Origin of the sequence: Achromobacter sp. HZ34 (assembly GCF_002209485.1) — a bacterium.
Classification (GTDB): Bacteria; Pseudomonadota; Gammaproteobacteria; order Burkholderiales; family Burkholderiaceae_B; genus Bordetella_C.
Genome location: NZ_NJIX01000010.1, coordinates 110,595 through 167,197 on the forward strand (window position 1 = coordinate 110,595; position 56,603 = coordinate 167,197).

Here is a 56,603-nt window from a genome sequence, read left to right on the forward strand (position 1 = left end):
TGATGACGACGTGCTGTGCCTGGGACGTGGACATGTGGCCTCTCGTTGAGTGTGCTTGCGAGACGCCTCGGCGGCGTCGAGGAAATCGATGGTAAGACAGCAAGGCGAGAACCTTCTATACGCATTTCTTTTTATCTAATGCATGTTGCGCAGGTAGCTGTCTGGCCGCCTCGGAGATCCCGGGCGGTGTGCGTTCTCCGAATAAACAAAGTGAAAAGTGATATTGGACGCAGCCTGTGCCGCGTCGCTGCCGTGGCGATTTCCATGGGACGATATCGAGGCGTGCGTTACTACCTCTTTCGCAGGGGTTCCCAAAAATCAGAGAAGAGCGACCATGAACGATCCGCAAGCGCAGCTACATCTAGGCTATTTCCACCTGCCGCTAGGCCGGCATCCAGCCACGTGGCGGCGGGACGAGGCGCGGGGGCATCCGGAGGATCTGGCGTGGGCGGTGGAAGTCGCGCGCAAGGCGGAAGTCGGGCTGTTCGATATGATCTTCCTGGCCGATAACCTGGTGGGGCCCACGCCAGAAGGCAATGGGCGGGGCGGCGGCTTCGAGCCCTTGACCTTGCTGGGGGCGCTGGCAGCCACGACTTCGCATATCGGCCTGGCTGCCACGGTGTCTACCTCGTTCAGCGAGCCGTTCAACCTGGCACGCATGCTGGCATCGCTGGATCATATGAGCGGCGGCCGCATCGCGTGGAACGTGGTGACGTCGCAGCTGGATCGCGCGGCGGAAAACTTCGGCATGGACGCGCTGCCCGAACACGACGAGCGCTACGTGCGCGCGGCGGAGTTCGTCGACGTGGTGAAGGGCTTGTGGGATACGTGGGACGACGGTGCGCTGCGGCTGGACAAGGAAAGCGGCGTCTATGTCGATCTTGCCGGCGTGCGGGAACTGAATCACCGTGGCGCGTACTACGCCGTGCGCGGCCCGCTCAATGTGTCGCGGCCACCGCAGGGGCACCCGGTGATCATCCAGGCCGGCGCTTCGGCAGCGGGTATCGCGCTGGCGGGACGCATTGCCGAGGTGGCGTTCGCCGCGCAGGATACCGTGCAGGACGGGCTGGCGTATCGGGAACAACTGGTGCGCGCGGCATCAGGGCAATGCACGGCAAGCGCAATCCGGACGAGCGGCGCAACGACAAGCGGGGCCGCCTCAGGCCGGGCAGCCCGAATTGCAGGCCCGCTTATTCTGCCCGGCATCATGCCCATCATCGGCCGTACTTCCCGGGAAGCGCGCGACAAGTTCGAGGCCTTGCAGGCACGCACGGACGTCGCGGCGGGCCTGCGGCAATTGTCGGCCCGTTGGGGCTGCGATCTGTCCAGCTACGACCTGGATGGTCCGGTGCCGGATCCCGGGCCGCGGGTGAATGGTGTCAGCCGTGTGCGCATGCTCTTGAACAAGGCCCGGACGGAGAATTACACCCTGCGCGACCTGGCTACGCTGGCCGCCGCGTCGTACGGCCACCGTATCATCGTGGGCTCGCCCCAGGAAATCGCCGATGACCTGGAGCACTGGTTTCGCGCCGGTGCCGCCGATGGCTTCAACCTGATCCCTGCCGGTATGCCCGACAGCCTGTTCGACTTCGTCGACCTGGTGGTGCCGGAGCTGCAGCGGCGCGGACTGTATCGCACGCGCTACGAGGGTACGACCTTGCGCGGGCACCTGGGCCTGTCCAGGCCGCAACGCCAGCCGGCCTGAGCAACCCGGCGCGATGGCTGGCCGGCGCCGCGGCTTATGCCAGACAGCTATATCCTCAGCCGCGCATAATGACCTAACGAATTATTCGTTCGGCCGCGGCGCGGCTGCCCATACGCTGTGAGGTTTCCACATCGAAGGAAACCTCACCATGTCCATACGTTCGCGCCTGGCCCGTCTGCTGCTCCCTTTCCTGGCCACGGCCTGCGCGTTTGCCGCTCCGCTGGCCCACGCCGCCGATGCCGCCAAGCCCCTGAAGGTCGGCGTGCGCGGTGGCGTCGATGAGGAAATCTGGGAGGTGGTCACCAAGGTCGCCAAGCAGAATGGCCTGGACGTGAAGGTGATCGTGGTCAGCGGTAACGCCAGCCCCAACGAAGCCTTGAACAACGGCGACCTGGACGCCAACTCCTTCCAGCACATTCCCTTCCTGCGCGACCAGATCAAGCAACGCGGCTACAAGCTGGCCATCGCCGGCAACACGCTGATCTCACCTATCGCTTTCTACTCGAAGAAATACAAATCGCTGGAGAGCCTGCCCGAGGGCGCACGCGTAGGCATCCCCAACGACCCCAGCAACCAGACCCGTGCACTGGTGATCCTGCGCGATCACGGCTTGATCACGTTGCGTGACGGCTTCGATCCGTTCAATGGGACGGCGTCGCTGGAAGACGTGACTTCCAATCCGCACAAGATCAAGCTCGTGGAAAGTACGTCACTGATCCTGGCCAAGTCGCTGGAAGATGTCGATACGGCGGCGATCGTCAACACCTTCGCCTACCAGGCCGGCCTGATCGCGACGCGCGACGGCATCGCCGTGGAAAAGAAGGAGAACAACCCCTACGTCAACGTCATCGCCGTGCGCGAGCAAGACCGCAATGCACCATGGGTGCCCAAGCTGGTGGCCGCCTACCAATCCGAAACGGTACGCCAGTTCATCCTTAACAAGTACCAGGGCGCGGTGCTGCCGGTGTTCTGACCATGGCCAGGCATCGTTTCGACATCGTCCAGGAAAGCGGCGCGGCGCCGGCGCAGTCTCAGACCCCCTCAGCCCCGCACATCGTCTTCGAGCATCTGGCCAAGACCTACGCGGCGCGCGACCGGCGCGTGGCGGCGCTGGAGGACGTTTCGTTCAGCGTCGAGCGCGGAGAAATCTTCGGCATCATCGGCCGCAGCGGCGCGGGCAAGTCCACGCTGCTGCGTGCCATCAACATGCTGGAGCGGCCCAGCGGCGGGTCGGTGCGCGTGGGTAACGTGGATGTGGGCGCGCTGGACGAGGACGGCCTGGTGGCGTTGCGGCGCCGCGTCGGCATGATCTTCCAGCATTTCAACCTGCTGTCCGCCAAGACGGTGGCGGACAACGTCGGCCTGCCGTTGCGCGTGGCCGGGCTGGGGCGTGCGACCATCGCGCGGCGGGTGGACAAGCTGCTGGACCTCGTGGGCCTGCGCGAGCAGGCCAAGGCCTATCCGGCCCAATTGTCCGGCGGGCAGAAGCAGCGCGTGGGCATCGCCCGCGCACTGGTGCACGAGCCTGAGATCCTGTTGTGCGACGAGCCGACTTCCGCGCTCGATCCGGAAACCACGCATTCGATACTGGGCTTGCTGCGCGACATCAATCGCCAACTTGGGCTGACCGTGGTGCTGATCACGCACGACATGGCCGTGATCCGCGAAATCTGCCATCGGGTCCTGGTGCTGGACCAGGGCCGCGTCGTGGAGCACGGCGATGTGTGGCGCGTGTTTGGCGCGCCGCACGCGGACGCCACGCGGGCGCTGTTGCGGCCGTTGCGCCAGGGGCTGCCGGCCGATATCGCGGCACGGATGGTGTCGGAGCGGGGGACTGGCCCTGCCGATGTCATCCTGGCATTGCGCTATACGGGCAACGGAACCCGAAACGGAACCCGAGGCGAAGCGCGAAATATGCGCCTGGCCGGCACTGGCTTCGCCGCCGCGGCTACGCCAGGCGTGCCGCTGCGCACCCTGGCGGTGCTGGGGCCGCGCGCGCGCTTGTTGCAAGGCGGCGTGGAACGTATCACCGGCCATGCCCAGGGCGAGTTGCTGGTGGCGCTGCCGGCCGAGGACTACGACGAGGCGGCGTTGGCCGCCGCGGACCATGTGGAGGTAATCGGGTATGTCCCCGTCCATGCTTGACCGTTATCTGCAGGCCGCGCTGGAGACCTTGCTCATGGTGGGCACCTGCGCGGTAATCTCCGTGAGCCTGGGGCTGCTGCTGGCGCTGGTGCTGACGGTGACCGCCCCGGGCGGCCTGTATGCGCGCCCCGTGCTGCACAAGGCGCTGTCGGTGGTGGTGAATGTCTTCCGGGCCGTGCCCTTCATCATCCTGCTGGTGGCATTGTTGCCGGTGACGCGCTATATCGTCGGCACGACGCTGGGCACGTGGGCGGCGGTGGTCCCATTGTCTTTCAGCCTGACGCCATACTTCGCGCGCATCGCGCAGGTCAGCCTGAACGAAGTGGATGCGGGACTGATCGAGGCGGCCCGTGCCATGGGCTGCCGGCGCCGCCATATCGTGCGCCATGTCCTCTTGCCGGAAGCACTGCCGGGGATCATCGGCGGTATCACGGTCAGCCTGATAGGCATGATCAACGCGTCGGCCATGGCGGGTGCGGTGGGCGCCGGCGGCCTGGGCGATATGGCGATACGCTATGGCTACGAGCGCTACGAGACGCGGGTGATGTTCGAGGTGATCGTCATCCTGATCGTGCTGGTGACGCTGGTGCAGATGACCGGTGAATGGCTGGCGCGGCGGGCCAATCACCGGAAGTGAAGGATGGCCGGCAACGGCCAGCAATGAAAAAGCCCTCCCTGTACGGGAGGGCTGGTCAGCCGGAGAGTAGCGGCTGCGTCATGCCGGCAGGACCATATTGCCCAATAAACAAACCCTCCGTTTCAGGGGAGGGTTTGTTTGTGAAGCTGGCGCCTTTCGCGCCGCCCGCAGGCAACGGCCCGGGATCCTGCGCTACATGAACTGCCACAGCGCGTAGGTCAGGATCAGCCCCATCACCGACAGGATCGTTTCCATGAACGACCAGCTCTTGATGGTCTGCCCTATCGTCAGCCCGAAGTATTCCTTCACCAGCCAGAACCCGGCGTCGTTGACGTGCGAGAAGAACACGGAGCCGGCGCCGATGGCCAGCACCACCAGCGACAGGTGGCTCTGCGGCATGCCGGCAGCCAGTTTCTCGATGATGCCGGCCGCCGTCACCGTGGCCACGGTGGCCGAGCCGGTCGCCAGGCGGATCAGCACTGCCACGATCCACGCCAGCACCAGTACGGACATGCCGGTGGCCAGGGCGATCTTGGCGATGGCCGCGCCGGCACCGCCGTCCACCAGCGCTTGCTTGAAGCCGCCGCCAGCGCCCACGATCAGCATCACGCCGACCACCGGCATCAGGCTGTTACCCAGCTTCTTCGCCAGCACCGGCACCGTGAAGCCGACGGCGGTGCCGAAGGTGATCATGGCCAGCAGCACGGCGAACAGCAGGGCAAACACCGGATCGCCGACGAAGTCGAAGAAATGGCGCAGCGACGATGCCTTGTCCAGCCAGATGTCCGACGCCGCCTTGGCCAGCATCAGGACGATGGGCGAGAGCAGGGTGATCAGGGTGGCGCCGAAGGAAGGCTGGCGCGTGGCCTTGGGAACGCCTTCCTCGGCGGCCTCGATGGCCTTGTCCGACGCCGTGACCGCATAGGCCGCGCCGGCCGCGCCGACTGGAACCATGCGCGCCGCCAGCTTGCCGAACAGCGGGCCGCCCACGATCACCGTGGGGATGGCGATGAGCAGGCCCAGCCCCAGCGTCAGGCCGACGTCGGCCTTCAGGATGGCGATGGCCGCCAGGGGACCGGGGTGGGGCGGAATGAAGCCGTGCAGCACGGACAGGCCGGCCAGGGCGGGGATGCCCAGGCGCATGGCCGGTCCCTTGGATCGATGTACCGCCAGCATGACCACGGGGATCAGCAGCACCAGGCCGATCTCGAAGAACATGGGAATGCCGATGATGCTGGCCACCAGCGCCATTTTCCAGGGCAGGGTGGCGGGCTTGCCGCGCAACATGCGTTCGACCACGATGTCGGCCCCGCCTGAATCGGCCAGCAGCTTGCCCAGCATGGCTCCCAGCGCGATCAGCACGCCGACATAGCCGAGCACGCCGCCGACGCCGTTTTCATAGGACGTGGTGACTTTCTCCAGCGGGATGCCGGAGCCGACGCCCACGAACAGGGCGCCTATGGTCAGGGCCAGGAACGCGTGCAGTTTCAACCAGACAATGAGCAGGACGAGCAGGGCAATACCGGCCGCCGCGACAACCAGTACCTGGATGTCGTGCGGATTCAGCTCCGTGGTCGGGTTCATGGGGTCTCCTTTTTTCCCGTGTTGGCTTGCAATCCGAGCGTCTTGATGATGTCGTTGGCGATGGCCGAGGGCGATCCGCCGATCTCGATGCGCACCGCCGGTTCGTCCGCCGCGGGTTCTTCCAGCGTGGCGAACTGGCTGTCGAGCAGGCTGGGCGGCATGAAGTGGCCGTGGCGGGTGGCCAGCCGTTCGGCGATCAGTTCATGCGAGCCATGCAGATAGACGAATTTCACGCCATGGCCGCGCCGGTTGATGATTTCGCGGTAGGAGCGCTTCAGCGCAGAGCAGGTGATGATGCCGTTGGAGCCGGCATCGAGGCATTCCTCGACCCAGGTGGCGACGGTTTCCAGCCAGGGCTTGCGGTCCGCGTCAGTGAGCGGATGGCCCGAGCGCATTTTTTCCACGTTGGACTGCGGGTGCAGCGCGTCGCCTTCTTCGAAGAGCCAATCCAGCCGGCCTGCCAAAACGGCTGCGACCGTCGTCTTGCCGCAGCCTGCGACGCCCATGAGCACCAGCACCTCGGGCTGAGTGCGGGGATGATTCATGCTTACCCTCCCATATTCCGTATCTTGTATGCCCAGACAGGGCTGTGCGGACCGGCAGACTGTGCAAAGCCGGTCGTTATGCGTCCGTTGTTTCAGCTTGCCGTCAGCCGCTTCAAGCGGCTTGATGAGAGTGTATCCCTATCCCCTGCGCGGGGCGGTAGCGTCGAGGAATTTGCCGACGTAGATGTCGCGCGCACGTTCCATATGCAATTGGGCCAGTTGGTCCAGGCGGGGGCGGTCGCCGGTGCGCAGGGCATCGACCATGTCGGCGTGTTCGCGGCAGGCCTGTTCCAGGGCGCCGGCGTCGGCCACGCCATAGGCGCGCGCAGGGAAGCTGAGCCAGTCATGCAGGCGGATGGATTCCGCCAGATAGGGGTTGTCGCACAGGCCGTACAGTTCGCGATGGAAGGCCATATTGCTGCGATGGATGGCGATGAGGTCGCCTGAAGCCGCCGCATCCGCATGCACCTGCATGGCCAGGGTCAGGGCCGCCAGGCGTTCCTCTTCCAGCGGCATGGGCATCATGGCGACCGCGGCGCGGTGCAGCACGCTGCGCATGCGATACAGGTCGGCCAGTTCACGCAAGTCGAAACGGCGCAGCTGCGCGCCCAGGTGGGGCGGCTTGACCACGACGCCCAGGCGCTGCAGTTCCACCAACGCGGCACGCACGACGTGGCGCTTGGCCTCGTAGTCGTCCATCAAGTGGTCTTCGATGAGACGCGTGCGCGGCAGGATGCGGCCACGGATGATGTCGGTCTCGATGGCCTCGATTACCGTACGCACCTGGTCAGGGAGATCTGTCTCGAACGGAGCGCGATGCGTGGCCGCGACGGATTTTTGGGACATGATGGACTTGCGGGAAGGGCTGGCGTCGCTCAGGCCGCACCTGTCGGCGAGCAGCGGTGGGGCGCAGTGTAGCACCGGGCCCCGGCTGTCAATCCCCGCGTTATCAATAATCTCATTGGAAAAAATGGCGACAACGTGCTCGTTGCCAAGCCCTGGAGCGGCGCTCAGACTGGCGGCACTTTAAGACCAGGGTGGAGCCATGTCGCAATCTTCCGAATACATCATCAGCACCAATCCGGCCAATGGCGAAGAAGTCGGCCGCGTTCGCGTGACCTCCGTCGCCGAACTGGACGCCTGCGTCGAGCGCGCCTGGCACGCCTTCCATCATTCCGGCTGGAAGGCGCTGCTGCCGCATCGTCGCGCACTGGTGCTCAATGCCATCGCCGACGGCCTTGCCGCTGAAAAGGAAAAGCTGGCCCAGCTGCAGATGCGCGATAACGGCAAGCCGCTGGGCGAATGCCGCGGCATGGTCGAGTCGGCCATCGGCACCTTCCGCTACTACGCAGCGGTGTGCGAGACCATTGAAACGGACGTGACGCCCAGCCGTGGCGACTACCTGTCCTTTACCGTGCTGGAACCCTTCGGCGTGGTGGCGGCCATCACGCCGTGGAACTCGCCCATCATGAATGACGCCACCAAGGTGGCGCCGGCGCTGGCGGCGGGCAATGCGGTGCTGCTCAAGCCGTCCGAGGATTCGCCGCTGCTGGGACCGGAACTGGCGCGCATCGCGTTGGCCGCCGGCCTGCCCGAAAACCTGCTGCAAGTGGTGCAGGGCCGCGGCGCGGAGATCGGCGCCGCCCTGGTTGCCCATCCCGGCGTGCGCATGATTTCCTTCACCGGCGGCACGGTGTCGGGCAGCGCCATCGGCCGCGTGGCGGGCGAACGGCTGGTGCCGGCCGCCCTGGAACTGGGCGGCAAGTCGCCGCACGTCGTGTTCGCCGATGCCGACATGGATCATGCGGTGGCCGCGGTGGTGGCGGGTATCTTCGGTTCGGCGGGACAGTCTTGCGTGGCCGGATCGCGCTTGTTCGTGCAGGCCGAGCGCTACGACGAGGTGGTCGAGCGGGTGGTGGCGCGCGCCAAGGGCTTGCGGGTTGCCTTGCCCGATGCCGAGGGCGTGGAGATGGGTCCGTTGGCGTCCTTCCACCATCGCGAACGGGTGATCCGCTTCGTCGAACGCGCGCGCCAGGAAGGTGGCCGCATTCTTTGCGGCGGCGGCATCCCGCAGGGCGCCGACTTCGACAAGGGCGCGTTCTTCGAACCGACCGTGATAGACGGCCTGGGCCCGCAGGCCGCGTCCTGCCAGGAAGAAGCGTTCGGCCCCGTGCTGGTGGCACTGCCCTTCAAGGACGAGGCGGATCTGATCGCGCAGGCCAACGGCACGGCCTTCGGCCTGGCTTGCGGCATCTGGACCGAAAGCTTCAAGCGCGCTTGGCGTATCGGCCGCGCGCTGGAGGCAGGGTCGGTGTGGATCAACACCTACAAGCAGTCGGTCACCAGCACGCCGTTCGGCGGCTTCAAGAACAGCGGCATCGGCCGCGAGAAGGGCATCGACGGCCTGCGCCTGTATGCCCAGGTGAAGAGCATGTACTTCGGCCTGCACGAGCAGCCGTTGGCCGTGGCGAAGTAAGCGGGTGCGGCGCGCGGACGCGCTGCCCCGTCTGCCCTCGCATGACGCATGAAGCATGCGGCATGAATCAAGACAGGTCCCGCCTTAAGGGACCGTGCCGGGCCACCGCTGCGGCCCGGCACCTACAAAACATAATGATCCGCAAAGGAGAAGGTAAGGAATCATGAGTGCCACGACCGACACCGTCCCCGGCATCGCCGAGGACAGTCCCGCCCTGAAATCGGCGGTACGCAAATTCTATGTACGCATGCTGCCGCTGGTGGTCATCATGCTGCTTGTCAACCAGGTGGACCGCACCAACCTGGGCTTCATCCAGGACGCCCTGAAGGCCGACCTGGGCCTGGGCGCCGCCGCCTTCGGACTGGGCGCCGGCCTGTTCTTCGTCGGCTACGCCCTGTTCGAAGTGCCCAGCAACATTCTGCTGCAACGCTACGGCGCGCGCATCTGGCTGACCCGCATCATGGTCACCTGGGGCCTGGTCACGCTGCTGATGGCCTTTACGCAAGGCGAATACAGCTTCTACTTCCTGCGCTTCATGCTGGGCCTGATGGAAGCCGGCTTCTTTCCCGGCGTCATCTTCTACCTGGCCAGCTGGCTGCCCGACGCCCATCGGGGCCGTGCGGTGGCGATCTTCCTCAGCGCATCGGCCCTGGCCTATATCGTCACCGGCCCCATCAGCGGCGCGCTGCTGACCATGCACGGCATGGCGGGCATCGCCGGCTGGCGCTGGATGTTCCTGATCGAAGGCGGCGGTTCCATGTTGATGGGCCTGGTCAGCATCCGCTACCTGGTGTCGAACATCGCGGACGCCAAATGGCTGAGCGCCGAGGAAAAGCACGAATTGCAGGCCGCCGTGACGCGCGACGTCGCCGGCCGCAAGACAGCGCAAGGCCATAAGCCGCAATGGCGCCTGCTGTTGCAACGGCCGGTGTTGACGCTGTGCGGCATCTATTTCGTGTCGGTGATGACGGGCTATACGGTGACCTTCTGGCTGCCGGGCATCCTGCGCCAGATCAAGGACATCAATGACTTCCAGGTGGGACTGCTGTCATCCATCCCGTGGATAGGCGCGGTGATCGCCATGTATGTGCTGGCCAAGTTCACCGATGACAAAGGCCACCGCAAGGTGCTGGTCGGCGCCGCGCTGCTGCTGCAGGCGGTGGGCATGGCCCTGGCCACGACCGGCAGCCCGTGGTTCGCGCTGTTCGCGTTGACGCTGGCGGCAATCGGCTACAAGTCCTGCAACTCGGTCTTCTGGTCCATGACGGCGATGTCGCTGGAACCCAAGATCCTGGCATCGGGTATCGCGCTGATCAACTCGATCGGCAATCTGGGTGGTTTCGTCGCGCCGACCGCGGTTGGCGCCATCAAGCAGCACACGGGGTCGCTGCAGGCCGGCCTGTTGGGCCTGACCGCCTGCTCCCTGATCGGCATCGTCCTGGTGGTGTCGCTGCGACTGCGCAAGGGCATCTGATTTTTTCGAAGAGGTAAAGCATGAACGACAAGCAAAGCGTTGCCGTCTACGGCTTGGGCAATATGGGCTACCTGGTGGCGCAGCGTATCGCCGCGCGCTTTCCGGTAAAGGTCGCCGACCTGAACACCGCCCAGGTGGAACGGGCGCAGGCCGAATTCGGTGCTGTCGCGCTGCGCCATCCGCAGGATGCGGCCGATGTCGATATCGTCGTCCTGTCGCTGCCCAGCCCGGCCATCTCGCAGGCCATCCTGCGCGACCTGGGCCCCGTGCTGCGTAAGGGCAGCATCGTGGTGGAGACCAGCACCGTCAATCCGGACGATATGCATGCCAGCGCCAAGCTGCTGGCGCCTTATGGCATCGGCATCATCGACGCGTCGGTGATGGCTGGGGTGGCGCAGATGGCGGCCGGCAAGGCCATGCTGCTGATGGGCGGCGACCCCGCCCACATCACGGCCTGCCAGGAAGTGCTGGACGCCATCGCGCCCAAGCAGATCTATTTCGGCGGCACGGGGACCGGCGCGGCCGCCAAGGTGATCAACAATGCGGTGGCGCATGCCGTGATGGTGGTCGTGGCGGAAGCCGGTGCCATGGCCACGGCCACCGGCGTCAGCTGCGACAAGCTGATCGGCCTGTTGTCGGATCCGCAGATGGGGCTGCATCGCCCCCTGACGCACCGCTATGCCGAACGCATCGTCAACGGTGACTACAGCGGCGGCATGCCGCTGGACGCGGCGCGCAAGGATTCGGTGCTGGCGCTGCAACTGGCGCAGGCGGCCGGGGTGCCGCTGTTCGCCATCCAGGGTTCGCACAGCGTGTACGAAATGGCCGCCGTGGCCGGCTATGGCCGCGACGACTACGCCGCCATCGCCAAGCTGTGGGCGGACTGGGGCAAGCCCACCGTGCCGGCCGCCAAGGGCTGAGCGGGGACCATCAACGGGGAGCGCGGAGATTTGCGCTACATTCTCCGCCATGAAGCCACACTCTCCCATCGCGGTGCAGATCGTCCAGCTGATCCAGGCCGAGGGCTGGGCGCCCGGTGCCCACCTGCCCGCGCAACTGCTGGCCGATCGCCTGCGTGTGTCGCGCTCGCCGGTGAACGAGGCACTGAAGCAGCTGCACGAGAAGGGCATGGTGGCGCGCGAGCGTAATCGCGGCTATTTCCTGGCGCGGCCCTTGCAGCTGGCGCCGGAGCAGGTGGCCAGCGCCCTGGGCATCGAGGGCAATGACATCGCGACGGATATCTATTTCCGTATCGCCGACGACCTGCTGCGCGGTGAACTGCCGGACGCCTGCTCCGAAGCCCAACTGCGCGCGCGCTATGCCCTGACGCCGACGCAGCTCAATGGCGTGCTCGGCCGCATCGCCGCGGAAGGGTGGGCGGAACGCCGCCCGGGTTACGGCTGGCAATTTTCCAGCATGATGCGCACGCCGGAAGCCCTGTTGCAGTCCTATCGGCTGCGTCTGGCGCTGGAACCCGCCGCTTTGCTGGAGCCCGGCTACCGCCTGGATCCCGCCGTGCTGGCCCGCTGCCGCGAAGCCGAACTGCATCTGCTGGATGGCGGCATCGAGACCGATAGCGCCGATCAGCTGCACGAACGCGGCGTGCGTTTCCACGAGTCACTGGTGGAGGCGTCGGGCAATCCTTTTTTTATCGAGACCATCCGTCGCGTCAATCGCGTGCGGCGGCTGTTGTCGTATCGCTCCATGCGGGACCGCAAGCGCTATCGCCAGCATTGCGAACAGCACCTGGAAGTGCTGGCGCTGCTGGAGCAGGGGCGCAATGAGGAAGCCGCCGAGGTGCTACGGGCGCACTTGCAAAGCACGCTGGACAATATCGGCAAGATCACAGGCATGCTGGCGACACGAGACGCGGCTGGTGTATGACCACATCCGAGAAATCTCCGAAGTCCCCTCTCGCCCAGGCCTGGGCCATGTTGCTGGCCCTGGCGTCGGGCTTCGCGCTGAGTAACGCCTACCGCACGGTGGCGGCCATCACGGGGCCGCCGCTGGTGGCGGACCTGGGCCTGTCGCCGCAGCAGTTGGGCACGTTCGCGGGCAGCTTCCACTTCATGTTCGGTGCGATGCAGCTGTTCATGGGAATAGGCATCGACCTGTGGGGTGTGCGCCGCACCATACTCGTGGCGGCGCCGTTGACCATCATCGGTGCGCTGGTGTCGGCGACGGCGACCGGGTATGGCGCCCTGGTGGCGGGGCAGGCGCTGATCGGGGTGGGCTGCGCGCCGGCGTTCCTGGCTGCCACGGTCTTCATATCGCGCTATTTTCCCGTGCATAAATTCGCCGCGGTGTCAGGCATGGCCATGGCCATTGGCGTCATGGGGATGCTGTTTACCGGTACGCCCCTGGCGTGGCTGATCGAAAAGACCAACTGGCGCATGGGCTTCTGGGTGCTGGCCGGGATGTCGCTGCTGGCCTGGTTCTGGGTCTGGCGCAGCGTGCATGAAGATCGTCTGACAAGGAATCAAAGCGCTGAGTCCGATGCGCCGCGCGAGTCCTTGCGCCAGGCGTTGATGCGTTTCGGTTCGCTGCTGAAGATTCCCCACACCTGGGGCATCGTCACGCTGAGTTTCGTCTGTTATGCCGCCTTCATCACCTTGCGCGGCTTGTGGCTGGGGCCGATGTTGATCAGCCGCCATGGTTTCTCGCTGGTGCAGAGCGGCAATGTGGCGCTGGCCTTGTCGCTGACCGCCATGATAGGTCCCATGGTGTTTGGCCGCCTGGATCCGGGGCCGGTGCGCCGGCGGCGCTGGCTGGTGGTGTGCGCCTTCGTTTTCGCCGTGCTGTTCGCCGGCGTCGCTTTCGAGTTCGGCACCTGGGGAGATGTGATCGCGACGCTGGCGATCGGATTTCTATCCGGCTTTTGCATTTTGCAGTATGCCGACGTCCGTTCCGCCTACCCGGCGGGCATCACGGGGCGCGCCATGGCGCTGTTCACCATGGCCATGTTCCTGGGCGTGGCCGCCATGCAATGGTTCACGGGCTGGGTGGCGACACATGCCCAGGCCTGGGGCATGGAGCCGTTCGGACCGGTCATGGGCAGCATCGCGGCCTTGCTCGTAATCGCGGCGCTGGCTTATCGCTTACTGCCCGGGCCGCCGAAGCTAGGGTGATGGCGCCGAAGCGAGGGGGCAGTCATCGTCCAGCCGATCTTGGCCGAAGCGCAAGCTGATGTTGGCTCTCAAGTCGAAGGCTGGAAGGCAATGACGGCCATGCCGGCCAATGCGATGACGGCGCCGGTGATGTCCCAGCGGGTGAGGGGTACGCCGTCGACCACGCGCAGCCAGGCCAGGGCGATAGCGATGTACATGCCGCCGTAAGCGGCGTACGTCCGCCCGGCAGCGCTGGGATGCAGGGTCAGCAGCCATGCGAACAAGGCCAGCGAGACGGCGGCGGGGATCAGCAGCAGGGGATTGCGGTCCTGCTTGAGGACCAGCCAGGGCAGGTAGCAGCCGACGATCTCGGCTAGCGCCGTGACGGCGTACAGGGCGGTGGTAAGCAGGATGTTCAAAGTCGCAGGGGCCTTCCAGGGCGGGCTGGGTCGTTTTCTTCTGCTCTTATACACTGCGGCCGTACACTGCCTGAGTCACCTCAAAGGAGTCCCGCCATGCCAGCCCCCCGCCGCGCGCTCATCGTCATCGACGTCCAGAACGAATACTTCACCGGCAATCTTCCCATCGAGTATCCGGATCCCGCCGTTTCCCTGGCCAATATCAACCGCGCCATCGACGCCGCCGAGGCGCATGACATTCCCGTGGTCTTGGTCCAGCACCTGGCGCCGGCCCAATCGCCCATCTTCGCGCGCGGCTCGCGCGGTGCCGAACTGCACCCGTCCATTGCCATCCGGCCGCACGCCCTGTTCGTGGAAAAAGCCATGGCCAGCGCCTTTGCCGGCACCGACCTGGGCGAGTGGATCGAAAAGGAAAGCATAGACACGCTGACCATCGTCGGCTACATGACGCACAACTGCGACGACTCGACCATCAAGCATGCGAAGCACGCCGGCCTGGCGCTGGAATTCCTCAACGACGCCAGCGGCTCCCTGCCTTATGAGAACCGCGCCGGCGCCGCCACCGCGGAAGAAATCCACCGTGTCTTCACCGTGGTGCTGCAATCGTCCTTCGCCGCGGTGCTGACCACCGACGAGTGGGTGGCGCTGCTGGACAGCGACGAACCGCCCTTGCGCGAAAACATCTACGTGTCCAACCAGAAGGCACGCCAACGCCGCGGTTGATCGCCCTACAAACCGCTGAATGTTGCCTGCGGCATACGCGCGGCGGCCTGGCTGCTGACTGCGCCGCCTTGCGATGCCTATAATGATTAAGAACGTTTCTCAATATCATTATTTCGCAAGTGGGCAAGGCGATGGCGGTGGATACCCCCGAGGCGCAGTTCGTGCCGGCGCTCTATTCGGAGCACCGTTCGTGGCTGCACGCCTGGCTGCAGCGCAAGGTGGGTTGCCGCGAGCAGGCGGCCGATCTGGTGCAGGACACCTTCCTGCGGGTGCTGCTGCGTGAGCAGACCTTGCGTATCCAGCAGCCTCGTGCCTTCCTGGCGCGTATCGCCCATGGCCTGATGATCGACTCGTTTCGGCGCGCCGCGCTGGAACGGGCCTATCTGGCGGAGCTGGCCCAATTGCCCGAGGCCGTGCAGCCCGGCCCCGAGGAATATCTGGCGGCCCTGCAGGCACTGCGCGAGATCGACCGTCTGCTTGCCGGCCTGTCGGACAAGGCCCGCGCGGCCTTCATCTGGCGCCAGGTGGAAGGGCTGGGCCAAGGGGAAATCGCCGAACGCCTGGGCGTCAGCGTGCCCCGCGTGCACCAATACCTGGCGCAGGCCACACTGCAGTGCTACACGGCGCTGTACGGCGCACCCACGCCATGACGATGTCGTCCACCAGGGCCGATGCCCAAGGTAGTGCCGAGACCAATGCCCAGGTCGACACTTCAGCCGACGCCGCCGCGCGCCGCGGGACGCAGGCGCCCGTGTCGCGCGCCGTGCTGCAGGAAGCCATCGCCTGGATGCTGCGGCTGGACCATCAGACATCGCACGCAACCGACGCGGCCGAGGACACCAAGGAAGCCGACCGCGCGGCCTGGCGGCAATGGCTGGAACGCCATCCTGATCATCGCCGCGCGTGGGATCAACTGGGCGCCATCGACGCGTGCTTCACCGACGCTGTCGATACGCCAGCACGCCAAGCCTTGCTGCGCAGCGCGGGTGATCCGCTGAAGCGTCGGCGTGCGCGCCGCGCCGGCATAGGCACGGCGCTGTGTATCGCCCTGCTGGCCGGTGCCGCCTGGCTGGCGAATCAGGAACTGCCTTTGCGCTATGCCATGGCCGACTACACGAGTCGGACCGGTGAATTTCGCAACGTGACCCTTGCCGATGGCACCCAGATCGCCCTGGATAGCCGGTCCGCCTTCGATGTCGACGAACGCGCGGATCAGCGCGTGCTGCATCTGCGCGCCGGACGCATCCAGGTGCGCACCGGCCACGGCGACAACCGCGCGCTGGTCGTGATGACCGACGATGGCAAGCTGCTGCCGCAGGGCACGTTGTTCACGGTGGATCTGCGCGCGCCGGCGGACGGCACCGCCTTGAGCGTGCAGGAGTCGGCCGTGCTGGCGCAACCACGGCTGCGCGATGCGCAGCGCATGGTGCCGGCCGGACGCCGCGTCATCCTGCATGCGGATCGTGTGGACGAGGCCGGTGCGGCGGAACGGGACGATTGGGCGGGCGGGATGCTGGTGGTGGAAAACGCCAGCCTGGGCGAGGTCGTCGACATCCTGGGGCGCTATCGCCTGGGGCACATTTCCCTGGCGGCGGGGCTGGCCGGGCAGCGCGTGTCGGGCAGCTTCTCGCTGCGCGATACCGACCTGGCCCTGGCGACGTTGGCGCGGACGCTGGACTTGACGGTGTCCCGGCATACGGCGCTGTGGGTAAGCCTGATACGTTAGCGTCGCGCGGCACGCCCGGCGCGGCGAACCGGCCGCGGCACGCTTGGCGCCGCAGACCTGGCGCGGCGCGTCAGACCTGGCCCAGCGCTTGGCGCGGCTGGCGCGACAGGAAAAATTTTTATCCAGCCCTTAATTTCCTCGCATCTGGTTCGGCTATGGGGATGACCTCGTTGAGACCCCCGGAGCCATCTTCATGATCTTCCCGCCGAATTTCGGAATTTCCACGCCATCGGCCCTACGTTGGCGCGCCGTCGCGCTGGCCACGCGCCTGGCGCTGGCGTCGCCATTGCTGCTGGCGGGCACTGGCCAGGCCCTGGCCCAGGCTCAAACCCGGGCACCGAACGCCAGCCCGGCGGACGCGAACGCCATGCGCGACTATGCCGTCCCGGCCGGCCCGCTGGGCCCGGTGCTGGGCCGCATCGCAGGTGATGCCGGCCTGAACTTGGGTTACGGCCCGGCGCAGGTGGATGGCCGCATGGCGGCACCGGTGCATGGTCGCTACAGCGCCGAGGAAGCGTTGCGCGCCGCCCTGCGCGGCAGCGGACTGAGGCTGCAGCGATCGGCCGACGGTGTCTATACGCTGGTGCCGGCACCAGCAACGGCAACGGGCGCGGCCGCCGTGGCCCAATTGCCTTCCGTGGAGGTGACGGGCAGCAGCGCCCTGGGCCCCGGCGATGGACTCGTGGCCCTGCGCAGCAGCGCTGGCACCAAGACCGATACCGCGCTGATCGAAACGCCGCAGGCGGTGTCCGTGGTGACGCGCGCGCAGATGAAGGCCCAGGCCGTGCAGAACGTGCCGCAGGCCATGCGCTATACCTCGGGTACCCTGACCGCGCAGCGCGGTTTCAGCGAAGACGGTGGCGGCCTGGAGGAAATCTATTCGCGCGGATTCCTGGTGGACCAATACCTGGATGGCCTGCGGTTGCCAAGCCGCTCGTTGGCATCCTACGGCGTATCCGCGGTGGATCCCTATGGTCTGGAAAGCATCACGCTGGTGCACGGCCCGGCGTCCGTCCTGTACGGGCAGGCCAGCCCCGGCGGCGTGCTGGACCTGCAAAGCAAGCGGCCCACCGACGAGCCTCTGCACGAGATCGGCTTGCAGACGGGCAGCCACGGCCTGGCGCAGACGCAGTTCGATTTCAGCGATGCGCTGGATGACGCCGGCAACGTGCGCTATCGCATCACGGGCCTGGGCCGCACGGCCGACACACAGGTCGACCACGTGCAGGACAAGCGCGTGTTCATCGCGCCGTCATTTTCCTGGCAGATGTCGCCGGACACCAAGTTCACCCTGTTGACCGGCTATCAATACGATCCGGACGGCGGCTACTACAACACCCTGCCGTATGTCGGTACGCAGCAAAGCGCGTCGTGGGGCAAGATTCCCACGGATTTCGATCCGGGCGAACCGGGCTTCGATCATCATTCGCGCAAGCAGTACTGGGTGGGCTATGAGCTGGAACATCGCGTCAACGACACCTGGTCGCTGTCCCAGCATGCGCGCTATACCGGCGTGTCCAATGACTTGCGCGGCGTGTTCGCCAACGGCTGGGTGGGCGATGCGGAGGATCACACCCTGAATCGCTACGCGCTGAAGATGTACGAGCAGACGGCCACGGCGACGATAGACAACCAGGCCAAGGCCACCTTCGACACCGGCTCGGTGCACCACAAGGCCATCGTGGGCCTGGATTACCAGGCCACGCGCTTCGACCAGCGCTACGGCTACAACTTCGGCAGCGTGCCGTCGCTGGACGTGCTCAATCCCGTCTACGGCCAGCCGTTCGACGCGCCCACGACTTCGGGCGACTATCACACCAACCTGCATCAGCTTGGCCTGTACGCCCAGGACCAACTGGCCTTGGGGCAATGGCGCTTCCTGCTGGGTGGGCGCCAGGACTGGGCGCGGTCCGCCACCCGCGACCTGCTGGCGGGCGGCACCGAGCGGCAACAAGACCAGAAGGCGACGTGGCGCGCCGGCACGACCTATCTGTTCGACAACGGCCTGGCGCCCTACGTCAGCTACTCCACGTCCTTCCAGCCGCAGGCAGGGGCCGTACTGGCCGATGGCAGCATGCCCAAGCCCACCACCGGCGAGCAGTACGAGGCGGGCGTCAAGTATCAGATGCCGGGCTCGCAGAGCTTCGTGACCCTGGCCGCCTTCAACCTGAGAAAGACCAATATCCTGACCACGGATCCGGTGACGCAGCTCAATCGCGAAACGGGGGCGATCCGTTCGCGCGGCATCGAGGCCGAGGCTCACCTGGCGCTGACGCGCGAATGGACCATGTTGGGCAGCTATACCTATATGCAGCTGCGCAATACGCGTACGGACGATCCCACCGAGAAGGACAAGCGTCCCATCGGCACGCCGGCGCATACGGCGTCGGTCTGGACGGATTACACCTTGCACAGCGGGCCGCTGGCAGGGCTGGGTGCCAATATCGGCGTGCGTTTCGTGGGTAGCAGCTTTGGCGATGCGGCGAATACCTTTACGACGCCGTCCTATACCGTGGTGGATGCGGGCCTGCACTACACCATGCCGCATTGGGATTTTTCCTTGAACGCGGCCAATCTGTTCGATCGCAAGTATGTGGCGTCGTGCATGTACAGCATGAACGCGTGCAACTACGGGTCGCGCCGTTTGATCCTGGCGGGCGCGACGTATAGCTGGTAGGTCAGTTGCCGCTCAGGTCCACGTGGAAGCGGCTGCCTCGGTCGGCCGCCGACTCCAGCGTCACCTGCCAGTGCTGGTGATTGCAGATGCGCTGGATCAAGGACAAGCCCAGGCCCAGGTTTTCCGGGCCGCCCTTGCGGCCCTGGACGAAAGGCGCGAAGGCGCTTTCCTGCCGGTCGGGCGGGATGCCGGCGCCGTCATCGCGGACTTCCATGGTGCCAGGGCCGGCCAGCACGGTGACGTGGCGCGCCCCGGTGGCGTGCTGCAAGGCATTGCGGATCAGGTTGGACAGGACGATGCGCAGCAGGGGCGCTGGGTAGGTCGGCATCGCGGCGGTGGCGGTACTGCCGCTGCCGCTTCGGTCCGCTGCTGCAACCTCTTGCCAAGCCAGTGTCACCCCCAGCCGCTGCGCGCGCGGCAGCCAATGTGCGACCTGCTCCTGGGCGGCCGCGAGCACCGTGGTCTGCGGGAAGCCGCTGGCGTCAGCGCGGCCGCGTGCCAGCATCAGATACGCATCCAGGTGTTGATGCATGTCGCGCGCCGCGGCCTGGATGCGATGGAGCTGCGCCGTCTGGCTGGCGCTCAGGTTGGCGTCGTCCAGCAGGACTTCACTGGAACTGGACACCACCATCAGCGGCGTGCGCAGTTCATGGCTGACGTCGGCCGTGAACAGCTGTTCGCGTTCCAACGCCTGTTCAAGCTGGTTGTAGGTATCGTCGAACGCGGCCGCGAGCTGGCCGATCTCGTCACGCGGATAGCCCTGCGCCAGCCGCGTGCGCGGCGGCAGCCCGCCGCGCACGCTCATTTGCGTGGCCAGGCGGGCCAAGGGCCGCAATACGCGCCGAGCCGCCAGCGTGCCGAGCAGGAAGGCCAGCAGCAGGCTGGCCGCGACCGCGGCTACGGTCAGCCAATGCGAACGGCGCAAGCCCTGTTCGTAGTCGGTGTAGTCGCGCAGCAGCATATAACGCACGCCGTCCTGGTCGCTGGCCATGACGTGCCAGGCGCGACCGTCGCGTTGTATCTTGTGGAAGCCCGGCGCGAGATGGCGCAGCCAGTCAGGAAACGCGTCGCTGCCCGGGGCGCCATGGAAGAAGCGGTCGGCGCGGCCGACATCCTCGCCCGCCAGGTAGGCCGTGCGCACGCGCTCCACGGCCATGCCCATGTCGATACGTTGTAAATGGGTTTCCAGTGTGCCGACCGTCCACAGCGAGAGCAGGGCGATGGCGCCCGTCGCGACCAGGGTCAGCAGCAGATACGTCAGGAACAGATGCCTTGCCAAAGATCGCGCAGGGCGGCGCGGATGCACTTGCGCCGCGGCGGCCGCGCCTGCCGAGGCTGCGGCACCTGGAGCGTCCATCGCGGGCGGCGCCGCGGCCGAATCTGGAAGGCGCTCAGCCTCCATCCTCGCTCCGCATTTGGTAGCCGATGCCATGCACGGTCCGCAGCAGGGGATCGGGGAAGGGCTTGTCGATGACCTGGCGAATCTGGTGGATGTGGGTGCGCAGGCTGTCGCTGTCCGGCGGCGAATCGCGCCACAGCGCCTCCTCCAGGCGCGCGCGATGGACTACCGCGGGGCTGGCGCGCATCAGGAGGGTCAGCAACTGCAAAGGCGCCGGCGGCAGGCGCAGGACCTGGCCGGCGCGGCTCAGGCGGCGCGTGTCGAGGTCCAGCACCAGGTCACCCACTTGCAGGACGCGGTTTTGCGCGCCGCCACGGGTGCGATGCAGCAGGGCCTTGATCCGAGCCGACAGCTCAGCCAGGGCGAAGGGTTTGACCAGATAGTCGTCCGCGCCCACGTCGAAACCGTGCAGGCGATCATCCAGCGTGTCGCGCGCCGTCACCATGATGATGGGCGTGTCCAGGCCGGCCTCCGTGCGCAGCTTGCGGCACAGCTCGTAGCCATCCAGGCGCGGCAGCATCAGGTCCAGCACGATCAGGTCGAAGTTGTCCTGCTGGGCCAGGCCGTAGCCACGCAAACCATCGCTGGCGCAGTCGACGATATAACCGCGCGCCTGCAGGTGATGGGCGATGTTGCCGAGGATGTCGGGATCGTCTTCGATGATCAGGATACGCATGGATCGCGGAAATGAATAAGAATCACTTGCATGGTTTGCCGCCATTTTACGTGCTGGCAGGCGTTTGTCCGCAGCCGCATGGCGGGTCCGCCGAAAAGGGCGGCAACTGTTGCGCGGACGCGGCAGGGAGGTGCGTCTTAACGTTTTGTTGAGGCGGGTGCGCGAGACAATCTCGGTCGGCGATCTGGTGACGGCGGCCGGCGGCCGCAACGTGGCGCCCGACGTGTTGCCGGGCGCCATCGCCCACTTCCAGCGCACCGCGTCCCTGCGTCCCCGCGCCTCCCGGATGGGGTTTTTCTCTATTCAAGTACCCCCGTCTATCGGGGACACTGCGGGACCGTGCTTCGCGCGGTAGGGGGGAATTTGAATCTTCGTCAGATTGAAGTGTTTCGCGCAGTCATGCTGGCCGGCTCGGTCAGCGGGGCGGCCCAGCTTCTGCATGTCTCGCAACCTGCCGTCAGCCGGCTGATTTCCTACACCGAATCGCGGCTCGGCTTTGTTTTGTTCCAGCGCTTGCGCGGGCGTCTGCATCCCACCCCGGAAGCCCACAAGCTGTTCAACGAGGTCGAGGTGCTGTACCAGGGTGTGCAGCGCATCAACGGCCTCGCCAGCGATATGGCCAACCAGGCCGGCGGCGTACTACGGGTGGCCTGCAGTCCCAGCCTGGCGTACGCCCTGATGCCCATGGCCATCGCCAAGTTCTCGCTGCGCTTCCCCGACGTGCAGGTGACGCTGGAGGGCATGCTGGCCGATTCCCTCATCGATTCGGTCCTGACCCAACGCGCCGATGTACTGGTGGCCATGGTGCCGGTCCAGCATCCCCGCATCCAGGTGCACAAGCTGTTCCGCAACCGGGTGGTGGCGGTGTTGCCGCCGGATCACAAACTGGCCGATCGCAAGCGCCTGCGCGTCGCCGACCTGAAGAACGAGCGCATCATCGGCTACGGTGCCGAGACGCCGTTGGCGCATGCCATCGGCCGGCTGTACGACGGCGCCCGCATCGCGCCGCGCTGGGTGGCCGAGGTGATGCAGACCCATGTGGCGTGCGCCATGGTGCATCAAGGGCTGGGGATCGCGCTGGTCGACGAGCTGGCGCAGATGGGCGGCGCCTGGCCCGACCTGCATGTCCGCGAACTGACGCCCACCATCGACCTGCAGGTACGCCTGGGTTATTCGCGCCACGAACCGCTGTCGGCCGTGGTGCAGGCCTTCGTCGACGAAGTGCAGGCCTTGCAGCACCCGCTGCTGGTGCCGGTTTGAGTCAACGCACCTCGTCATGGCGGTGGTGTTTCGCCTCCGGCGAAGCGGATCGATCCCGCGCCTGAGCGTAAACCCTGGGTCCCCCTCCATTTGCCCGCTCAGCCCGTATATCCGCGCTTCTTAACGTCATGTTATGGACTTTTTCCATAACGGAATACGACTTTCCTTCAGCCTCTCCCTAGAATTTTTACAGCCGTCGGACCAGGGCGGACGGGATGCCCGCAGAGGCGCCCGCAATCAGACAAGGGGTAAGGTAATGAAGCTCGCATACACGCATCTACGCCGGCGGCTGGCAACCGTCTCCACCGCCGCCGCCGCCGCGGTCACCGTCATCGGCGCGTTGATGGTGACGCCCGCGCCATCCCTGGCAGCGGGGACCTTTCCCGACCGGCCGATCACCATGATCACGCCTTACCCCGCCGGCGGATCGCTGGACGCCGTGGGCCGGCCCCTGGCGCAGATGTTCGAGAAAGCCTCCGGCCAGAGCATGATCATCGAGAACGTCGGCGGCGCCGGCGGCCTGATCGGCGCCAACAAGGTGGCCAAGGCACCAGCCGATGGCAACACCTTGCTGCTGGCCAGCAACGGCCAGGTCACCATCGCGCCCCTGGTCTACAAGGACATGACCTACAACCCCCAGACCGACCTGGTGCCCATCGTGCATCTGGTGGACCAGACGGCCGTGCTCTACGCCAGCGCCAAGTCGCCGTACAAGACCTTCGCCGATGTGGTGAAGGCCGTCAAGGAGGGCCATGAGTCGCTGCAGTTCGCCTCCACCGGCACCGGCAGCATTTCGCACCTGGCCCTGGAACTGCTGGCGCAGAAAATGGACACGCATTTCACCCACGTGCCGTACCGCGGCGCCGCGCCGGCCTTGCAGGACCTGGCGGGTGGCCAGGTGCCACTGATGTTCACCTTCGTGGGGTCCGCCAAGCCGCTGACGCAATCCGGCATGGTGCGCCCGCTGGCGGTGGCCGCCAAACAGCGGCTGGCCAGCCTGCCCGACGTGCCGACGTTCGCGGAACTGGGTTATCCGGACGTCCAGGCATCGGTGTGGATAGGCCTGATGGCGCCCAAGGGCACGCCGGCGGACCGGGTGCAGAAACTGGCCAGCCTGGTTGACGGCGTGCTGGCCAACGCGGATTTCAAGAAGCTCATGGCGGACAACAACATGGAGATCAAGGGCGGCTCCGTGGCGTCCTTCCAGGCCATGATGGCCGCTGACGCAGAGCGCTGGGCTGCCCTGGCCAAGACCGTCAACCTGGCCTCATCCAAATAGCATTTTCAGCAAGACGTACTCACCTCAAGCAGGACGGAACATGAAACAAGTAACCGGCGTGGCGCCATCGGGCTCGATGGGTAGCGGCTATAACCTGGCGTCCTTCAAGCGCGCCATGCAGGCCAATCCCGATTTCATCGGACAGGATGCAGGATCCACCGACATGGGTCCGTACTATCACGGCGCGGACAAGGCATTCCTGCCGTTGTCGGCCTACCGGCGCGACCTGTCGGTGATGCTGGCGGCCGCGCGTGCCGCCAAGATCCCGCTGCTGATCGGCTCGGCCATCACCAACGGCTCGAATGCCACGCTGGAACTGATGATCCGCATGGTGCGCGAGGTGGCGGCCGAACAGAAGCTGTCGTTCAAGCTGGCCATCATCAGCGCCGAGATCGACAAGAAATACCTGAAGGAAAAGATTGCCACCCATGGCCCGCTGGAAGGACTGGGCCCCGCCAGCGGCCTGACCGCGCAGATGGTCGACGCCGCCGGCCCCATCGTGGCGCAGATGGGCATGGAGCCCTTCATGCGGGCGCTGGAAGCCGGTGCCGAAGTCATCATCGCCGGCCGCGCTTGCGACGACGCCGTCTTCGCGGCCATGCCGGTGCTGCGGGGTTTCGATCCGGGCCTGTCGCTGCATTGCGGCAAGATCCTGGAGTGTGCGGGCCTGTCGGCGGTGCCCTATGACCTGGGCGAACCCATGATCGGGCGCGTGCGCGAAGATCACTTCGAGGTGGAGCCCGGCAATCCGAACAGCCGCTGCACCACGGTGTCGGTGGCCGGACACTCCCTGTACGAGCGCAGCGATCCTTTCCTGCAGGCAGGCCCCGGCGGTATCAACGACCTGACCCATGCCACCTTCGAGCAGGTCGATCCGCGCATCGTGCAGGTACGCGGCAGCCGCTACATCAACGACAGCAACTATCGCGTCAAGCTGGAAGGCGCCGAGCAGCTGGGCTACCGCAGCATCGTCGTGGTCGGTATCCGCGATGCCGTCATGATCGGCCAGCTGGACCATGTGCTGGAGCATGCCCGCGAACGCGCCGAGGAACGTTTCGGCCTGAAGGAAAACAACATCAGCCTGCTGTTCCGCCAATACGGCAAGAACGGTGTGATGGGCGACCTGGAGCCGGATCTCGATCACGTACCCAAGGAAATCGGCCTGGTCATCGACGCCGTGGGGCCGGACCAGGACACCGCCACGGCGGTGGCCATGTTCACGCGCGGCGTGCTGCAGCACGCCGACTATCCGGGCATCCTGACCACGGCGGGCAATATGGCGTATCCCTTCTCGCCCTTCGGCGTACCCGTCGGGCCGGCCTACCGCTTTTCCGTCTACCACCTGATGCCCGTGGCCGATGCCACGGAATGCTTCCCCATCCATTACGAGAACATCCGGAATTGATCATGGCTAAAACGACCTCCAGCAAGACCCAGCCGATGACGGCCTACGCCAAGGTCATCCGTAGCAAGAACTCGGGTCCCTTCGACCTGACCTTCGACATCATGTTCGACGCGGACGCGCCTTATCTGCATGTGAAGAACAGCGGTGTGATCAACGTCGAGAACGTGGCGCGGGCCTTTGCCATCCCGGCGGCCGAGGTGCTGGTCTGCACGCCGTTCGACGCGGCGCGCGCTTTCAAGATCACCATCAAGCGGCCGGTCAGTTCCGGCGATCTGCAGGACCGCGACGTGTATGGCTGCCAGCAGCACGTGCCGCTGACCCGGATTCAAGTTCCGGTCTGACGCGGCGCGCGGGCAGGGCGGGGCGGTTTGCCGCGTTTGGCGGCCGCCGCCACCGTGGCTGCCTCGTGCAGTTCGTCGCGCACGTCCACCAGCGACAAGGCCTGGCTGAAAGCTCGGTTCAGCGCGGCCGGCTTGTCGACCAGGTCCTGCAGGGTGACGCCGTCCAGGACCTCGAACCAGGCCTGCAGCGCGCGTTGCAGCACGTTCTTCAGCACACAGGCACGGGTAATGACGCAGCGGTTGTCGTCATGGAAGCATTCGACCATGGCGAAGTCGCTTTCCGTGGTCCTGACGACTTCCCCGATATTGATGTCCTTGGGTTCGCGGCCCAGGCGCAGGCCGCCGGCGCGGCCGCGCGTGGTGCGCAGGAATCCTTCCTGGCCCAGCTTCTGCACGATCTTGATCAGATGGTTGCGCGGGATGCCGTAGGCATCGGCGATATGCTGGATGGTGACGGGTTCGTCGGGATGCGACGCCACGTAGATCAGCGCGCGCAGACTGTAGTCCGTGTAATCGGTAAGCCGCATGGAAAAGGCGCGTGTTGGTTGATGGCTGAAGTGTGGCGGAAGTGTGGCCGATGCGCGGGGCGTGAGGGCTACCGAGCAAGGTAAGAACCACACCGGTTTGATCCAGGTCAAAAGTCTAGCACGCGGGCCGCCGCGCAATCTTTTAAGTTGCATTGGATATACAACTTAAAATAGAATGGCCACAACGGATTAAGAAGATATCTTTAGGAGTTCACCATGTTGTCGCAGAAGTCCCGGCCGTATATCGATGCCAGCGTTCCCGTGTTGCGTGAGCATGGGCTGACGATCACCAAGACGTTTTACAGCAATATGTTCGCCGACCGCCCGGACCTGACGAACCTGTTCAACATGGGCAACCAGGCCAGCGGCGCGCAGCAGCAATCGCTGGCGTCGGCGGTGTTCGCCTACGCCGCCAATTACGACCGCGCCGACGTGCTGGCGCCCGTGTTGGACCGCATCGTGCACAAGCATGCGGCGGTGGGCTTGAAGCCGTCGCACTACACCATCGTGGGCCGCCACCTGCTGGGCGCCATCAAGCAGGTGTTGGGCGATGCCGCCACGCCGGATCTGATGGCGGCCTGGGACGAAGCATATTGGTTGCTGGCCGGCGAACTGATCGCGGCTGAAGGGCGCCTGTATGAACGCAGCAACGCCGGGCCGGACCATCGCCTGCCGCTGCGCATCACCGAGCGCTGTGCGCAAGGCAGCGAGATCGTCGCCCTGACGCTGGCCTCCACGGATGGTACGGCTTTGCCGGACTTCCAGCCTGGCCAGTATGTGTCGGTGGTGGTCGAGTTGCGCCCCGGCGTGTTCCAGCAGCGCCAATACAGCCTGTCCGATGCGCCCAACGGCAGCAGCTGGCGTATTTCCATCAAGCGCGAAGCGGCAGGCGCCGACACGCCGGCGGGCGTCGTGTCGAACTGGCTGCACGACAATGCCAAGGTGGGTGATGTGCTGATGGTCAGCCGTCCCTACGGCGACTTCGCGCCGGCCCTGGACGGCGCGTCGCCCATCGTGCTGCTGTCGGCCGGTGTCGGCATCACGCCCATGATCTCCGTGTTGAACACGATGGCGCAGCGCAACCCGGCGCGGCCGGTGGTGTTCGCGCATGCGGCGCGTGATCTCGGCCGCCTGGCGCATCTGGATGATGTGGCCGACGCTGGCGCGCGGATGCCGGCGCTCAGCGCCCATTACTTCCTGGAGTCGTTGCCGGGCACGCCGCAGGCACAGGCCGACGGGCTGCTCGCCGGTGCCACCACGCACGCCGGCCGTATGAATCTGGCGGCCATGCTGGATGAAGGGCAGCTTGCCGAGACGGACTTCTATCTATGCGGTCCGCTGCCTTTCATGCAGGCGCAGCGCACGGCGCTGCTGGAGGCGGGTGTGCCGTCCAGCCGCGTACACCGGGAAGTCTTCGGGCCGGATCTGCTGGACGACCTTCTTTAACGCACCACTGCTAAGGCACCACTGCTAAGGCACCACGGCCACCAGCGGCACCGGCGGCCCGATGACCGGCGTGTTCAAGGGCGCCGCTGCACCGATGGCGATGGTCATGGAGTTCGCCCCAGGGTTGAGGTCGGGATTCGGATTCTGCTTCCAGTTGTTCATCAGCCAGAGATTGCCCGATCGATCGATCTGGCCGCCGGTGATGCGCTCCAGCGCATTGCTGGTGTAGCCGGTGGCGGGCGAGATGGGATCGCCCGTCTTCATGCCCGCCGGGCATTTGCTGGTATCCGTGCCGCAGAATCGGCTGACGCCGGTCAGCTGGGTCGTGGGCGTGACGCCGACACCATCCGGCCCGAAGTTGAACACCCACACCGTATCGTTACCATCCACCGAGATGCCCCAGGGTACGGTCAAGCCGCCGCCGGTGAAGGGCGAGCCGGGATAGGGCTGGCGGTTGTCGCGTTGATACAGGGTGATCGAAGGATTGCTGGCCGGACCAACCATGCTGCGGTCGGGGCAGGGAGCATCCAGCCAGTCCGAATTGGCGATCCAGACATTGCCCGTGCTGTCGACGGCATTGCCGATGGGGTGGCTGATCAAGGGATGGGCCGGATCGGCGCCTGCGTTGGTCAGTGTATCGATGATGGCCCCGTCCGGTGACAGCACCACCATGGTGTTGCCCCGGTTGGTGGTGATCCAGACGTTGCCGTCCAGGTCGACTACCGCCCCGAAGGGTTTGAGATTGGGCAACGCTCCAGGCGCCAGCGTGGCCAGCGGGATATTGATGGCCTGCGTCGGATCGCCGTGGGGGATCTTCGTCACCGAGTCGTTGCCGCAGTTGGCCAGCCAGATGTTGCCCGCGCGATCCGACGTCGTTCCCTGCGGCCACGAAATCTTGCCTTGGGTGTAGCCGGTGCTGGGCGAGATGGGCGTGCCGTCAGGTTGGAAGGCCGACACGCTATTGTGCGGCGCTTCCTTGGGCGTGCCGATGCAGGGCGGGTCCTCGAAGCCGAAATTGCCGGTCCAGATGTTGCCGGTGGGGTCCAGCGTGATGCCGAAGCCGGCGCCGCTGAGACCGCCGCCGTAATAGGGCGAGCCGGCCACCACCTGGCCTGCCGGCGAGAACTTGAGAAGGCGCAGGCCGGCGCAGGTGGACTGGCCGGCGTACTGCGGTTCGTAGTTGTCGTTGGCCCAGGCATAGCCCTGGGCATCGAAGGCGATGTTGCCCACGCCGTTGACATAATTGGTGGGGCTCTGCGTGCTGAACGCGCCGCCGGTGGTTTTCAGGAACAGCAGCCAGTTGGTGGGGCGGGCGGTCAGTCCCAGGTAATGGGCCGGCGATCCCTGCGCCAGGAGGAATATCGGGTCGGCGGCATCGTCCGGGTAACCGGGATACGACGGGCTCTTCACCAGATTCGACAGGGCCTGCAGCACGTCAGCCGGCGTCTTGCCGCCCGCGGGCGTGGCCGCGGCGAACAGCTTGGTGCAGTCCCCCTGGCTGGCGACGCAGGCGGCGACGACATTGGCGAGGGAATTGAACGTGGCCTGGGTCGAGGTTTCGTCGCCGTTGGGCGATGACGCCAGTGCCGTGCCGATGGCGCCGGTCAGCGGATCGGCCAGATTGGCGGCCATCTGCGCGGCGTTGCGCATACCGACCGCATCGCCCGCGATGCCCGTGGCGCTGATGAACTGCGCGTAGGCGTTACCCGTGGCGACGGTAGTGCGGTCATTGACCACGACTTTGCCGCTGGCTTGGCCGTCGTCGGTGCCAATGGCGCTGGCCAGCATGGCCGAGCCCGAGGTTGCCTGCACGAACAGGACCGGTTTTTCGGCCTTCCGGGTATCGGAGAGCGAATAGCGGATGGTGAAGCTGCCGTCGCTGGCCGTGGTGTCGGTGCCCAGTTGGGTCCATGCGGCGCCTTTGTCCGAAAAGCTGCCGTAGACGGCTACCTTGTAGTTTGCCAAGGGGCCATTGCTGCTTTCCACGCGGCCGGTCAGGGCCAGGTCTTTATCACCGCCGGATGACGAGTCATCGTCCGAACATGCCCCCAGCGCCAGTACCAGACTGGCCGCTACCGCAACGGCGCGCAAAAGCCTGCTGCCCTGCGCACGTTGAACCCCGGTCCCCTGCTTCATCTTCGCGTCCTCGGTGTGATAGCCGTGGCTCCGACCCGTTTCGAGCCTTCGGAAAAGCGCAGAGAGCTTAGGCGAGACTGCCTTGCTCATCCATCGCTTTTCGATGAAACCGCGAAAACGGTCGATGAAATCGGCGGTACGGCGGTTGCTGAGTGCCCACACTTCGGCAGGTCCGCTTCGCAAATCCGCCCCGGCAGTTCCAGCCCACCATCCAGGAGTCCACCGCAATGGCCAGCACCAAGAAACCCGCAAGCAGCAGCGGCAAGCAAGCCGCCAGCAAGCCCGCCGCTCCCGCCAAGAGCGCGGACAGCGCCGCCAAGAAAGCCGCCGCCAAGTCGGCCGCCCGCAGTACTTCCACCGCCCCATCCCAGGTGATGAGCACGGATGACGCGCTGGCCGTCCACGCCGCCGGCGTGCAGTCCCTGTCCGCGGCGATGCCCTACAACGAGAACAAGGCGCTGGAACATGGGCGCGACAACGCCGTGGCGCCGCCTGCCGGCCAGACGGTGGAGCCGCCCGACCACAGTGTTACCGGCAGCACGCTCAGCGAAAAGAACGATGGCACCAAAGCCGGCCCGGCCGCGCCGGCTGGTGTCTGTCCGGTTACCGGTCATCTGGACCGCGTGCGCGTGGACAATTCAGGCCAGCCCCTGACTACCAACCAGGGGGTACAGGTCGGCGATAACCAGAACTCGCTGAAGGCCGGCCTGCGTGGGCCGACCTTGCTGGAAGATTTCATCCTGCGCGAGAAGATTACCCACTTCGACCATGAACGCATCCCGGAACGCATCGTGCACGCGCGCGGGTCGGCGGCGCATGGCTATTTCGAGAATTACAAGCCGCTGACGCAATACACGCGCGCGGCGCCGTTCCAGGAAGCCGGCAAGATCACGCCGGTCTTCGTGCGCTTCTCGACCGTGGCGGGCGAACGCGGGTCCACCGACACGGCGCGCGACGTGCGCGGCTTCGCGGTCAAGTTCTACACCGACGAGGGTAACTGGGATCTGGTGGGCAACAACATACCGGTGTTCTTCATCCAGGACGCGATGAAGTTTCCCGACCTGGTCCATGCGGTCAAGCCCGAGCCGCACCATGGCATGCCGCAGGCCGCGTCGGCCCACGATACGTTCTGGGACTTCGCTTCGTTGATGCCGGAGATCACCCACATGTTGATGTGGGTGATGTCCGATCGCGCCATTCCGCGCAGCTACCGCATGATGCAGGGTTTCGGCGTCCATACCTTCCGCCTGGTCAACGACGCCGGCGAGTCGGTGTTTTGCAAGTTTCACTGGAATCCCAAGCAGGGCACGCATTCCCTGGTGTGGGACGAGGCCGTCAAGATCTCGGGCGCCGACCCGGATTTCCATCGGCGCGACCTGTGGGAAGCGATCGAGGCCGGCGCCTATCCGGAATGGGAACTGGGCCTGCAGATCTTCACGGAGGAGCAGGCCGAAGCCTTCAGCTTCGACATCCTCGATTCCACCAAGCTCATCCCGGAAGAGCTGGTTCCAGTGACGCCAGTCGGCCGCATGGTGCTCAACCGCAATCCGGACAATTTCTTCGCCGAAACCGAGCAGGTCGCTTTCTGTACGGCGCATGTGGTGCCAGGCATCGATTTCTCCAACGATCCTTTATTGGCCGGCCGCATCCATTCCTATGTCGATACGCAGATCAGCCGGCTGGGCGGTCCCAATTTCCACGAGATCCCCATCAACTCGCCCTTGGCGCCGGTACACAACAACCAGCGCGACGGCATGCACCGCCAGGCGCTGGCGCGCGGACGGGTGGCCTATGAACCCAATTCCCTGGGCGGCGGTTGTCCCTTCCAGGCGGGCGCCAAAGGCTTCGTGTCCTTCCCCGAGCCCATGAAGGAAGACAAGCTGCGCGGCAAGCCGGAGAAGTTCGCCGACCATTACACCCAGGCGCGCCTCTTCTACGAAAGCCAGACGGCTTTCGAACAGCGCCACATCGCCGCGGCCTTCCGCTTCGAGCTGAGCAAGGTAACGGTGCCCGCCATTCGTGAGCGCATGCTGTCCGGCTTGCGCAACGCCTCGGAGGAATTGGCCAGTGCGGTGGCGGAGGGCTTGGGCATGGCGCTGCCAGACCCGATGCCGCGTGCCCTGGGCAATCCCGTTCCGGCAGAGGTCACGAAATCGCCGGCGTTGTCGTTGATGGCGCGGCCGGGCGCGGGGGATATCCGCACGCGCAGGATCGCCATCATGATCGCCCCCGGCGTGGATAACCAAGCCATCGCGGCCATGCAGGAGAGCCTGGTGGAGCAGGGCGCCGTGCCGGTGCTGATCGCCGCGCGCATCGGTCCCGTCGAATGCACGGATGGCAGCATGCTGGATGCAGCCGCGTCGCTGGAGAACTCACCCGCGCAGGTGTTCGATGCGCTGGTCCTGCCGCCAGGAGATGCGGTGACCGACGAGCTGGCCGACGAAGGCCAGGCGCTGGAATTCATCCGTAATATCTATCGCCATGGCAAGGCGATATTTGCCCTGGGCACGGCCCAGGCCTTGCTGGACGAGGCGGGCATCCCGCTGATGCTGGCCGATGGCGATCCCGATCCGGGGCTGGTGCTGGGCGATGATGGCGACGCCACGGCGTCCTTGGGCGACTTCATCAAGGCGGTTGCCGCGCACCGCCATCCGCAGCGGGAGACCGATCCGCCGCGCGTGTAAGTCCAGTATCAATTCTGCGCCGGCCGCGCGCAGTCCAGCACCGCCTGGACCAGCCGATTGTCCTGATCGGTGGAGCGGCAGGCGTAGGCGATCTGTCTGTAAGGCGGATTGCGGCCCAGCTGGATGACGCGCACGGGATGCGCGGCGTAGAGGTGTTCGCCGGGTTCGGGCAGGATGGATACGCCCAGGCCCTCCGAGACCAGCGCCGTCAATGCCGCGAGCGAAGGCATGTCGATGCGGCTGCGCGCATGGGGCGCGTGCTCGGCGACATAGCGGGCGGCAACGCGGCCGCCGATGGTGGATTTGTCGAAGCGCAGCCATTCGTGCTGGCGAAACAGTTCGGCAATATCGGTTTCGGTCGATGTTGGCGGAGCGATGAGCACCAGCTTTTCACGGAACAGCGGTGTCCAGCTGAGACGGCTGGAGCCGCCGCTTTCCGGCCGCACGATGATGGCGGCGTCCAGTTCACCGCTTTTCAATTGGTCCACCAGGTCCACCCCGCGGCCGCGCACCGGCCGCACATCCAGCTGGGGATAGCGCTGGCGCGCGTGGCGCAGCAACCGGGGCAGCAGGCTCACCTGCAAAGGTTCTATGGTGCCCAGCCTGACGCGTCCCTCGACCACGGGTGAACTGCGCCGGCGCAGGGCTTCCAGGCGGACAAAGGCTTCCTGCAACACGGTGTCGATTTCTGCCGCGAAGGCGTTCGGACGCACCTGCAGGGCAGAGCGGTCGAATAGCGGCTGGCCGAAATACTCCTCCATCTGCTTCATTTGCAGGCTGATGGCGCTGGGAGACAGATTCATGTCAGAGGCCGCCGCCGCGAAGCTGCCCCCGCGCAGGACGGCGTTGAGCGTGCGGAAGGCGGACAGCTTCATTTGAATTTCTCACCTGGCGTATTAGGAAACATCGCTTTATATCACCAAAGGCTGGCCGGTAAGATAGCTGGCAGTCCAAGGAATTACCCGCGGGAACCCTCCCCGCGGGGATAACCCTATACGCAGACCCAGGAAGCTATCCTGGCCCGGATCCAGGAAGTCATCCAGGAGGAGACCCGACATGTTGATGCGCAGCAAGCTGTTCGTACCCGGTTCACGCCCGGAGCTGTTCCCCAAGGCCTTGGCCAGCGAGGCCGACGGCTTGTCCTTCGACCTGGAGGACTCCGTGTCCGAAAGCCGCAAGGGCGAGGCGCGCCAGGAGCTGGGCCGCCTGTTCGCTTCGGATGCGGCGGTCGCCAGCGGCAAGGTGCTGATCGTGCGCGTGAATGCGCAGGACACGCCGCACTTTCACGCCGATGTGCAGGCGGTGGTGCGACCGGGCCTGCAACTGGTGAACGTGCCCAAGGTCGACAGCGTTGAGCAGGTCGTCGCAGCCGCCGCTGCGGTAATCAAGGCGGAGCGCGAGAACGGCTTTGAAAACGGCACCACGGAACCCGTGCGTCTGCTGCTGAACATCGAGTCGCCGCGCGCCCTGCGCCTGGCGGCTGACCTGGCTGGCGCGCATGAGCGCGTCGCCGGGCTGCAGCTGGGGTTGGGCGATCTGTTCGAGCCCTTGAATATCGTGCGCCGTGATGCCGAGGCCGTGCGGCTGGCCATGTTCCAGCTGCGTGTGGCGGCCGGCGAGGCGGGAGTGTTCGCCTACGACACTGCCTTTGCCGACATCAAGGACCAGGAGGGCTACCTGGCCGAGGCCGCGATGGCGCGCCGCCTGGGCTTCCTGGGCAAGAGCTGCATCCATCCGTCGCAGGTGGCGCTGGCCAACCAGGCCTTCCGCCCCAGCGACGAGGAAATCGCCCACGCCCAACGGGTGGTCGAGGCCGCCGCCGATGCACAGGCGCGCGGCGTGGGCGCCTACGTCGTCGACGGGAAGATGATCGACGGGCCTTTCGTGCGCCGCGCGCAGGCCGTCGTCGAGTTGGCCCGCCGGCTGGGCTTGCTGGCGGCGTAATAAGGCACGTACGCCGTGGCGTGCCGTTGGCCCTTGCCCGGGGGTGGCCGTAAGGGCGGCCCCGAGCGCAAATCCCAACGCGCGCCACGGCAGCACAGCCGCTGCCTTGCCCGCGGGCGCGGCTTCGCATTCATAAATCCAGGAATTCCATCATGACGTCCAATTCTCCCGATTCCCTGCCCACGTTGGCCGGCGGCCCCCTGGCTGGCGTGCGCGTGCTGGATCTCAGCGCCTATATCGCCGGCCCTTATGGCTGCACGCTGCTGGCCGACCAGGGCGCCGAAGTCATCAAGATCGAACCGCCGGCGGGCGACAACCTGCGCAAATATCCGTCGACGCTGCCCACCGAAAGCCGCGCCTTCCTGGGCGTCAATCGCAGCAAGCAGGGGTTGGCGCTGGACCTGAAGCAGGAGGCCGCCCGCGAGGTGCTGCGCGACCTGGTACGCCAGGCCGACGTCCTGGTGCACAACTTCCGGCCCAGCGTGCCGGATCGCCTGGGCATCGGCTACGAGCAGTTGCGGGCGATCAATCCGCGCCTGATCTATTGCGCCGTGACGGGGTATGGCGAGACCGGCCCCTTGAAGGACAAGGCGGGCTACGACCAGGTGCTGCAGTCCCTGACCGGCATGTGCACGCTGCAAGGAAAGAGCGAAGGGCCGCCGGAAATCCTCTACGGGTCGATCGTCGATTATTACGCCGCGGCCATGGTGTCCAGCAGCGTGGCGGCGGCGCTGTATGAACGCGAGCGCAGTGGGGAAGGGCAGTATGTGGGCGTTTCCTTGCTGCGTAGCGCCATGGCTTTGCAGTCGGCGCGACTGATCTGGGCCGAAGGGGAGCCGCGCGAGGTGGGGCGCGACATGCGTTCGGGGGGAATCACGGGGCTGCATCCGACGCGCGAGGGATATTTGTACATTTCCGCCAATACGCCGCATTTCTGGCTGGCTTTGTGCGAGAAGACCGGGCTGCAGGCCTTGGCCGCCAACGAGCGTTATGACAGTGTGCGCAAGCGCGCCGAGCATCGGGACGAGATCGTGCCGCTTTTGCACGCAGCCTTGGCGGCGCGCAGCGCGTTGGAATGGGAAGCCTTGTTTGGCGAGGAAGTGCCGTGCGCGGCGGCGCGCAGTGTTGAAGACATGTTCGATTTCGAGCAGGTGCAGTCCGAGGATCTGATTGCGGAGTTCTCGCATCCCGTGGTGGGCAGCTATCGCGGGCTGCAGAAGCCGATCAAATACGGCCGCACGCCTTGCGCCACGCCTTATGCCGCACCGACGTTCGGCCAGCATACCGACCAGGTATTGGCCCGCGCGGGCTTGTCGGCCGATACGATCGCCGCTTTGCGCAAGCAGGGGGCGGTGCTGTAGGCGGACGGGGCTTCTGGCGAGGACGTCAGTGTAAATGTGTACGGCTTCGCGGATTTGCTGTTTCAATACGGCATTCTTCTTGGGTCTTGGGGGGCTATCCCCAAGATAAAAACCAGGTTTTCCCGTAATCCCGAAGCCAGGAGCCTTGCCCTTATGCTGGAAGTAAACAAGCCGGCCGTCGTAGCCGAAGTTACCGAGCAGTTCGCTCGTTATGAAAAAGCCCTGGTCGGCAATGATGTCGCCGTGCTGGACGAGCTTTTCTGGAATTCTCCGCTGACGCTGCGTTACGGTGCCGGGGAGAATCTCTATGGTTACGACGCCATCCGCGATTTCCGCGCCGGCCGCTCGCCGGCCGGCCTGGACCGCACGGTGCTGCGCACCCACATCGTCACCTACGGCGATGACATGGCCACCACCCACATCGAATTCCGCCGCAACGGTTCCGACCGTACAGGCCGCCAGACCCAGACCTGGCTGCGCACCGACGAAGGCTGGCGCGTCGTCTCCGCCCATGTCAGCGTAATGGCCTGAGCGCCGAGCGCGGTACGTTGCGCCGCCCCGGTGGTGCCAGGAATTTTCTTGTTAGAAATTTCTCCTGGCTTCGCCGCCTTCCCCGGGTTAGGGTTCAAGTGCTGTCAACTTCGATCGAAGAAAGGAGAGTCAGGATGAGAACCCCATTGTTTGTCGCCCTCATGGCGGTCGCCGGCGTCGCTTCGGCGCAAACCACCACCATTCAGATGAACGTCGTCGACGCCAACGGCGTGCAAGCCTCCGCCGGGACCGTCAAGGCGGAACAGAACAAGTACGGCCTGCTGCTGACCCCTGAACTGCATGGCCTGCCCCCGGGCGTGCATGGCTTCCACGTGCACGCCAACCCGTCTTGCGGCGTGGCGCAGGTGGACGGCAAGCCCACCCCGGCCGGCGCGGCGGGCGGCCACTGGGATCCGGACAAGACCGGCGCCCACAAAGGTCCGTATGACGACAGGGGCCACAAGGGCGACCTGCCGGCGCTGTACGTGGGCGCAGACGGCAAGGCTACCTATCCTGTCCTGGCGCCGCGCCTGAAGCTGGCGGACCTGAATGGCCACGCCCTGATGATCCACGCCGGCGGCGACAACCACAGCGACCATCCCGCCCCGCTCGGCGGCGGCGGCGCCCGCATCATCTGCGGTGTCGTGAAGTAGAAGCGACGATCAACCGCGCGGCGCGGGCGGCTTGGCGGCCTCGGGGCGCGCGGGTGGGCCGGCGGGGTCGGGCATCTCCGCCGGCGCCTCGTCCGCCGTCAGCAGCAGACTGGCCCGCGGATTCGCAATGGCGATACCCAGTTCGCGGAAGCGATCCAGGATGCGCCGGTTCATCTCGCGCTGAACCCCCCAGCGGCCGGAGTCCTTGCAACGGATCTGCCCCGCCACGGTAACCATGGAGCCATCCACCGCATCCACCCCCCACACCTCGATATCGTTGAGGATGACATTGCGGTAAGTGGGATCCTCGCGCATCGCGGCACCCAGCTTCTTCAGTTCGGCGATCACCTGTTCGACGTCGGTGTCATAAGCCACACTGACCCGCACGGCCGCATTACCCAGCCCACGATTGGTATTGTTCACCGTCGATACCGAGCTGAACGGCACGATATACAGCGACCCATCGCCGCCCCGCAGGCGCACGGTGCGGATGGACAGGTATTCCACGCTGCCCGATACCCCGGCCACCGTCACCCAGTCCCCCACCTGCATCGCGTTTTCCATCAGCAGGAAGATGCCGGTGATGAAATCCTGCACCAGCTTCTGCGAACCGAAGCCCACCGCCACGCCGATGATACTGGCGCCTGCCAGCAGCGGGGTGGTGTTGATACCGATCTGGTTCAAGGTCGTGAATCCCACCACCAGGATCACCGCGATCATCAGCAAAGTGCGCAACATGGGCAGCAGGGTGCGCAGCCGCGCCGCGCGCACCAGGTCGCCCTGGTCTTTCCAAAGCTGCAGGCGCTGTTCGATGGCGTAATGCAAGGACTCCCACACCAGGATGGCGATGACGATGGATACCGCGATGGTCGCCAGGGCCGATGCGATGCTGCGGCCCAGCGTGCCGCGCGCGAACCAGTCCAGTACATCGGCGCCCCACACCTGTAGCAGGGCAAGCACGGTTACCAGGACGATCAGCATCGTCACCAGCCTTCGCACGATCGGGAAGTAGCGGCCAGCCAGGCGGTCCTGCGCCTCGCTGCGGGCCGCTGCGTCCTGGCTTGCGCTGTCCGCCGCGCGCGGCTGGAACATGCGCCCTAGCGCGCCCAGCAGCAGCATGGCGCTGATGCGCGCAGCGATGATGACGGCGCCGGTGACCACGACGAAGTGCATCAGCTTGGGAAAACCGTCCTCCACGCCCAGCGCCCACACGATCCACAGGCCCGCCACCAGCACGATGGCGATGACGGCCCACGTACGCGCAAGCCAGTGCCGCAGCATGGCCAAGGGCCCGGTCTGTTCCGGCTTGCCGCCCAAGGCGCGCGCGACGGGGCGGCGCAGCCGCAGGATGAGGGCGATGGTGAAGATATGCACCAGCAGGGAGAAGCCCTTGACCAGGATCAGGCGTGCCGAGGCGCCCACGCCCAGGATCTGCGCGGCGTCCGCGATGGCCAGGCCAAACAGCGCCAGGACGATGATGCGGCGCAGGCCGGTCTGCAGGCGCTGCGACACCGCGTCGGAGACGTGCAGCAGGCGCAGGCCATGCCCCACGGGCGACACCAGCAGGCGCAGGATGGCCATGCTGATACGGGTGGTGACGTAGGCGTGCACGAAGCCGCTGACGGCTTCATGCACGCGGGCATCGTCGCCGTCGAGCCAGCGCAGCATCAGGCCGGCGGCGATGAAGAATATCGCCAGGGGCAGCAGGTCCAGCACCAGCGACGCTAAGGCGTACGGCAGGTGGCGGATGGTGTGCCAATGCCGGCCGGCATTGCGGGTGGCTTTTTCGGCGGCCTCGTCGCGGGCCAGCGTGGCGTCGCGTGCCACCACGCCGGCGGCGCCGCCAGTGGCGACCGTATCGCTGCCCGTGGCGGCGACCGCGCCCGCGTTTGGAAAGGTGACCTTGCCCGCGGGGGAGGTGGTATGCGCGCCCGCGGCATTGCTGGCGGCACCGCCAGCGCCGCCAGCGCCGGCAGCGCCGCTGGCGCCAGCAGGCGCGGCGGTGCTCGTGCGTGCCGGTGCGCCGCTATCCGCGGGCATCGCCGCAGCCTCGGGCGGCACCGTTGCCGAGGTATCCGGCGGGGCGGCGCCGTCGTCCATGGAGACCGGCACCGCTTCGACGCGTGCGATGCCGTCGCGGGTGGTTTGTACCAGTGCTACACCGGGCGGGGCCGAGCGCAGGCTTGCATCCTCGGCATCCTGTTGCTGTTCGGCCTGGTCGCGGTCGGCTTCCTCGCGCTTGCGCTCCGCTTGCACGCGTTGGCGTTCTTCCTCGCGCCGTTGGCGCCGCTCGGCGGCTTCCTCGTCGTCCGCGTGCTGGGCCAAGGCCTTGCGCGGTTGCCGCAGGGAGCGTTGCAGGGCCCATTCCAGCAGCAAGGCGACCACGAACACCGCGAACAGCGTGGTCAGCACCTGGCGCAGCAGTCTTTGCCCGGATTCCGTGGCCAGATTGCGGTTGGCGCGGGCCACCATGTCCGGGACATCTTTCATTCCTTCACGGACCTGCGCCACTTGCGCGCTCACGCCGTCCACCCACAGCGAGATGCTGCGCAACATGCGCGCCATCAGGCCGTTCGCTTCCAGCGGAACGATGGCCGTGGTTGCCGGCTCATCCGCTGCCGGTGCTGCCGGTGCGGCGGCCGTCGCAGGGGCGCCAGTTGCCGTTGTCGCGGGTGTCGCGGCCGACGAGGCCGGCGCGCCGGGTGCGGCGGCGGCACCAGGCGCGGTGTCGGCGATCGCCTTCAACGCACGTATGGTCTGCGCCCGCGTGGCATCGTCTTGCAGCAACTGAACGGCGCGATTGGCGTCGGAGGGATTGATCCCGCCCGCCGTCGTGGCTGGATTCGTGGCCGTACTCGCCGCCGCCGGGTTGGCGTGCGTTGCGGGTGCGGCGGCGTGACCTGCTGCCGGCGTGCCATGCGACGCCCCAGGTATCAAGCCGTCCAAGGGCCCTGCCGCCTGCGCCAGCAGCGGTGCGCTGGCAAGAATGGCGATCGAGAGCATCATCCGTCCCATTGCTCCGGCCATGCACTTGCGCGGCCGGGAGCGGGGGGGAGAAAGAACGGAAGACAGTGGGGTCATTGATACATCCTTATGCCGCAGGCGGGAACGGAACAATTAACACGCCGATGCATCGATCGTCTTGTCCACATTCCTGCACAATTCAAAAAGCAAAATCTGGCCGGAAGAGCAAGCCCCATTCCCATGGGAACCTTGCACGCCGCAATCGATGGAGCAGGGAAGCAAAGATTGAAGGCAGTCGCAGGCGCATGCCTGGCCAACCAGGCTATTGCCCCGGCGTCAGGCGCAGCAGCCGGCCTTCGCTGCTGTCCTCCAGCAGCCACAGCGCCCCGTCGGGCGCTTCGGCGACGTCGCGGATGCGGGCGCCCATGTTCCAGCGGTTTTCCTCGCGGGCGCCGCCTTGCCCGTCGAAGGCGACGCGGACCAGGGCCTGCGAGCGTAGCGCGCCGATGAAGGCCGACCCCTGCCATTGCGGGAACATCCTGCCCTTGTAGAAGATCAGGCCGGCGGGCGCGATCACGGGCGTCCAGTACAACACGGGCTCCTGGAATTCCGGATGCGTAGGCGGGCGCGGGATGGGCGTGCCGTTGTAGTTGTCGCCGTAGGAGACCACCGGCCAGCCATAGTTCTTGCCGGGTTGCTCCAGGTTCAGCTCGTCACCCCCCATGGGTCCCATCTCGTGCAGCCACAGCTGGCCATCCGGCGCGTACGCCAGGCCATAGGGATTGCGGTGGCCCGTACTCCACATCAGCGCCCGGACCCCGCCATCCTTGGCCCAGGGATTGTCCGGCGGTACGCGGCCGTCGGGGAACATCCGCAACACCTTGCCCAAAGGCAGCTTGGGATCCTGCGCGGTGCGCGGGCGCATGCGGTCGCCGGAAGTCAGGAACAGATAGCGCCCGTCAGGGGAGAAGGCGATGATGCCGCCGGGTTGGCCGCCCGGCCCGCCGCCGCTCTTGTCGCCGTCCGGGGTGGCGCGCCAGATCACGCGCAGGTCGCGCAGTGCCGATCCGCCCTGGTCCAGCCGCGCGCGTGCCAGTGCCAGGTTGGCGCCATCGCCCGCTTCGACGTAAGTCAGGTAGATCATGCCGTCGTCCTGCCATGTGGGGCCCAAGGCCACGTCCAGCAGGCCGTTCTGACCGCTGTAGGTGACGGCGGGCACACCCTTGATTTCCTGCTTCTTGCCTTGCGGGGTCACGATGTACAGATGACCGGTCTTCTCCGTCACCAGCATGCGGCCGTCGGGCAGGAAGGCCAGCGCCCATGGCATGTCGAAAGTCGCCACCGGCTGCACCGCGAAGGGCAGGGCCTTGTCATAGGGCCGGTTGCCTTCATTGCGCGGCGCGGCCGCGTAGGCAGCGTGGCCGAGCACGCCCGCCACCAGCGCCACGCCCGCCACGTACCTGCGCCAGAAAGCGGAACGACGTGGGCAGGAAATCGAGATGCTCATAAGCACTCCATGAATGTGACACAGGAGAAGGACTCAAACCAAAGGCTTGAGGTCCCCCAGCACAGTGGGAATCAACTCCGAAACGGTCGGGTGAATATGCACCGTGTCCCGCAGCGTCGTATACGGCGCTCCCGCCGACATCGTGTCTATCAAGCCATGCACGGCTTCGTCGCCACCGGTGCCCAGGATGGCCGCGCCCAGCAATTGCCGGCTCTCGGCATCCACGACCACCTTCATGAATCCCTGCGTCTCGCCCTTTTCCACCGCGCGGCCGACCCGTGCCATGGGCCGTGTCCCCACCAGGGCAGGCTTGCCGCTGCGGCGCACAGCTGCCTCTGTCATGCCGACGCGCCCCAGGGGCGGATCGATGTACAGCGCATAGACAGGAATGCGATCGCTGACCCGGCGCGCCTGCCCATCGAGCAGATTCGCCGCGACGATTTCGAAGTCGTTATAAGCCGTGTGCGTGAACGCCCCGCGGCCGTTGCAATCCCCCAGCGCCCATACGCCGGGCACATTGGTGGCCAGGCTGTCGTCCACCTGGATATAGCCATGGGCATCGGTGGCGATGCCGGCCGCCTCCAGGCCCAGGTCGTCGGTATTGGGCCGCCGGCCGGTGGCGACCAGGACGTGCGACGCCAGCACCGGCGGCTGGCCGGCATGGGTATGGACGGTGATCTGTCCCGCGTCCTCCGCGAAGCGGATATCGTCCGCGTTCAGGCGCAGTTGTATGCCCTCGTTCTCGATGATCGCGCGGATGGCGTCGGAGATGTCCTCGTCCTCGCGCGCGATCAGGCGCTGGCCTTTCTCCACCAACGTCACGTCGCTGCCGAAGCGGCGATACATCTGCGCGAACTCCAGGCCGATATAGCTGCCGCCGATGATAGCCAGATGCCGCGGCAGCACGTCCAGGTCGCGCATGCCGACATTGGTCAGGACGGGCACGCCGCCGATGCCGGGCAGGTCGGGAATGACGGCACGCCCACCGCTATTGATGAAGATCCGGTCCGCTGTCAGTCTTTGCCCGTCCACCGCCACTTCATGCGGACCGGTAAAGCGCGCATGTCCCGCGTAGACGGTGCAATTGGCCATCCCGCGCAGCCAGCTTTCGACGCCATGGCGCGCATTGCTGGCCACCGTATCCGCGCGTGCCTTCACGCGGGCGATGTCCACGCCCACCGGGCCTTGCAGCGCCACACCGTAATCGGCCGCGCGGCGGGCCAGGTGCGCGGCATAGGCGCTGGCCACCAGGGTCTTGGTGGGCATGCAGCCGGTGTTCACGCACGTGCCGCCGAACTGCTTGCGCTCGATCATCGCCACCTTCATGCCTGCGTCGCTCAGGCGGCCGGCCAGGGCGGGCCCGGCCTGGCCCGCGCCGATGATGATGGCGTCGTAATGTCGCGCGCGCGCGTTGTCGTTGTCGCTGGATCCGTGGTCTTCGTGGCCTGACTGTTTGCTCATGGACCGCCTCCGGGGTGGGCAGCGCGCCTGCCAGGCGTGGCAGCGGGCTCGCTCCACTTTATACGGAGATTCGTGTTCGATGTAACCCATGCTGGCGCATGAGGCGCGGCCAGGCGCTGCTACCCTAAGCCTTGCGCAGCGAATGCGTGGTCAGCACCTCCAGCACGCGGCGGTCGCGCTGGCCGGCCAGCGCACCGGTGATTTCCGTGCGCACGACCGCCGTGGTGCGCCCCCGATGCATGACGCGGGACCGCGCCCGCAACTGTTCGCCTTCGCCCGGGCTGACGAAGCCCGCGGTCACGCTGCTGACCGGCCAGTCGCCAGGCAGCCCGGCACACGCGGTGGCCTGGGCGAACGCCAGCAGGACGCCCCCCTGCACGTGGCCGACGCGATTGCCCAGATGGGCGCCATTGCGCAAGACGCCGCTGGCCCCCTGGGCCGCGGGGCGTGTGCGAAACCCCCAGAATGCTTCGGAGAAATTCTCGATGCCGCCCGCCTGCAAGGCCTCCAGCGCCTGCGCGTAGATCTGGGCATCGCTGTCTTGCAGTCCGCCGGGCGCGGGCAGGGGCACCCCGGCCCAGTCCGCATCGGCCGGCAGGTCTATCGCTTGCAGCACCGGCGCACGGGTTCCGGGGGGCAGGTCCAGCACCATGAACGTGCCGCTGCCCAGGGCAATTTCGCGGTCGCCGCTGCGGATGCTGACACTGGCGATGGCCTGTTGCCCAGCCGTATCGCGCAGGAATCCATGGAAGTGGCTGACCGCCCGCAGGGGACCTTCACAGGCGGCGCCGGTGAGCTGCAGTTGCATATTCACCGTCGCCAGCCGTGTCTCCCGCTGCAGCGCCGCGCGGATGCTGGAGGCCAGGGCCAGGTCGGCCAGCACATTGAGTCCCACCGGGTCGACGCTGCCGTCGGCCCGCGGCGGCACGCCCTTGAGGGTGGTCACGCCCCCCGCCGGCGCCACGTGGTCGAAGGACACGGCAAGGAAATTGCCGGGGAAATGAAAGCCCTGTTCCCGCCCCAGGTGGATGGCGTGCAGCACCCGACGCAGGATGGGGTGATCGGCGGGGGCGGTAGCGGCGCAGGCGGTCGAGGTCATGGACAGCATCAAACAGGCAGGGGGGAATGCCAGATTATCCAATACAATCCTCGCGCAATCGCCGGCCGGGCCAAGGACAAAGCAAAGGCTCGCAAGGAAAGGCGCGCGACGGCTGGTCGTGCGGCGCCGGTAACGCTTTCGAGGAGAAGCATCATGCGTAAACTTTGTCTGGCCGTGGCGTTCGCCGGCCTGTTCGCCAGCGGCGCTGCCGTGGCCCAATCGACCCTGCGCATCGGCCTGCAGGACGATCCCGACGTGCTGGACCCCGTGCGCGCCCGCACTTTCGTCGGCCGCATCGTGTTCGCTTCCCTGTGCGACAAGCTGGTCGAAATCACCCCCGACCTGAAGATCGTGCCGCAGCTGGCCGAGTCCTGGGAAACCAGCGCGGACGGCAAGACCCTGACCATGAAGCTGCGCAAGGGCGCCGTCTACCATGACGGCACGGTGATCGACGCCGCCTCGGTCAAGGCCAACCTGGACCGCGGCCGCACGCTGCCCGACAGCAACCGCAAGAGCGAACTGGCCACGGTGGCCAGCGTCGACGCCCCCGATGCGCAGACGGTGGTGATCCACCTGACCGAGCCCGATGCCTCGCTGCTGTCGCAGTTGTCGGACCGCGCGGGCATGATGATGTCGCCGGCCGCGTTCGACAAGGATCCCGGCGCCAAGCCGGTGTGCTCCGGTCCCTACCGCTTCAAGGAGCGGGTGCAGAACGACCGCATCGTGCTGGAGAAATTCCCGCAATATTGGGACGCCGCCGACTATCATTTCGACCGCGTCATCTTCACGCCCATCCCCGACACCACCGTGCGCGTGAACAACCTGCGCGCCGGCGACCTGGACATCATCGAGCGCATGGCGCCTTCGGACGTCAAGGCCGTCAAGGATGACAAGAACCTGGTGCTGGCGCCGGTGGTCGGCCTGGGCTACCAGTCCTTCTCGATCAACCTGGCCAACGGCGCGCGCGCCAACCAGCCCGCCGGCAAGGACAAGCGCGTGCGCCAGGCGCTGGACCTGGCCATCGACCGCGACGCCATCAATGAAGTGGTCGGCGAAGGCATGTTCCAACCTGCTTTCCAGGGTTTCCCGCCCGCCAGCTTTGCCTACGACAAGAAGTTCGAGCGCAAGGGCCGCGACGCCAAGAAAGCCAAGGAATTGCTGAAGGCGGCCGGTTTCGATCGCGTCAAGCTGGAAATCACCTACGGCAACAACACCACCAACCAGCAGATCTATGAGCTGATCCAGGCCATGGGCGCGGAAGCGGGCTTCGACATCTCGCTCAAGCCGGTGGAATTCGCGTCCTTGCAGTCGGCGCTGGCGCGCGGCGATTTCGAGGCCGGCCAAAGCGGCTGGTCCGGCCGTGTCGATCCCAGCGGCAACATCTTCCAGTACGTCTCGACCAAGGGCAGCCTGAACGACGGCCGCTACAGCAATCCGCAGGTCGACAAGCTGCTGACCGATGCGCGTGCCGAATTCGATCCGGCTAAGCGCAAGGCCCTGTACGACCAGGCCCAGGCCATTCTGCGTGACGAAGATCCCATCATTTACCTGTACTACCTGCCGTGGACCTTCGCCCACAAGAAGAAGGTGCAGGGCTTCGTTGCCTATCCCGACGGCTTGATCCGCCTGAAGGGTGTGGCGATGGCCGCCAAGTAAGGTGAAGACAGCCGGGCTTGAAGGGGTTTGCGCCCCTGCTGCCCGGAATCTCTGCGCGGCCCCGGGTGCTTTTGCTCCCCGGGGCCGATTTTCTTTCCAGGGCTATCTGCCCAACCGGCGTGCGTGGCGCGCCCAAGGTGGACCATCATGATGTTTACCACCCGTCCCGAGATCCTCGGTACTTTCGGCGTCGTCACCTCGACGCACTACCTGGCCACGGCCGCCGGCATGGCCATGCTGGAACGTGGCGGCAATGCCTTCGACGCCTGTGTCGCCACGGCCTTCGTGCTGCAAGTGGTGGAGCCGCACCTGGTCGGCCCGGCGGGCGAGGTGCCCGGTGTGTTCTATTCCGCCAAGACCGGCAAGGTGCAGGTGCTGTGCGGCCAGGGCGTGGCGCCGGCGGCAGCCACCATCGAGCATTTCCGCGGCCTGGGCCTGGACCTGATCCCCGGCAACGGCCTGCTGCCGGCCGTGGTGCCCGGTTCCTTCGACGCCTGGATGCTGATGTTGCGCGACCACGGCTCGATGCGTTTGCGCGACGTGCTGGAACCGGCGATTTTCCATGCGGAAAGCGGCCATGCCCTGATGCCGCGTATCTCCAACACCATTGCCGGACTGAAGGATTTTTTCGAGACGCACTGGCCTTCCACCGCGGAAATCTACCTGCCCGGCGGCCAGGTGCCCGCCGCGCGCAAGCTCTTCCGCAATCCGCGCCTGGCGCAGACCTGGCGCCGTGTCCTGAGCGAGGCCGAAGCCGTCGGAGGCGACCGCGAGCGCCAGATCCAGGCCGCGCGCGACGCCTTCTATCGGGGCTTCGTCGCTGATGCCATCGACCGTTATTCGCGCCAGACCGAAGTCATGGATGCCAGCGGCCGGCCCCATCGCGGCGTGCTCACGGGCGACGACCTGGCCCGCTGGTCGGCCAGTTACGAAGAACCGGTCACCTACGACTATGGCGACTACACCGTCGCCAAGGCGGGCGGCTGGAGCCAGGGGCCGGTGTTCCTGCAGACGCTGGCCTTGCTGAAAGGCGCCGACTTGGCCGCGGAGGGGCCCAATAGCGCAGTCTTCGTGCATAGGCTGACCGAGGCCATGAAGCTGGCCTTCGCCGATCGGGAGGCTTATTACGGCGATCCGGATTTTGTCGATGTACCCCTGGCTCATCTGTTGTCCGAGGCCTATACGGCGCCGCGCCGGGCCCTTATCGGAGAGCAGGCGTCGCTGGAGCTGCGGCCGGGTACCGTGCCCGGCTACGAGGCGCAGCTGGCGCGCATGATGGATACGCTGAAACGCCTGTCTCCCGTGACGGAAATCGGTGCGGTCAGCAATGAGCCGACGTTGGCTGAGATGCGCGCCGCCGGCACGGTCAAGCGGGGTGATACCACCCACGTCGACGTGATCGATCGCTGGGGCAATATGGTGTCGTGCACGCCCTCGGGGGGCTGGTTCCAGTCTTCACCTGTCATTCCCGAATTGGGTTTCGGCCTGACCACCCGGGCCCAGATGTTCTGGCTGGAAGAGGGGTTGCCCGGCACGCTGGCGCCCGGCAAGCGGCCACGCACCACGCTCACGCCGACGCTGGCCTTGCGCGGGGGCCGTCCCTACATGGTTTTCGGCACGCCTGGCGGCGACCAGCAGGAGCAATGGCAATTGCTGCTGTTCCTGCGCCATGTGCATCACGGCCTGAATCTGCAGGAGGCCATCGATATGCCGATGTCGCACACCCTGCATTTCCCCAGTTCCTTCTATCCGCGTGACCGCAAGCCGGGCCATCTGGCGGTGGAGCAGAGCTTCGGCGCCGAGGTGATCGACGCCTTGCGCGCCCGCGGCCACGCCATCGAGGAGGTCCCGGCCTGGTCGGTCGGGCGCTTGACGGCCGCCTCGCTGGACGAGGACGGCATCATGCACGCCGCCGCCACGCCCCGGCTGATGCAGGCCTACGCGGCGGGACGCTAGGCGGCAGCTGGCGCGGCGGCCCCAGCGCGCCGGGCCCAAGGCCCAAGGCCCGAGGCCCGAGGCCCGTCGCCCGTCGCGTCAGCGACCGGGCAGGGCCCAGGTGCTGACCACCTGAGCGACGGGATCGCCGCCGTGGGGGGACAGCAGGACTTCACCCGCGCACAGGCGGCCCGTCTTCAACAGGCGGGCCTCGGCCACTACCTCGCCCGCCGGGCATTTGCGCAGGAAGTTGATCGTCAAGCTGGCGGTCACCGCCTCGCTGTTGCCGGTGGCGCCCACCACCGCCGCGTACAACGCCACATCGGCCAGGGCCATCAGCATGGGGCCGGCCACGATGCCCCCCAGGCGCTGATGCGCGGGATTCTCCGGCAGGATGGCGCGCGCCGTGCCATGGCCGATGGCTTCCATGCGTATCCCCAGCACCGCGGAAAAGGGATGGTGAGATTCCATCAGAACCAGGAACCGGGGCAGGTCGATCGCGGCCGGACGGTCCGCGCCGGGATAGCCAGCGGCCAAGTGGCCCGGGGCAGGGTGGCCCGGGGCAGGGTGGCCCGAGGCAGGGTGGCCCGAGGCAGGGTGGCCCGAGGCAGGGTGGCTCGGCGCAGGGTCACTCGGGGCAGGATCGCCCGGCACAGGATCGTCCGAGGCGGGGGCAAGGTGGCCGATAGTGGGGCGGTCCGAGGTGCGCGGGTCGTTCATGGCAATGTCTCCAGGTTGCGGCAATGGGCGTCGAGCAGGGCTTCGGCGTTCTGCGCCAGCGATTTCAGCCGGCCGGTGTGCAGCAGCAACAGCAGCCCGCTGAGGTACGTGAACATCTGCATGCGCTCCAGCACGACGTCGCACCCCGGCCGCGTGCGTGCCAGGCCGTGGCCCAGCAGCGTCACGCACAGGCTCAGGCGCGTGTTCAGCCCGCGGTCCAGCTCCGGCCCCAGCCCGCGCGGTGCCAGCCCCTGGAACAGGTAGAAGCCCAGCGACAGCTCGGCCGGCCGTTGCGCGTAGTAGTCATAGAACGCACCCGCCACGGCGCGTGCCGCCGTGGCGTTGTCGGCCTGTGACAGCGTCTGGGCCAACTGCTCCCGCAAGCGGTCCAGGGAGGTTTCCAGCAGAGCGGCGTACAGCGCCTCCTTGTTGCCGAACCAGGGGTAGATGGCCCCGGTGGTGCAGCCGGCCTCCCGGGCGATGGCCCGCAGGCTGGCCTGTGCCAGGCCGTCGCGGGCGAACACCCGCTGCGCTGCCTCCAGGATCAGGGCGCGCCGGGCAGCCCCCAACCGTTCAGCATGGCTGGGCGGCGTGGCGTCTGTTGCAATCAGGGGAGAGGAATTGCCAATCGGGGTAGATGACATCGATAGGGCACCCGCGGAAACCGGCGCAAGCAGGGTCGAAAGGCGCGAATAACGGCGAAATCAGAAAATAACAGTGTTATCTACCTTTTGAAAAGGCCGCCCGTTAGCCTCTCCCATAGTGAAGAATGTCAAAAATGGCCCCGAAACTGGGCAGCAATTGATCAGTTTCTGACAGGCTATGACGAGGGTTTGCCCTGGGCAGCAGGGCGTGACAGGACGTTGTTGTTGTATGCACCCAACATCGTTTGGTCCAAACCAGTCGTTTTTAGGACGTGAGCGTAGCCAGTACCCCGGATTTTTGATGCAATAGCGTCAACTTCCCTTCGCGGAGTTAGGGGGGCGGCAGGCTGGATTTGCTGGATTGCTGCTCTTGTCACTCATATCAACGGAGATTTCTTCAAATGAAAAAGACTCTGCTCGCTGCCGCCCTGCTCGCCGGCTTCGCTGGTGCCGCTCAGGCAGAAACGTCGGTCACCCTGTACGGGATCGTCGACATCGGTGTTGGCTATCAACAAATCAAGGGCGGTGGTTTCGACAAGCAGTCGAAGTTCGGCTTGGCGAACGGCGTCCAAAACGGTTCGCGCTGGGGTCTGCGTGGTAGCGAAGATCTGGGTGACGGTCTGCGCGCTGTCTTCACCCTGGAATCGGGCTTCAACTCGGCTGACGGTCAGTCGGCTCAAGGTGGCCGCCTGTTCGGTCGTCAAGCCACTCTGGGTCTGGCTAGCAACTCCTGGGGCCAGCTGGACTTCGGCCGCCAAACCAACATCGCTTCGAAGTTCTTCGGCTCGATCGACCCGTTCGCTGAAGGCTTCAACATGGCCAACATCGGTACGGCCTTCAGCTCGGCGAACACGACCCGCTACGACAACATGGTTCTGTACCAAACCCCCGTGTTTGGTGGCTTCCAAGCTGGCGCTGGCTACTCGTTCAACATCGATGACACGAACGCCGCTCAAACCGGCTATCGCACGAACAACAACCAACGCGGCATCACCGCTGGTGTTCGTTACGTCAACGGCCCGATCAACATCGCCGCCGCCTACGACCAACTGAACCGCAGCGAAACCGACACGACCGGTGCCAACACCGGCGATCGTATCCGCGCCTGGTTGGTTGGTGGTACGTACGACTTCGAAGTTGTGAAGCTGGCTTTGGCCTACGGCCAAACCAAGGATGGCTGGATCCAAGCCTCGTCGATCGTCGGCCCGTTCTCGGGTTCGGCTCCTTCGGGCCTGCCGGGCAACCTGACCTCGAACGCCTATCGTGACGGCCTGAAGGTCAACTCGTACTTGGTCGGTCTGTCGGCCCCCATCGGCGGTGCTACCAGCATCTTCGGTTCGTGGCAGCGTCTGGACCCGAACAATGGCAATTTCTACGCCACGGGTAACAACGACGAAACCACCAACGTGTTCTCGCTCGGCGCCACCTACGACCTGTCCAAGCGTACCAACCTGTACGCCGTGGCTTCGTACGCCAAGGACTACGCCTTCGTGGACGGCCTGAAGTCGACCATGGGCGTTGTCGGTATCCGTCACCGCTTCTAATCGAGCGTAGGACGGGCAACCGTCCTTGTTCGAGTTGCATCGGCTCGACCGGTGCGGCAAAAAGTAATACCGGGCAAGGCGCAAGCCCTGCCTTTAAAAGCCATCCTCGCGGATGGCTTTTTTATTTTGTCCGGATGCTTATCGGCTTTCGTTTATCGGCTGCCCTGATCGGCGCTGCAAGGTACAATCCACCCGCTACAAAACGCAGCGGGGGCAGCGGTTTGCGGCGTCGTGGCTGGCTGGCGCTCTTATATAAGAGACGCAACACAGTTCAGCCGTAAGTAACGGTCAAAATGCTACAATCCAAAGGTTTGTGCATATGACGGACGCGCCAGAATGAATCTGCAAGAATATTTCCCCGTTCTGCTCTTTATCGTCGTGGCAACGGGTATTGGCTTTGCGCTGCTGACCGCAGGCTCGCTACTCGGCCCCCGGCGCCCCTACGCGGAAAAACTCGCTCCCTATGAGTGCGGCTTCGAAGCTTTCGAAGACGCCCGCATGAAGTTCGACGTGCGTTATTACCTCGTCGCTATCCTATTCATCCTGTTCGACCTCGAAATCGCTTTCCTGTTTCCTTGGGCCATCGCGCACGGCGCAGTAGGCCTGGTGGGTTTCTGGACAGTCATGATTTTCCTGGCCGTGCTGACGGTGGGTTTCATTTACGAATGGAAGAAGGGCGCGCTCGACTGGGAATAATCCTTCCAGGTCCCGATCACGCTAGCAGAGACGAATATGGCTATTGAAGAAGGCTTAAACAAGCAGGGCTTTATCACCACCAGCGCTGACAAGTTCATCAACTGGGCGAAGACCGGTTCGATGTGGCCGATGACCTTTGGTCTGGCCTGTTGCGCGGTGGAGATGATGCACGCGGGCGCCGCCCGCTACGACCTGGACCAGTTCGGGATCATCTTCCGTCCCAGTCCGCGTCAGTCCGACCTGATGATCGTCGCCGGCACCCTGTGCAACAAGATGGCGCCGGCCCTGCGCAAGGTCTATGACCAGATGCCGGAACCGCGCTGGGTGGTGTCGATGGGCTCCTGTGCGAACGGGGGCGGCTATTACCACTACTCGTATTCGGTCGTGCGTGGTTGCGATCGTATCGTGCCGGTCGATGTTTATGTGCCGGGTTGCCCGCCCACGGCGGAGGCGCTGGTCTACGGTCTGCTGCAGATGCAGGACAAGATCCGTCGGACCAACACCATCGCGCGCTAAGCGCGGCCTTGGCCGCGCATCTGTTTTGCGTGGCTCACCTACTCGTTGAAGATGATGACCAGGCTCGAAACCCTGAAAAACAACCTGCTGGCCGCGTTTGGCGACGCAATCGTGCTGAACGAGGCCCTGGGTGAACTGACTCTCGAAGTTCCGCCGGCGCAATGGGTGTCGGCCTGCAACAAGCTGCGCACCGATGCGACGCTGCGCTTCGAATCCTGTGTGGACCTGTGCGGCGTCGACTACCTGACCTGGGGCAATGGCTCGCGCCAGGAAGCCGAGGAAAAGGCCGGCCGCGCGCAAGGTACCCGCTACGCCGTCGTCGTGCACCTGCTGTCGGTTGAACATAACTGGCGCCTGCGCGTGCGTACCTGGGCTGCCCAGGACGATTTCCCCATGGTCTCCTCGCTGATCGAATGCTGGCCCGGTGTCAGCTGGTACGAGCGTGAAGCGTTCGACCTGTACGGCATCGTGTTCGAAGGCCACCCAGACCTGCGCCGCATCCTGACGGACTATGGCTTCATCGGCCATCCCTTCCGCAAGGACTTCCCGCTGTCCGGCAACGTCGAGATGCGCTACGACCCCGAACAGCGCCGCGTCATTTACCAGCCGGTCACCATCGATCCGCGTGAAATCACGCCGCGCGTCGTGCGCGAAGACACTTACGGAGCCGGTCGCTGATCATGGCTGAAATCAAGAACTACACGCTCAACTTCGGGCCGCAGCACCCGGCCGCGCACGGGGTGTTGCGCCTGGTGCTGGAACTGGACGGCGAAGTGATCCAGCGCGCCGACCCGCACATCGGCCTGCTGCACCGCGCCACCGAGAAGCTGGCCGAGCACAAGACCTACATCCAGGCGCTGCCCTATATGGACCGCCTGGACTACGTGTCCATGATGTGCAACGAGCACGCCTATGTCATGGCCATCGAGAAGCTGCTGGGCGTCGAAGCGCCGCTGCGCGCGCAATACATCCGGGTGATGTTCGATGAAATCACCCGCGTCCTGAACCACCTGATGTCGCTGGGTTCGCACGCGCTGGACGTGGGCGCCATGGCGGTCTTCCTGTACGCCTTCCGCGAACGCGAAGACCTGATGGACTGCTACGAAGCCGTGTCGGGCGCGCGCATGCACGCGGCCTACTACCGTCCCGGCGGCGTGTATCGCGACCTGCCGGACACCATGCCGCAGCAGGCCGGCAGCAAGTACCGCAGCGAAAAGGAAATGCGCCAGTGGAACGAGGCCCGTTCCGGCTCGCTGCTGGATTTCATTGAAGATTTCACCAATCGCTTCCCCGCCTGCGTCGACGAGTACGAGACCCTGCTCACCGACAACCGCATCTGGAAGCAGCGCCTGGTGGGTATCGGCGTGGTCGATCCGGATCGCGCCAAGGCGCTGGGCTTCACCGGCCCGATGTTGCGTGGCTCGGGCGTGGCCTGGGACCTGCGCAAGACGCAGCCGTATGAAGTCTACGATCTGCTGGACTTCGATATTCCCGTCGGCGTGAACGGCGACTGCTACGACCGCTACCTGGTGCGCGTGAACGAGTTGCGCCAGAGTAACCGCATCATCCGCCAGTGCGTCGAGTGGCTGCGCAACAACCCCGGCCCGGTGATGATCGACAACCACAAGGTGGCGCCGCCCAAGCGCACGGCCATGAAGACCAACATGGAAGAGCTGATTCACCATTTCAAGCTCTTCACGGAAGGTTTCCACGTGCCGCCGGGCGAAGCGTATGCCGCGGTCGAGCATCCCAAAGGCGAATTCGGTATCTACCTGGTGTCCGATGGCGCCAACAAGCCTTACCGCCTGAAGATCCGCGCGCCCGGTTTCGCCCACTTGCATGCGCTGGACGAGATGTCGCGCGGCCACATGATCGCCGACGCTGTCACGATCATCGGCACGCAGGACATCGTGTTTGGCGAAATCGATCGCTAAGGCGTCACCAGGACTTAGAAGAAAGACCCGAACCGAGAGACTCCTGCGCCGTACCTGTACGGGTCTCTCGCTCAATCCGGATTCAAACTTATGCTGCTTTCCGAACAGGCTTACCAGAAAATCGACCGGGAACTGTCCAAGTTCCCCGGCGATCAGAAGCAGTCGGCCATCATGGCTTCCCTGGCGATCGCCCAGGACGAGCAGGGTTGGTTGTCGACCGAGATCATCGAGGACGTGGCCAATTATCTTGGCGTTCCCCCCATCGCCGTGCAGGAGGTCGCGACCTTCTACAACATGTTCGACGTGAACAAGGTGGGCAAGCACAAGATCAGCGTCTGTACCAACCTGCCTTGCGCGCTGCGTGACGGCGAAAAGGCCGGCGACTACCTCAAGCGCAAGCTGGGCATCGACTACCGCGGCACCACGGCCGACGGCCTGTTCACCCTGGTCGAGGGCGAATGCATGGGCGCCTGTGGCGACTCTCCGGTGCTGATCGTGAACAACAAGCACATGTGCGTGCGCATGTCCGAAGAAAAGCTGGATGCGCTGGTGGACAGCTTGAAGACGCAAGGAGAGTCGGCATGAACGCGCCGGACTTGTACCGTCAGTTTTCCCAGGGCCTGGATCCCAATCCGCTCAACGACCTGTCGCAGTCCATGTGCCTGCACGGCCGCCATATCGGTGCGCAGATCCTGGACGGCCTGGATGGCCAGAACTGGCGCCTGGAAGAGTACGTCAAGCGCGGCGGCTACGAAGCCCTGCGCAAGATCCTGACCACCGGCATGAAGCCGGAAGACGTGATCGCCGAAGTCAAGGCGTCGGGCCTGCGCGGCCGCGGCGGCGCAGGCTTCCCCACCGGCCTGAAGTGGAGCTTCATGCCGCGTACGTTCCCGGGCCAGAAGTATCTCGTCTGCAATTCAGATGAGGGCGAACCGGGCACGTTCAAGGACCGCGACATCCTGCGCTTCAACCCGCACATCGTCATCGAAGGCATGGCCATCGCCGCCTTCGCGATGGGCATCTCGGTGGGCTACAACTACATCCACGGCGAAATCTTCGAGGTCTATGACCGTTTCGAGGAAGCGCTGGAAGAGGCGCGCGCCGCCGGCTTCCTGGGTGACAAGCTGCTGGGTTCGGAGTTCAGCTTCCAGCTGCACGCCTTCCACGGCTACGGTGCGTACATCTGCGGCGAGGAAACCGCGCTGCTCGAATCGCTGGAAGGCAAGAAAGGCCAGCCGCGCTTCAAGCCGCCGTTCCCGGCCAGCTTCGGCCTGTACGGCAAGCCCACCACGATCAACAACACCGAAACGTTCGCGGCGGTGCCCTGGATCATCCGCAACGGCGGCCAGCAGTACCTGGAAGTGGGCAAGCCCAACAACGGCGGCACCAAGATCTTCTCGATCACCGGCGACGTCGAACGTCCCGGTAACTACGAGATCCCGATGGGCACGCCGTTCTCCAAGCTGCTGGAGCTGGCGGGCGGCATGCGGGGCGGACGCCAGCTGAAGGCCGTCATTCCTGGCGGTTCCAGCGCACCGGTGCTGCCGGCCAACATCATCATGGAAACCACGATGGACTATGACTCCATCGCCAAGGCGGGTTCCATGCTGGGTTCGGGCGCGGTCATCGTCATGGACGACACGCGCTGCATGGTCAAGTCGCTGCTGCGACTGTCCTATTTCTACTTCGAGGAAAGCTGCGGCCAGTGCACGCCGTGCCGTGAAGGCACGGGCTGGCTGTACCGCATGGTCCAGCGTATCGAGCACGGCCACGGCCGTCCGGAAGACCTGGACATGCTGGACAACGTCGCCGGCAACATCATGGGCCGCACCATTTGCGCCCTGGGCGACGCTGCCGCCATGCCGGTACGAGGCTTTCTGAAGCATTTTCGTGACGAATTCGCGCACCACATCGAGCACAAGTCGTGTGTGGTCCCGCAATATCTGTAGGTCCCAGGAACAGCAATGGTTGAACTAACCGTCGACGGCAACAAGGTAGAAGTGCCCGAAGGCAGCATGGTGATGCATGCAGCCCAGAAAGTCGGGCAGTACGTGCCGCATTTCTGCTACCACAAGAAGCTCTCCATCGCGGCCAATTGCCGCATGTGCCTGGTCGAAGTGGAGAAGGCGCCCAAGGCCCTGCCGGCCTGCGCCACGCCCGTGACCAACGGCATGGTGGTCTTCACCAATTCGGAAAAAGCCAAGGCCGCGCAAAAGTCGGTCATGGAATTCCTGTTGATCAACCACCCGCTGGATTGCCCGATCTGCGACCAGGGCGGTGAGTGCCAGCTGCAGGATCTGGCCGTCGGTTACGGCGGCTCGGCCTCGCGCTATCACGAAGAAAAGCGCGTGGTGTTCCACAAGGACCTGGGCCCGCTGGTGTCGGCCGAGGAAATGAGCCGCTGCATCCACTGCACCCGTTGCGTGCGCTTCGGCCAGGAAATCGCCGGCGTCATGGAACTGGGCATGCTGGGCCGCGGCGAGCATTCCGAGATCACCACCTTCGTGGGCCGCACCATCGAGTCGGAACTGTCCGGCAACATGATCGACCTCTGTCCCGTCGGCGCGCTGACCTCCAAGCCGTTCCGCTACAGCGCCCGTACCTGGGAACTGGCGCGGCGCCGCTCGGTCAGCCCGCATGACAGCGTGGGCGCCAACCTGGTGGTACAGGTGAAGGGCGAAGAAGTGCTGCGCGTGGTGCCGTTCGAGAATGACGCCGTCAACGAGTGCTGGATCAGCGACCGTGACCGTTTCTCGTATGAAGGCCTGAACAGCGAAGACCGCCTGAGCGTGCCGATGATCCGCAACGCCGACGGCACCTGGCGCGAAGCCTCGTGGGCCGATGCGCTGCAGACCGTGGGGCAGGGCCTGGCCCGCGTACGCGACAGCTTCGGCGCCGGCCAGATCGGCGCCTTGGCCACCGAATACTCGACCACTGAAGAATTCGCCTTGCTGGGCCGCCTGGTGCGCGCCCTCGGTTCGGAAAACATCGACTTCCGCCTGCGCCAGACGGACTCGGCCTTCGACGCCGCGCTCAATGGCGCGCCGTGGCTGGGCATGCCGATCGC

The 56,603-nt window shown here is 65.6% G+C and carries 49 protein-coding genes (2 of these 49 cut by a window edge); 33 read left to right on the forward strand and 16 right to left on the reverse strand.

Annotated features, from left to right (window positions below; translation table 11 throughout):
- Positions 1 to 34 carry the 5' end (the start) of an FAD/NAD(P)-binding protein gene (locus CEY05_RS29470; protein ID WP_088600843.1) on the reverse strand. The gene continues 1,406 nt to the left of window position 1, outside the view, so 34 of the gene's 1,440 nt are visible here — the first part of the coding sequence; the start codon lies at positions 32 to 34; its stop codon lies beyond the left edge, outside the window.
- A gap of 300 nt (positions 35 to 334) precedes the next feature.
- Between CEY05_RS29470 and CEY05_RS29475 the strand changes: the two genes are divergently transcribed.
- The 4 genes from CEY05_RS29475 to CEY05_RS29490 all read left to right on the forward strand — a co-directional run bounded on the left by CEY05_RS29475 (position 335) and on the right by CEY05_RS29490 (position 4,487).
- Complete coding sequence (locus CEY05_RS29475; RefSeq protein ID WP_088600844.1) at positions 335 to 1,705, forward strand: LLM class flavin-dependent oxidoreductase; 1,371 nt, start codon at positions 335 to 337, stop codon at positions 1,703 to 1,705.
- A gap of 148 nt (positions 1,706 to 1,853) precedes the next feature.
- Positions 1,854 to 2,678 (forward strand): MetQ/NlpA family ABC transporter substrate-binding protein, encoded by an 825-nt coding sequence (locus CEY05_RS29480; protein ID WP_088600845.1) that lies wholly within the window; start codon positions 1,854 to 1,856, stop codon positions 2,676 to 2,678.
- Between the two features lie 2 nt (positions 2,679 to 2,680).
- On the forward strand, positions 2,681 to 3,850 hold the full coding sequence (locus CEY05_RS29485) for a methionine ABC transporter ATP-binding protein (RefSeq protein ID WP_088600846.1): 1,170 nt from the start codon (positions 2,681 to 2,683) through the stop codon (positions 3,848 to 3,850).
- Positions 3,831 to 4,487: a methionine ABC transporter permease gene (locus CEY05_RS29490; protein ID WP_088600847.1), complete on the forward strand. Its 657-nt coding sequence runs from the start codon at positions 3,831 to 3,833 to the stop codon at positions 4,485 to 4,487. The genes CEY05_RS29485 and CEY05_RS29490 overlap by 20 nt, the downstream gene beginning before the upstream one ends.
- 192 nt (positions 4,488 to 4,679) lie before the next feature.
- On the opposite strand, the gene CEY05_RS29495 is transcribed toward CEY05_RS29490, so the two are convergent.
- The 3 genes from CEY05_RS29495 to CEY05_RS29505 form a co-directional block, all read right to left on the reverse strand.
- Entirely contained in the window at positions 4,680 to 6,071 is a 1,392-nt protein-coding gene (locus CEY05_RS29495) for a gluconate:H+ symporter (protein WP_088600848.1), read from the reverse strand.
- Entirely contained in the window at positions 6,068 to 6,616 is a 549-nt protein-coding gene (locus tag CEY05_RS29500) for a gluconokinase (protein ID WP_088600849.1), read from the reverse strand. The genes CEY05_RS29495 and CEY05_RS29500 overlap by 4 nt, the downstream gene beginning before the upstream one ends.
- A gap of 138 nt (positions 6,617 to 6,754) precedes the next feature.
- Positions 6,755 to 7,462 carry a GntR family transcriptional regulator gene (locus tag CEY05_RS29505; RefSeq protein WP_088600850.1) on the reverse strand — a complete coding sequence of 236 codons (708 nt, stop codon included), beginning with the start codon at positions 7,460 to 7,462 and terminating at the stop codon, positions 6,755 to 6,757.
- A gap of 199 nt (positions 7,463 to 7,661) precedes the next feature.
- On the opposite strand from CEY05_RS29505, the gene CEY05_RS29510 reads away from it, so the two are divergent.
- From CEY05_RS29510 to CEY05_RS29530, 5 genes are all read left to right on the forward strand, one after another.
- Complete coding sequence (locus tag CEY05_RS29510; RefSeq protein ID WP_088600851.1) at positions 7,662 to 9,092, forward strand: aldehyde dehydrogenase; 1,431 nt, start codon at positions 7,662 to 7,664, stop codon at positions 9,090 to 9,092.
- Between the two features lie 163 nt (positions 9,093 to 9,255).
- A complete protein-coding gene (locus CEY05_RS29515) occupies positions 9,256 to 10,566 on the forward strand; it encodes an MFS transporter (protein ID WP_088600852.1) in 1,311 nt (436 codons plus the stop codon).
- Between the two features lie 20 nt (positions 10,567 to 10,586).
- Positions 10,587 to 11,486: an NAD(P)-dependent oxidoreductase gene (locus tag CEY05_RS29520; protein ID WP_088600853.1), complete on the forward strand. Its 900-nt coding sequence runs from the start codon at positions 10,587 to 10,589 to the stop codon at positions 11,484 to 11,486.
- Between the two features lie 49 nt (positions 11,487 to 11,535).
- On the forward strand, positions 11,536 to 12,450 hold the full coding sequence (locus CEY05_RS29525; protein ID WP_088600854.1) for a GntR family transcriptional regulator: 915 nt from the start codon (positions 11,536 to 11,538) through the stop codon (positions 12,448 to 12,450).
- Positions 12,447 to 13,694 (forward strand): MFS transporter, encoded by a 1,248-nt coding sequence (locus CEY05_RS29530; protein ID WP_088600855.1) that lies wholly within the window; start codon positions 12,447 to 12,449, stop codon positions 13,692 to 13,694. The genes CEY05_RS29525 and CEY05_RS29530 overlap by 4 nt, the downstream gene beginning before the upstream one ends.
- A 68-nt stretch (positions 13,695 to 13,762) precedes the next feature.
- Here CEY05_RS29530 and CEY05_RS29535 read toward each other — a convergent pair whose 3' ends face one another.
- Positions 13,763 to 14,092 (reverse strand): YnfA family protein, encoded by a 330-nt coding sequence (locus CEY05_RS29535; protein ID WP_088600856.1) that lies wholly within the window; start codon positions 14,090 to 14,092, stop codon positions 13,763 to 13,765.
- A 96-nt stretch (positions 14,093 to 14,188) separates the two neighbouring features.
- Between CEY05_RS29535 and CEY05_RS29540 the strand changes: the two genes are divergently transcribed.
- From CEY05_RS29540 to CEY05_RS29555, 4 genes are all read left to right on the forward strand, one after another.
- Positions 14,189 to 14,815 (forward strand): cysteine hydrolase family protein, encoded by a 627-nt coding sequence (locus CEY05_RS29540; RefSeq protein ID WP_088600857.1) that lies wholly within the window; start codon positions 14,189 to 14,191, stop codon positions 14,813 to 14,815.
- A 131-nt stretch (positions 14,816 to 14,946) separates the two neighbouring features.
- Positions 14,947 to 15,465: a sigma-70 family RNA polymerase sigma factor gene (locus CEY05_RS29545; RefSeq protein ID WP_088600858.1), complete on the forward strand. Its 519-nt coding sequence runs from the start codon at positions 14,947 to 14,949 to the stop codon at positions 15,463 to 15,465.
- The gene (locus CEY05_RS29550) at positions 15,462 to 16,541 is read left to right on the forward strand and encodes a FecR domain-containing protein (RefSeq protein ID WP_088600859.1); all 1,080 of its coding nucleotides are present in this window, start codon (positions 15,462 to 15,464) and stop codon (positions 16,539 to 16,541) included. The genes CEY05_RS29545 and CEY05_RS29550 overlap by 4 nt, the downstream gene beginning before the upstream one ends.
- A gap of 193 nt (positions 16,542 to 16,734) precedes the next feature.
- Entirely contained in the window at positions 16,735 to 19,218 is a 2,484-nt protein-coding gene (locus tag CEY05_RS29555; RefSeq protein ID WP_088600860.1) for a TonB-dependent siderophore receptor, read from the forward strand.
- A 1-nt stretch (position 19,219) separates the two neighbouring features.
- Here CEY05_RS29555 and CEY05_RS29560 read toward each other — a convergent pair whose 3' ends face one another.
- Complete coding sequence (locus CEY05_RS29560) at positions 19,220 to 20,575, reverse strand: HAMP domain-containing sensor histidine kinase (protein ID WP_088600944.1); 1,356 nt, start codon at positions 20,573 to 20,575, stop codon at positions 19,220 to 19,222.
- Positions 20,576 to 20,609: 34 nt separating this feature from the next.
- Positions 20,610 to 21,293, reverse strand: a complete 684-nt coding sequence (locus CEY05_RS29565) for a response regulator transcription factor (protein ID WP_088600861.1) — start codon at positions 21,291 to 21,293, stop codon at positions 20,610 to 20,612.
- 363 nt (positions 21,294 to 21,656) lie between these two features.
- On the opposite strand from CEY05_RS29565, the gene CEY05_RS29575 reads away from it, so the two are divergent.
- The 4 genes from CEY05_RS29575 to CEY05_RS29590 all read left to right on the forward strand — a co-directional run bounded on the left by CEY05_RS29575 (position 21,657) and on the right by CEY05_RS29590 (position 25,578).
- Positions 21,657 to 22,553: a LysR substrate-binding domain-containing protein gene (locus CEY05_RS29575; RefSeq protein ID WP_233161773.1), complete on the forward strand. Its 897-nt coding sequence runs from the start codon at positions 21,657 to 21,659 to the stop codon at positions 22,551 to 22,553.
- A 256-nt stretch (positions 22,554 to 22,809) separates the two neighbouring features.
- Complete coding sequence (locus CEY05_RS29580) at positions 22,810 to 23,832, forward strand: tripartite tricarboxylate transporter substrate binding protein (protein WP_158219459.1); 1,023 nt, start codon at positions 22,810 to 22,812, stop codon at positions 23,830 to 23,832.
- Positions 23,833 to 23,872: 40 nt separating this feature from the next.
- A complete protein-coding gene (locus CEY05_RS29585; RefSeq protein ID WP_088600865.1) occupies positions 23,873 to 25,237 on the forward strand; it encodes an acyclic terpene utilization AtuA family protein in 1,365 nt (454 codons plus the stop codon).
- A 2-nt stretch (positions 25,238 to 25,239) separates the two neighbouring features.
- A complete protein-coding gene (locus tag CEY05_RS29590; RefSeq protein ID WP_233161774.1) occupies positions 25,240 to 25,578 on the forward strand; it encodes a DUF4387 domain-containing protein in 339 nt (112 codons plus the stop codon).
- Here CEY05_RS29590 and CEY05_RS29595 read toward each other — a convergent pair.
- Positions 25,563 to 26,105, reverse strand: coding sequence for an Rrf2 family transcriptional regulator (locus CEY05_RS29595; RefSeq protein ID WP_088600866.1), 543 nt, complete (start codon positions 26,103 to 26,105; stop codon positions 25,563 to 25,565). The genes CEY05_RS29590 and CEY05_RS29595 overlap by 16 nt on opposite strands.
- A 216-nt stretch (positions 26,106 to 26,321) precedes the next feature.
- Here CEY05_RS29595 and CEY05_RS29600 point away from each other — a divergent pair, with 216 nt between their 5' ends.
- Positions 26,322 to 27,551, forward strand: a complete 1,230-nt coding sequence (locus tag CEY05_RS29600; protein ID WP_088600867.1) for a globin domain-containing protein — start codon at positions 26,322 to 26,324, stop codon at positions 27,549 to 27,551.
- A gap of 24 nt (positions 27,552 to 27,575) precedes the next feature.
- On the opposite strand, the gene CEY05_RS29605 is transcribed toward CEY05_RS29600, so the two are convergent.
- Positions 27,576 to 29,687 carry a hypothetical protein gene (locus tag CEY05_RS29605; protein WP_088600868.1) on the reverse strand — a complete coding sequence of 704 codons (2,112 nt, stop codon included), beginning with the start codon at positions 29,685 to 29,687 and terminating at the stop codon, positions 27,576 to 27,578.
- 227 nt (positions 29,688 to 29,914) lie between these two features.
- Here CEY05_RS29605 and CEY05_RS29610 point away from each other — a divergent pair, with 227 nt between their 5' ends.
- Positions 29,915 to 32,371 (forward strand): catalase, encoded by a 2,457-nt coding sequence (locus CEY05_RS29610; RefSeq protein WP_088600869.1) that lies wholly within the window; start codon positions 29,915 to 29,917, stop codon positions 32,369 to 32,371.
- An 8-nt stretch (positions 32,372 to 32,379) separates the two neighbouring features.
- Here the strand turns inward: CEY05_RS29610 and CEY05_RS29615 are convergent, their stop codons facing one another.
- Positions 32,380 to 33,246, reverse strand: a complete 867-nt coding sequence (locus CEY05_RS29615) for a LysR family transcriptional regulator (RefSeq protein ID WP_088600870.1) — start codon at positions 33,244 to 33,246, stop codon at positions 32,380 to 32,382.
- 187 nt (positions 33,247 to 33,433) lie between these two features.
- On the opposite strand from CEY05_RS29615, the gene CEY05_RS29620 reads away from it, so the two are divergent.
- From CEY05_RS29620 to sodC, 4 genes are all read left to right on the forward strand, one after another.
- Positions 33,434 to 34,315 (forward strand): CoA ester lyase, encoded by an 882-nt coding sequence (locus CEY05_RS29620; protein ID WP_088600945.1) that lies wholly within the window; start codon positions 33,434 to 33,436, stop codon positions 34,313 to 34,315.
- A gap of 152 nt (positions 34,316 to 34,467) precedes the next feature.
- Entirely contained in the window at positions 34,468 to 35,676 is a 1,209-nt protein-coding gene (locus CEY05_RS29625; protein WP_088600871.1) for a CaiB/BaiF CoA-transferase family protein, read from the forward strand.
- A gap of 153 nt (positions 35,677 to 35,829) precedes the next feature.
- Positions 35,830 to 36,207: an oxalurate catabolism protein HpxZ gene (gene hpxZ / locus CEY05_RS29630; protein WP_369826014.1), complete on the forward strand. Its 378-nt coding sequence runs from the start codon at positions 35,830 to 35,832 to the stop codon at positions 36,205 to 36,207.
- Between the two features lie 134 nt (positions 36,208 to 36,341).
- Positions 36,342 to 36,860: a superoxide dismutase family protein gene (gene sodC, locus CEY05_RS29635; RefSeq protein ID WP_088600872.1), complete on the forward strand. Its 519-nt coding sequence runs from the start codon at positions 36,342 to 36,344 to the stop codon at positions 36,858 to 36,860.
- Between the two features lie 9 nt (positions 36,861 to 36,869).
- Here sodC and CEY05_RS29640 read toward each other — a convergent pair whose 3' ends face one another.
- The 4 genes from CEY05_RS29640 to CEY05_RS29655 form a co-directional block, all read right to left on the reverse strand.
- On the reverse strand, positions 36,870 to 39,866 hold the full coding sequence (locus tag CEY05_RS29640; RefSeq protein ID WP_198952948.1) for a mechanosensitive ion channel domain-containing protein: 2,997 nt from the start codon (positions 39,864 to 39,866) through the stop codon (positions 36,870 to 36,872).
- A 280-nt stretch (positions 39,867 to 40,146) separates the two neighbouring features.
- Entirely contained in the window at positions 40,147 to 41,331 is a 1,185-nt protein-coding gene (locus CEY05_RS29645) for a PQQ-dependent sugar dehydrogenase (protein ID WP_088600873.1), read from the reverse strand.
- Between the two features lie 33 nt (positions 41,332 to 41,364).
- Positions 41,365 to 42,792 (reverse strand): FAD-containing oxidoreductase, encoded by a 1,428-nt coding sequence (locus tag CEY05_RS29650; RefSeq protein ID WP_088600874.1) that lies wholly within the window; start codon positions 42,790 to 42,792, stop codon positions 41,365 to 41,367.
- A gap of 124 nt (positions 42,793 to 42,916) precedes the next feature.
- A complete protein-coding gene (locus CEY05_RS29655; RefSeq protein ID WP_143220709.1) occupies positions 42,917 to 43,891 on the reverse strand; it encodes an acyl-CoA thioesterase domain-containing protein in 975 nt (324 codons plus the stop codon).
- A gap of 153 nt (positions 43,892 to 44,044) precedes the next feature.
- Between CEY05_RS29655 and CEY05_RS29660 the strand changes: the two genes are divergently transcribed.
- Both CEY05_RS29660 and CEY05_RS29665 read left to right on the forward strand, forming a co-directional pair.
- Positions 44,045 to 45,547, forward strand: a complete 1,503-nt coding sequence (locus tag CEY05_RS29660) for an ABC transporter substrate-binding protein (protein ID WP_088600876.1) — start codon at positions 44,045 to 44,047, stop codon at positions 45,545 to 45,547.
- A 150-nt stretch (positions 45,548 to 45,697) separates the two neighbouring features.
- Positions 45,698 to 47,503: a gamma-glutamyltransferase family protein gene (locus CEY05_RS29665; RefSeq protein ID WP_088600948.1), complete on the forward strand. Its 1,806-nt coding sequence runs from the start codon at positions 45,698 to 45,700 to the stop codon at positions 47,501 to 47,503.
- A gap of 78 nt (positions 47,504 to 47,581) precedes the next feature.
- Here the strand turns inward: CEY05_RS29665 and CEY05_RS29670 are convergent, their stop codons facing one another.
- Positions 47,582 to 47,953, reverse strand: coding sequence for a PaaI family thioesterase (locus CEY05_RS29670; protein ID WP_088600949.1), 372 nt, complete (start codon positions 47,951 to 47,953; stop codon positions 47,582 to 47,584).
- Between the two features lie 245 nt (positions 47,954 to 48,198).
- Positions 48,199 to 48,846, reverse strand: a complete 648-nt coding sequence (locus CEY05_RS29675; RefSeq protein WP_088600877.1) for a TetR/AcrR family transcriptional regulator — start codon at positions 48,844 to 48,846, stop codon at positions 48,199 to 48,201.
- A 401-nt stretch (positions 48,847 to 49,247) separates the two neighbouring features.
- On the opposite strand from CEY05_RS29675, the gene CEY05_RS29680 reads away from it, so the two are divergent.
- The 8 genes from CEY05_RS29680 to nuoG form a co-directional block, all read left to right on the forward strand.
- Complete coding sequence (locus CEY05_RS29680; protein WP_088600878.1) at positions 49,248 to 50,390, forward strand: porin; 1,143 nt, start codon at positions 49,248 to 49,250, stop codon at positions 50,388 to 50,390.
- Positions 50,391 to 50,726: 336 nt separating this feature from the next.
- On the forward strand, positions 50,727 to 51,086 hold the full coding sequence (locus CEY05_RS29685) for an NADH-quinone oxidoreductase subunit A (RefSeq protein ID WP_088600879.1): 360 nt from the start codon (positions 50,727 to 50,729) through the stop codon (positions 51,084 to 51,086).
- A 36-nt stretch (positions 51,087 to 51,122) separates the two neighbouring features.
- Positions 51,123 to 51,602: an NADH-quinone oxidoreductase subunit B family protein gene (locus CEY05_RS29690; RefSeq protein ID WP_057649710.1), complete on the forward strand. Its 480-nt coding sequence runs from the start codon at positions 51,123 to 51,125 to the stop codon at positions 51,600 to 51,602.
- Positions 51,603 to 51,653: 51 nt separating this feature from the next.
- Complete coding sequence (locus tag CEY05_RS29695; RefSeq protein ID WP_088600880.1) at positions 51,654 to 52,280, forward strand: NADH-quinone oxidoreductase subunit C; 627 nt, start codon at positions 51,654 to 51,656, stop codon at positions 52,278 to 52,280.
- A gap of 2 nt (positions 52,281 to 52,282) precedes the next feature.
- Positions 52,283 to 53,536 (forward strand): NADH-quinone oxidoreductase subunit D, encoded by a 1,254-nt coding sequence (locus tag CEY05_RS29700; RefSeq protein ID WP_088600881.1) that lies wholly within the window; start codon positions 52,283 to 52,285, stop codon positions 53,534 to 53,536.
- A 90-nt stretch (positions 53,537 to 53,626) separates the two neighbouring features.
- Positions 53,627 to 54,121: an NADH-quinone oxidoreductase subunit NuoE gene (nuoE, locus tag CEY05_RS29705; RefSeq protein ID WP_088600882.1), complete on the forward strand. Its 495-nt coding sequence runs from the start codon at positions 53,627 to 53,629 to the stop codon at positions 54,119 to 54,121.
- Complete coding sequence (nuoF, locus tag CEY05_RS29710) at positions 54,118 to 55,485, forward strand: NADH-quinone oxidoreductase subunit NuoF (protein ID WP_088600883.1); 1,368 nt, start codon at positions 54,118 to 54,120, stop codon at positions 55,483 to 55,485. The genes nuoE and nuoF overlap by 4 nt, the downstream gene beginning before the upstream one ends.
- Positions 55,486 to 55,500: 15 nt before the next feature.
- On the forward strand, positions 55,501 to 56,603 hold the 5' portion of the coding sequence (gene nuoG / locus CEY05_RS29715; protein ID WP_088600884.1) for an NADH-quinone oxidoreductase subunit NuoG. Its footprint extends 1,225 nt past the window's final position; only the first 1,103 of its 2,328 coding nucleotides appear in the window; it begins with the start codon at positions 55,501 to 55,503; its stop codon lies off the right edge, out of view.

What these genes read in the sequence shown, in the direction of transcription:
- CEY05_RS29475 (WP_088600844.1), top strand. Translation starts at nt 335, where the DNA reads ATGAACGATCCGCAAGCGCAGCTACATCTAGGCTATTTCCACCTGCCG.
- CEY05_RS29480 (WP_088600845.1), top strand. Translation starts at nt 1,854, where the DNA reads ATGTCCATACGTTCGCGCCTGGCCCGTCTGCTGCTCCCTTTCCTGGCC.
- CEY05_RS29485 (WP_088600846.1), top strand. Translation starts at nt 2,681, where the DNA reads ATGGCCAGGCATCGTTTCGACATCGTCCAGGAAAGCGGCGCGGCGCCG.
- CEY05_RS29490 (WP_088600847.1), top strand. Translation starts at nt 3,831, where the DNA reads ATGTCCCCGTCCATGCTTGACCGTTATCTGCAGGCCGCGCTGGAGACC.
- CEY05_RS29495 (WP_088600848.1), bottom strand. Translation starts at nt 6,071, where the DNA reads ATGAACCCGACCACGGAGCTGAATCCGCACGACATCCAGGTACTGGTT.
- CEY05_RS29500 (WP_088600849.1), bottom strand. Translation starts at nt 6,616, where the DNA reads ATGAATCATCCCCGCACTCAGCCCGAGGTGCTGGTGCTCATGGGCGTC.
- CEY05_RS29505 (WP_088600850.1), bottom strand. Translation starts at nt 7,462, where the DNA reads ATGTCCCAAAAATCCGTCGCGGCCACGCATCGCGCTCCGTTCGAGACA.
- CEY05_RS29510 (WP_088600851.1), top strand. Translation starts at nt 7,662, where the DNA reads ATGTCGCAATCTTCCGAATACATCATCAGCACCAATCCGGCCAATGGC.
- CEY05_RS29515 (WP_088600852.1), top strand. Translation starts at nt 9,256, where the DNA reads ATGAGTGCCACGACCGACACCGTCCCCGGCATCGCCGAGGACAGTCCC.
- CEY05_RS29520 (WP_088600853.1), top strand. Translation starts at nt 10,587, where the DNA reads ATGAACGACAAGCAAAGCGTTGCCGTCTACGGCTTGGGCAATATGGGC.
- CEY05_RS29525 (WP_088600854.1), top strand. Translation starts at nt 11,536, where the DNA reads ATGAAGCCACACTCTCCCATCGCGGTGCAGATCGTCCAGCTGATCCAG.
- CEY05_RS29530 (WP_088600855.1), top strand. Translation starts at nt 12,447, where the DNA reads ATGACCACATCCGAGAAATCTCCGAAGTCCCCTCTCGCCCAGGCCTGG.
- CEY05_RS29540 (WP_088600857.1), top strand. Translation starts at nt 14,189, where the DNA reads ATGCCAGCCCCCCGCCGCGCGCTCATCGTCATCGACGTCCAGAACGAA.
- CEY05_RS29545 (WP_088600858.1), top strand. Translation starts at nt 14,947, where the DNA reads ATGGCGGTGGATACCCCCGAGGCGCAGTTCGTGCCGGCGCTCTATTCG.
- CEY05_RS29550 (WP_088600859.1), top strand. Translation starts at nt 15,462, where the DNA reads ATGACGATGTCGTCCACCAGGGCCGATGCCCAAGGTAGTGCCGAGACC.
- CEY05_RS29555 (WP_088600860.1), top strand. Translation starts at nt 16,735, where the DNA reads ATGATCTTCCCGCCGAATTTCGGAATTTCCACGCCATCGGCCCTACGT.
- CEY05_RS29560 (WP_088600944.1), bottom strand. Translation starts at nt 20,575, where the DNA reads ATGGACGCTCCAGGTGCCGCAGCCTCGGCAGGCGCGGCCGCCGCGGCG.
- CEY05_RS29565 (WP_088600861.1), bottom strand. Translation starts at nt 21,293, where the DNA reads ATGCGTATCCTGATCATCGAAGACGATCCCGACATCCTCGGCAACATC.
- CEY05_RS29580 (WP_158219459.1), top strand. Translation starts at nt 22,810, where the DNA reads ATGAAGCTCGCATACACGCATCTACGCCGGCGGCTGGCAACCGTCTCC.
- CEY05_RS29585 (WP_088600865.1), top strand. Translation starts at nt 23,873, where the DNA reads ATGAAACAAGTAACCGGCGTGGCGCCATCGGGCTCGATGGGTAGCGGC.
- CEY05_RS29590 (WP_233161774.1), top strand. Translation starts at nt 25,240, where the DNA reads ATGGCTAAAACGACCTCCAGCAAGACCCAGCCGATGACGGCCTACGCC.
- CEY05_RS29595 (WP_088600866.1), bottom strand. Translation starts at nt 26,105, where the DNA reads ATGCGGCTTACCGATTACACGGACTACAGTCTGCGCGCGCTGATCTAC.
- CEY05_RS29600 (WP_088600867.1), top strand. Translation starts at nt 26,322, where the DNA reads ATGTTGTCGCAGAAGTCCCGGCCGTATATCGATGCCAGCGTTCCCGTG.
- CEY05_RS29605 (WP_088600868.1), bottom strand. Translation starts at nt 29,687, where the DNA reads ATGAAGCAGGGGACCGGGGTTCAACGTGCGCAGGGCAGCAGGCTTTTG.
- CEY05_RS29610 (WP_088600869.1), top strand. Translation starts at nt 29,915, where the DNA reads ATGGCCAGCACCAAGAAACCCGCAAGCAGCAGCGGCAAGCAAGCCGCC.
- CEY05_RS29615 (WP_088600870.1), bottom strand. Translation starts at nt 33,246, where the DNA reads ATGAAGCTGTCCGCCTTCCGCACGCTCAACGCCGTCCTGCGCGGGGGC.
- CEY05_RS29620 (WP_088600945.1), top strand. Translation starts at nt 33,434, where the DNA reads ATGCGCAGCAAGCTGTTCGTACCCGGTTCACGCCCGGAGCTGTTCCCC.
- CEY05_RS29625 (WP_088600871.1), top strand. Translation starts at nt 34,468, where the DNA reads ATGACGTCCAATTCTCCCGATTCCCTGCCCACGTTGGCCGGCGGCCCC.
- hpxZ (WP_369826014.1), top strand. Translation starts at nt 35,830, where the DNA reads ATGCTGGAAGTAAACAAGCCGGCCGTCGTAGCCGAAGTTACCGAGCAG.
- sodC (WP_088600872.1), top strand. Translation starts at nt 36,342, where the DNA reads ATGAGAACCCCATTGTTTGTCGCCCTCATGGCGGTCGCCGGCGTCGCT.
- CEY05_RS29640 (WP_198952948.1), bottom strand. Translation starts at nt 39,866, where the DNA reads ATGATGCTCTCGATCGCCATTCTTGCCAGCGCACCGCTGCTGGCGCAG.
- CEY05_RS29645 (WP_088600873.1), bottom strand. Translation starts at nt 41,331, where the DNA reads ATGAGCATCTCGATTTCCTGCCCACGTCGTTCCGCTTTCTGGCGCAGG.
- CEY05_RS29650 (WP_088600874.1), bottom strand. Translation starts at nt 42,792, where the DNA reads ATGAGCAAACAGTCAGGCCACGAAGACCACGGATCCAGCGACAACGAC.
- CEY05_RS29655 (WP_143220709.1), bottom strand. Translation starts at nt 43,891, where the DNA reads ATGACCTCGACCGCCTGCGCCGCTACCGCCCCCGCCGATCACCCCATC.
- CEY05_RS29660 (WP_088600876.1), top strand. Translation starts at nt 44,045, where the DNA reads ATGCGTAAACTTTGTCTGGCCGTGGCGTTCGCCGGCCTGTTCGCCAGC.
- CEY05_RS29665 (WP_088600948.1), top strand. Translation starts at nt 45,698, where the DNA reads ATGTTTACCACCCGTCCCGAGATCCTCGGTACTTTCGGCGTCGTCACC.
- CEY05_RS29670 (WP_088600949.1), bottom strand. Translation starts at nt 47,953, where the DNA reads ATGGAATCTCACCATCCCTTTTCCGCGGTGCTGGGGATACGCATGGAA.
- CEY05_RS29675 (WP_088600877.1), bottom strand. Translation starts at nt 48,846, where the DNA reads ATGTCATCTACCCCGATTGGCAATTCCTCTCCCCTGATTGCAACAGAC.
- CEY05_RS29680 (WP_088600878.1), top strand. Translation starts at nt 49,248, where the DNA reads ATGAAAAAGACTCTGCTCGCTGCCGCCCTGCTCGCCGGCTTCGCTGGT.
- CEY05_RS29685 (WP_088600879.1), top strand. Translation starts at nt 50,727, where the DNA reads ATGAATCTGCAAGAATATTTCCCCGTTCTGCTCTTTATCGTCGTGGCA.
- CEY05_RS29690 (WP_057649710.1), top strand. Translation starts at nt 51,123, where the DNA reads ATGGCTATTGAAGAAGGCTTAAACAAGCAGGGCTTTATCACCACCAGC.
- CEY05_RS29695 (WP_088600880.1), top strand. Translation starts at nt 51,654, where the DNA reads ATGATGACCAGGCTCGAAACCCTGAAAAACAACCTGCTGGCCGCGTTT.
- CEY05_RS29700 (WP_088600881.1), top strand. Translation starts at nt 52,283, where the DNA reads ATGGCTGAAATCAAGAACTACACGCTCAACTTCGGGCCGCAGCACCCG.
- nuoE (WP_088600882.1), top strand. Translation starts at nt 53,627, where the DNA reads ATGCTGCTTTCCGAACAGGCTTACCAGAAAATCGACCGGGAACTGTCC.
- nuoF (WP_088600883.1), top strand. Translation starts at nt 54,118, where the DNA reads ATGAACGCGCCGGACTTGTACCGTCAGTTTTCCCAGGGCCTGGATCCC.